This window comes from Peribacillus sp. P4_B1 (assembly GCF_056402395.1).
On record NZ_JBFUHM010000030.1, the window covers coordinates 1 to 57,671 of the forward strand.

At 40.7% G+C, this 57,671-nt stretch carries 59 protein-coding genes and 4 pseudogenes (1 of these 63 running past the window's edge); 17 read left to right on the forward strand and 46 right to left on the reverse strand.

Translation table 11 applies throughout. The annotated features are described in order from the left end of the window. On the forward strand, window positions 1–272 hold a 272-nt coding region (locus tag AC1DVK_RS16885; RefSeq protein ID WP_477626946.1), incomplete at its 5' end, for an ArsC/Spx/MgsR family protein. Window positions 273–309: 37 nt separating this feature from the next. Here the strand turns inward: AC1DVK_RS16885 and AC1DVK_RS16890 are convergent. The 5 genes from AC1DVK_RS16890 to AC1DVK_RS16910 form a co-directional block, all read right to left on the reverse strand. Beyond that, window positions 310–1,632 carry a sensor histidine kinase gene (locus AC1DVK_RS16890; protein ID WP_477626947.1) on the reverse strand — a complete coding sequence of 441 codons (1,323 nt, stop codon included), beginning with the start codon at window positions 1,630–1,632 and terminating at the stop codon, window positions 310–312. Window positions 1,633–1,726: 94 nt separating this feature from the next. Next, the gene (locus AC1DVK_RS16895) at window positions 1,727–2,416 is read right to left on the reverse strand and encodes a response regulator transcription factor (RefSeq protein ID WP_477626948.1); all 690 of its coding nucleotides are present in this window, start codon (window positions 2,414–2,416) and stop codon (window positions 1,727–1,729) included. Window positions 2,417–2,709: 293 nt separating this feature from the next. Then, window positions 2,710–3,636 (reverse strand): cation diffusion facilitator family transporter, encoded by a 927-nt coding sequence (locus AC1DVK_RS16900; protein ID WP_284471585.1) that lies wholly within the window; start codon window positions 3,634–3,636, stop codon window positions 2,710–2,712. Between the two features lie 206 nt (window positions 3,637–3,842). Beyond that, window positions 3,843–3,971, reverse strand: a complete 129-nt coding sequence (locus AC1DVK_RS16905; RefSeq protein ID WP_317777201.1) for a hypothetical protein — start codon at window positions 3,969–3,971, stop codon at window positions 3,843–3,845. A 97-nt stretch (window positions 3,972–4,068) separates the two neighbouring features. Next, window positions 4,069–4,812, reverse strand: a complete 744-nt coding sequence (locus tag AC1DVK_RS16910) for a metallophosphoesterase family protein (RefSeq protein WP_477626949.1) — start codon at window positions 4,810–4,812, stop codon at window positions 4,069–4,071. A gap of 215 nt (window positions 4,813–5,027) precedes the next feature. Between AC1DVK_RS16910 and AC1DVK_RS16915 the strand changes: the two genes are divergently transcribed. Next, window positions 5,028–5,228, forward strand: a complete 201-nt coding sequence (locus tag AC1DVK_RS16915; RefSeq protein WP_457297854.1) for a YjcZ family sporulation protein — start codon at window positions 5,028–5,030, stop codon at window positions 5,226–5,228. A 27-nt stretch (window positions 5,229–5,255) separates the two neighbouring features. Here AC1DVK_RS16915 and AC1DVK_RS16920 read toward each other — a convergent pair whose 3' ends face one another. Together AC1DVK_RS16920 and AC1DVK_RS16925 are read right to left on the reverse strand one after the other, a co-directional pair. Next, entirely contained in the window at window positions 5,256–5,882 is a 627-nt protein-coding gene (locus AC1DVK_RS16920; RefSeq protein ID WP_477626950.1) for a DedA family protein, read from the reverse strand. Between the two features lie 189 nt (window positions 5,883–6,071). Then, window positions 6,072–7,037 carry an NAD(P)H-dependent flavin oxidoreductase gene (locus tag AC1DVK_RS16925; protein ID WP_289320893.1) on the reverse strand — a complete coding sequence of 322 codons (966 nt, stop codon included), beginning with the start codon at window positions 7,035–7,037 and terminating at the stop codon, window positions 6,072–6,074. An 80-nt stretch (window positions 7,038–7,117) separates the two neighbouring features. Between AC1DVK_RS16925 and AC1DVK_RS16930 the strand changes: the two genes are divergently transcribed. Then, a complete protein-coding gene (locus AC1DVK_RS16930; RefSeq protein ID WP_477626951.1) occupies window positions 7,118–7,630 on the forward strand; it encodes a gamma carbonic anhydrase family protein in 513 nt (170 codons plus the stop codon). Window positions 7,631–7,728: 98 nt separating this feature from the next. Here AC1DVK_RS16930 and paaX read toward each other — a convergent pair whose 3' ends face one another. The 15 genes and pseudogenes from paaX to AC1DVK_RS17005 form a co-directional block, all read right to left on the reverse strand. Continuing rightward, entirely contained in the window at window positions 7,729–8,610 is an 882-nt protein-coding gene (gene paaX, locus AC1DVK_RS16935) for a phenylacetic acid degradation operon negative regulatory protein PaaX (RefSeq protein ID WP_477626973.1), read from the reverse strand. An 85-nt stretch (window positions 8,611–8,695) separates the two neighbouring features. Beyond that, complete coding sequence (locus AC1DVK_RS16940; RefSeq protein ID WP_477626952.1) at window positions 8,696–9,472, reverse strand: enoyl-CoA hydratase-related protein; 777 nt, start codon at window positions 9,470–9,472, stop codon at window positions 8,696–8,698. 56 nt (window positions 9,473–9,528) lie between these two features. Then, window positions 9,529–10,740: an acetyl-CoA C-acyltransferase gene (locus tag AC1DVK_RS16945; protein ID WP_477626953.1), complete on the reverse strand. Its 1,212-nt coding sequence runs from the start codon at window positions 10,738–10,740 to the stop codon at window positions 9,529–9,531. Continuing rightward, complete coding sequence (locus tag AC1DVK_RS16950) at window positions 10,737–11,609, reverse strand: 3-hydroxyacyl-CoA dehydrogenase (RefSeq protein ID WP_477626954.1); 873 nt, start codon at window positions 11,607–11,609, stop codon at window positions 10,737–10,739. Before AC1DVK_RS16950 ends, AC1DVK_RS16945 begins: the two co-directional genes overlap by 4 nt. A gap of 120 nt (window positions 11,610–11,729) precedes the next feature. Further along, complete coding sequence (locus tag AC1DVK_RS16955) at window positions 11,730–13,247, reverse strand: aldehyde dehydrogenase family protein (protein ID WP_410862434.1); 1,518 nt, start codon at window positions 13,245–13,247, stop codon at window positions 11,730–11,732. Between the two features lie 23 nt (window positions 13,248–13,270). Then, window positions 13,271–14,044 carry an enoyl-CoA hydratase-related protein gene (locus tag AC1DVK_RS16960; protein ID WP_284471593.1) on the reverse strand — a complete coding sequence of 258 codons (774 nt, stop codon included), beginning with the start codon at window positions 14,042–14,044 and terminating at the stop codon, window positions 13,271–13,273. 10 nt (window positions 14,045–14,054) lie between these two features. Further along, window positions 14,055–14,831, reverse strand: a complete 777-nt coding sequence (locus tag AC1DVK_RS16965; RefSeq protein ID WP_089364442.1) for an enoyl-CoA hydratase/isomerase family protein — start codon at window positions 14,829–14,831, stop codon at window positions 14,055–14,057. Then, a complete protein-coding gene (locus tag AC1DVK_RS16970) occupies window positions 14,828–15,133 on the reverse strand; it encodes an EthD family reductase (protein WP_034314904.1) in 306 nt (101 codons plus the stop codon). The genes AC1DVK_RS16965 and AC1DVK_RS16970 overlap by 4 nt, the downstream gene beginning before the upstream one ends. A gap of 19 nt (window positions 15,134–15,152) precedes the next feature. Next, window positions 15,153–15,650, reverse strand: coding sequence for a 1,2-phenylacetyl-CoA epoxidase subunit PaaD (paaD, locus tag AC1DVK_RS16975; RefSeq protein ID WP_477626955.1), 498 nt, complete (start codon window positions 15,648–15,650; stop codon window positions 15,153–15,155). A 25-nt stretch (window positions 15,651–15,675) separates the two neighbouring features. Then, window positions 15,676–16,476: a 1,2-phenylacetyl-CoA epoxidase subunit PaaC gene (gene paaC, locus AC1DVK_RS16980; protein WP_477626956.1), complete on the reverse strand. Its 801-nt coding sequence runs from the start codon at window positions 16,474–16,476 to the stop codon at window positions 15,676–15,678. Next, window positions 16,466–16,825 (reverse strand): 1,2-phenylacetyl-CoA epoxidase subunit PaaB, encoded by a 360-nt coding sequence (gene paaB / locus AC1DVK_RS16985; RefSeq protein ID WP_061461908.1) that lies wholly within the window; start codon window positions 16,823–16,825, stop codon window positions 16,466–16,468. Before paaB ends, paaC begins: the two co-directional genes overlap by 11 nt. An 18-nt stretch (window positions 16,826–16,843) precedes the next feature. Next, window positions 16,844–17,800 carry a 1,2-phenylacetyl-CoA epoxidase subunit PaaA gene (paaA, locus tag AC1DVK_RS16990; protein WP_410862438.1) on the reverse strand — a complete coding sequence of 319 codons (957 nt, stop codon included), beginning with the start codon at window positions 17,798–17,800 and terminating at the stop codon, window positions 16,844–16,846. A gap of 131 nt (window positions 17,801–17,931) precedes the next feature. After that, complete coding sequence (locus tag AC1DVK_RS16995; RefSeq protein ID WP_318686418.1) at window positions 17,932–18,162, reverse strand: ferredoxin; 231 nt, start codon at window positions 18,160–18,162, stop codon at window positions 17,932–17,934. Window positions 18,163–18,179: 17 nt separating this feature from the next. Continuing rightward, window positions 18,180–18,691: pseudogene (locus AC1DVK_RS17000) on the reverse strand (NAD(P)/FAD-dependent oxidoreductase); the annotation flags it as partial. A gap of 6 nt (window positions 18,692–18,697) precedes the next feature. Continuing rightward, window positions 18,698–20,026: a phenylacetate--CoA ligase family protein gene (locus AC1DVK_RS17005; protein ID WP_061461905.1), complete on the reverse strand. Its 1,329-nt coding sequence runs from the start codon at window positions 20,024–20,026 to the stop codon at window positions 18,698–18,700. Between the two features lie 278 nt (window positions 20,027–20,304). On the opposite strand from AC1DVK_RS17005, the gene AC1DVK_RS17010 reads away from it, so the two are divergent. Genes AC1DVK_RS17010 through AC1DVK_RS17020 form a run of 3 tightly spaced genes read left to right on the forward strand, consistent with a single transcriptional unit; the run spans window position 20,305 to window position 22,668 of the window. Further along, the gene (locus AC1DVK_RS17010; protein WP_289320900.1) at window positions 20,305–20,658 is read left to right on the forward strand and encodes a DUF485 domain-containing protein; all 354 of its coding nucleotides are present in this window, start codon (window positions 20,305–20,307) and stop codon (window positions 20,656–20,658) included. After that, window positions 20,655–22,205 (forward strand): solute symporter family protein, encoded by a 1,551-nt coding sequence (locus AC1DVK_RS17015; protein ID WP_477626957.1) that lies wholly within the window; start codon window positions 20,655–20,657, stop codon window positions 22,203–22,205. Before AC1DVK_RS17010 ends, AC1DVK_RS17015 begins: the two co-directional genes overlap by 4 nt. A 16-nt stretch (window positions 22,206–22,221) precedes the next feature. After that, on the forward strand, window positions 22,222–22,668 hold the full coding sequence (locus AC1DVK_RS17020; protein ID WP_061461902.1) for a PaaI family thioesterase: 447 nt from the start codon (window positions 22,222–22,224) through the stop codon (window positions 22,666–22,668). Window positions 22,669–22,828: 160 nt separating this feature from the next. On the opposite strand, the gene AC1DVK_RS17025 is transcribed toward AC1DVK_RS17020, so the two are convergent. The 4 genes from AC1DVK_RS17025 to AC1DVK_RS17040 all read right to left on the reverse strand — a co-directional run bounded on the left by AC1DVK_RS17025 (window position 22,829) and on the right by AC1DVK_RS17040 (window position 27,109). After that, window positions 22,829–24,208 carry an allantoinase gene (locus AC1DVK_RS17025; RefSeq protein WP_477626958.1) on the reverse strand — a complete coding sequence of 460 codons (1,380 nt, stop codon included), beginning with the start codon at window positions 24,206–24,208 and terminating at the stop codon, window positions 22,829–22,831. Window positions 24,209–24,239: 31 nt separating this feature from the next. Next, the gene (locus tag AC1DVK_RS17030; RefSeq protein ID WP_061461900.1) at window positions 24,240–25,502 is read right to left on the reverse strand and encodes a pyridoxal-phosphate-dependent aminotransferase family protein; all 1,263 of its coding nucleotides are present in this window, start codon (window positions 25,500–25,502) and stop codon (window positions 24,240–24,242) included. Window positions 25,503–25,516: 14 nt separating this feature from the next. Next, entirely contained in the window at window positions 25,517–26,764 is a 1,248-nt protein-coding gene (allC, locus tag AC1DVK_RS17035) for an allantoate deiminase (RefSeq protein WP_061461899.1), read from the reverse strand. A 111-nt stretch (window positions 26,765–26,875) separates the two neighbouring features. Further along, on the reverse strand, window positions 26,876–27,109 hold the full coding sequence (locus tag AC1DVK_RS17040; RefSeq protein ID WP_081108706.1) for a Rieske 2Fe-2S domain-containing protein: 234 nt from the start codon (window positions 27,107–27,109) through the stop codon (window positions 26,876–26,878). A gap of 386 nt (window positions 27,110–27,495) precedes the next feature. Here AC1DVK_RS17040 and AC1DVK_RS17045 point away from each other — a divergent pair, with 386 nt between their 5' ends. After that, the gene (locus AC1DVK_RS17045) at window positions 27,496–29,112 is read left to right on the forward strand and encodes a PucR family transcriptional regulator (RefSeq protein ID WP_061461898.1); all 1,617 of its coding nucleotides are present in this window, start codon (window positions 27,496–27,498) and stop codon (window positions 29,110–29,112) included. Window positions 29,113–29,415: 303 nt separating this feature from the next. Continuing rightward, window positions 29,416–29,625: pseudogene (locus tag AC1DVK_RS17050) on the forward strand (2-oxo-4-hydroxy-4-carboxy-5-ureidoimidazoline decarboxylase); the annotation flags it as partial. A 498-nt stretch (window positions 29,626–30,123) separates the two neighbouring features. Here AC1DVK_RS17050 and AC1DVK_RS17055 read toward each other — a convergent pair. From AC1DVK_RS17055 to AC1DVK_RS17080, 6 genes and pseudogenes are all read right to left on the reverse strand, one after another. Then, window positions 30,124–30,264 carry a hypothetical protein gene (locus AC1DVK_RS17055; protein WP_155727232.1) on the reverse strand — a complete coding sequence of 47 codons (141 nt, stop codon included), beginning with the start codon at window positions 30,262–30,264 and terminating at the stop codon, window positions 30,124–30,126. Between the two features lie 561 nt (window positions 30,265–30,825). Further along, on the reverse strand, window positions 30,826–31,725 hold the full coding sequence (locus tag AC1DVK_RS17060) for a carbon-nitrogen hydrolase (protein WP_477626959.1): 900 nt from the start codon (window positions 31,723–31,725) through the stop codon (window positions 30,826–30,828). A gap of 33 nt (window positions 31,726–31,758) precedes the next feature. Then, window positions 31,759–33,384: an amidohydrolase gene (locus AC1DVK_RS17065; RefSeq protein WP_477626960.1), complete on the reverse strand. Its 1,626-nt coding sequence runs from the start codon at window positions 33,382–33,384 to the stop codon at window positions 31,759–31,761. 27 nt (window positions 33,385–33,411) lie between these two features. Next, window positions 33,412–34,768: pseudogene (locus AC1DVK_RS17070) on the reverse strand (APC family permease). A 503-nt stretch (window positions 34,769–35,271) separates the two neighbouring features. Continuing rightward, entirely contained in the window at window positions 35,272–35,433 is a 162-nt protein-coding gene (locus AC1DVK_RS17075; RefSeq protein ID WP_477626974.1) for an FIMAH domain-containing protein, read from the reverse strand. Between the two features lie 28 nt (window positions 35,434–35,461). Then, window positions 35,462–36,358, reverse strand: coding sequence for an amidohydrolase (locus AC1DVK_RS17080; RefSeq protein WP_477626961.1), 897 nt, complete (start codon window positions 36,356–36,358; stop codon window positions 35,462–35,464). Between the two features lie 195 nt (window positions 36,359–36,553). Here AC1DVK_RS17080 and AC1DVK_RS17085 point away from each other — a divergent pair, with 195 nt between their 5' ends. The 3 genes from AC1DVK_RS17085 (at window position 36,554) to AC1DVK_RS17095 (ending at window position 38,870) form a co-directional block, all read left to right on the forward strand. Beyond that, window positions 36,554–36,766, forward strand: coding sequence for a hypothetical protein (locus AC1DVK_RS17085; protein WP_061461893.1), 213 nt, complete (start codon window positions 36,554–36,556; stop codon window positions 36,764–36,766). Between the two features lie 703 nt (window positions 36,767–37,469). Beyond that, window positions 37,470–38,342, forward strand: a complete 873-nt coding sequence (locus AC1DVK_RS17090; RefSeq protein ID WP_410862759.1) for a DMT family transporter — start codon at window positions 37,470–37,472, stop codon at window positions 38,340–38,342. A 369-nt stretch (window positions 38,343–38,711) separates the two neighbouring features. After that, window positions 38,712–38,870, forward strand: a complete 159-nt coding sequence (locus tag AC1DVK_RS17095) for a hypothetical protein (RefSeq protein WP_155727230.1) — start codon at window positions 38,712–38,714, stop codon at window positions 38,868–38,870. 306 nt (window positions 38,871–39,176) lie between these two features. Here AC1DVK_RS17095 and AC1DVK_RS17100 read toward each other — a convergent pair. Next, window positions 39,177–39,308: pseudogene (locus AC1DVK_RS17100) on the reverse strand (gamma-glutamyltransferase); the annotation flags it as partial. Between the two features lie 371 nt (window positions 39,309–39,679). Here AC1DVK_RS17100 and AC1DVK_RS17105 point away from each other — a divergent pair. Beyond that, on the forward strand, window positions 39,680–40,237 hold the full coding sequence (locus AC1DVK_RS17105; protein WP_089364465.1) for a chromate transporter: 558 nt from the start codon (window positions 39,680–39,682) through the stop codon (window positions 40,235–40,237). 29 nt (window positions 40,238–40,266) lie between these two features. Continuing rightward, the gene (locus tag AC1DVK_RS17110) at window positions 40,267–40,818 is read left to right on the forward strand and encodes a chromate transporter (RefSeq protein WP_061461889.1); all 552 of its coding nucleotides are present in this window, start codon (window positions 40,267–40,269) and stop codon (window positions 40,816–40,818) included. Window positions 40,819–40,852: 34 nt separating this feature from the next. Here the strand turns inward: AC1DVK_RS17110 and AC1DVK_RS17115 are convergent, their stop codons facing one another. The 3 genes from AC1DVK_RS17115 to AC1DVK_RS17125 all read right to left on the reverse strand — a co-directional run bounded on the left by AC1DVK_RS17115 (window position 40,853) and on the right by AC1DVK_RS17125 (window position 42,975). Continuing rightward, window positions 40,853–41,329, reverse strand: a complete 477-nt coding sequence (locus AC1DVK_RS17115) for an Lrp/AsnC family transcriptional regulator (protein WP_089364467.1) — start codon at window positions 41,327–41,329, stop codon at window positions 40,853–40,855. 186 nt (window positions 41,330–41,515) lie between these two features. Beyond that, entirely contained in the window at window positions 41,516–42,244 is a 729-nt protein-coding gene (locus tag AC1DVK_RS17120; RefSeq protein ID WP_477626962.1) for a hypothetical protein, read from the reverse strand. A gap of 95 nt (window positions 42,245–42,339) precedes the next feature. Continuing rightward, complete coding sequence (locus tag AC1DVK_RS17125) at window positions 42,340–42,975, reverse strand: hypothetical protein (protein ID WP_477626963.1); 636 nt, start codon at window positions 42,973–42,975, stop codon at window positions 42,340–42,342. Window positions 42,976–43,918: 943 nt separating this feature from the next. Here AC1DVK_RS17125 and AC1DVK_RS17130 point away from each other — a divergent pair. Genes AC1DVK_RS17130 through AC1DVK_RS17140 form a run of 3 tightly spaced genes read left to right on the forward strand, consistent with a single transcriptional unit; the run spans window position 43,919 to window position 46,449 of the window. Then, window positions 43,919–45,247: a sensor histidine kinase gene (locus tag AC1DVK_RS17130; protein WP_477626964.1), complete on the forward strand. Its 1,329-nt coding sequence runs from the start codon at window positions 43,919–43,921 to the stop codon at window positions 45,245–45,247. Continuing rightward, window positions 45,222–45,896, forward strand: coding sequence for a response regulator transcription factor (locus AC1DVK_RS17135; protein ID WP_410862767.1), 675 nt, complete (start codon window positions 45,222–45,224; stop codon window positions 45,894–45,896). The genes AC1DVK_RS17130 and AC1DVK_RS17135 overlap by 26 nt, the downstream gene beginning before the upstream one ends. Window position 45,897: 1 nt before the next feature. Next, the gene (locus tag AC1DVK_RS17140; protein ID WP_477626965.1) at window positions 45,898–46,449 is read left to right on the forward strand and encodes a TVP38/TMEM64 family protein; all 552 of its coding nucleotides are present in this window, start codon (window positions 45,898–45,900) and stop codon (window positions 46,447–46,449) included. 325 nt (window positions 46,450–46,774) lie between these two features. On the opposite strand, the gene AC1DVK_RS17145 is transcribed toward AC1DVK_RS17140, so the two are convergent. Further along, a complete protein-coding gene (locus AC1DVK_RS17145; protein WP_477626966.1) occupies window positions 46,775–47,980 on the reverse strand; it encodes a metallophosphoesterase family protein in 1,206 nt (401 codons plus the stop codon). A 572-nt stretch (window positions 47,981–48,552) separates the two neighbouring features. Here AC1DVK_RS17145 and AC1DVK_RS17150 point away from each other — a divergent pair. Further along, window positions 48,553–49,350 (forward strand): SurA N-terminal domain-containing protein, encoded by a 798-nt coding sequence (locus AC1DVK_RS17150; RefSeq protein WP_089364474.1) that lies wholly within the window; start codon window positions 48,553–48,555, stop codon window positions 49,348–49,350. A gap of 223 nt (window positions 49,351–49,573) precedes the next feature. Here AC1DVK_RS17150 and arsC read toward each other — a convergent pair whose 3' ends face one another. The 9 genes from arsC to AC1DVK_RS17195 form a co-directional block, all read right to left on the reverse strand. Beyond that, window positions 49,574–49,993, reverse strand: coding sequence for an arsenate reductase (thioredoxin) (gene arsC, locus AC1DVK_RS17155; RefSeq protein ID WP_061461879.1), 420 nt, complete (start codon window positions 49,991–49,993; stop codon window positions 49,574–49,576). Window positions 49,994–50,026: 33 nt separating this feature from the next. Further along, window positions 50,027–51,325 carry an arsenic transporter gene (locus AC1DVK_RS17160; RefSeq protein WP_477626967.1) on the reverse strand — a complete coding sequence of 433 codons (1,299 nt, stop codon included), beginning with the start codon at window positions 51,323–51,325 and terminating at the stop codon, window positions 50,027–50,029. An 18-nt stretch (window positions 51,326–51,343) separates the two neighbouring features. Beyond that, window positions 51,344–51,691 carry an ArsR/SmtB family transcription factor gene (locus tag AC1DVK_RS17165; protein ID WP_289320913.1) on the reverse strand — a complete coding sequence of 116 codons (348 nt, stop codon included), beginning with the start codon at window positions 51,689–51,691 and terminating at the stop codon, window positions 51,344–51,346. 305 nt (window positions 51,692–51,996) lie between these two features. Further along, window positions 51,997–53,412, reverse strand: coding sequence for a SpoVR family protein (locus tag AC1DVK_RS17170; protein WP_125163484.1), 1,416 nt, complete (start codon window positions 53,410–53,412; stop codon window positions 51,997–51,999). 168 nt (window positions 53,413–53,580) lie between these two features. Beyond that, window positions 53,581–54,660, reverse strand: coding sequence for a YkvI family membrane protein (locus AC1DVK_RS17175; protein ID WP_289320914.1), 1,080 nt, complete (start codon window positions 54,658–54,660; stop codon window positions 53,581–53,583). 1 nt (window position 54,661) lies between these two features. Continuing rightward, the gene (locus AC1DVK_RS17180) at window positions 54,662–54,826 is read right to left on the reverse strand and encodes a hypothetical protein (RefSeq protein ID WP_477626968.1); all 165 of its coding nucleotides are present in this window, start codon (window positions 54,824–54,826) and stop codon (window positions 54,662–54,664) included. Window positions 54,827–54,829: 3 nt separating this feature from the next. Next, entirely contained in the window at window positions 54,830–55,939 is a 1,110-nt protein-coding gene (gene menC / locus AC1DVK_RS17185) for an o-succinylbenzoate synthase (protein WP_477626969.1), read from the reverse strand. A gap of 13 nt (window positions 55,940–55,952) precedes the next feature. Then, window positions 55,953–56,747, reverse strand: a complete 795-nt coding sequence (locus AC1DVK_RS17190) for a GNAT family N-acetyltransferase (RefSeq protein WP_477626970.1) — start codon at window positions 56,745–56,747, stop codon at window positions 55,953–55,955. Continuing rightward, window positions 56,740–57,671, reverse strand: the 3' portion of a protein-coding gene (locus AC1DVK_RS17195) for a M20 peptidase aminoacylase family protein (RefSeq protein ID WP_410862777.1). Its footprint extends 223 nt past the window's final position; the window shows 932 of its 1,155 coding nt (coding positions 224–1,155); the start codon falls outside the window, past its right edge — the gene reads right to left on this strand; its stop codon occupies window positions 56,740–56,742. Before AC1DVK_RS17195 ends, AC1DVK_RS17190 begins: the two co-directional genes overlap by 8 nt.

Genomic DNA, 57,671 nt, shown 5'->3' on the forward strand with positions numbered 1-57,671 from the left:
AAGGCGGAACAGATGAAATCATCTCAACCCGTTCCAAAAAATTCAAAAGCCTGAATATCGATATAAATAGTACACCACTTAATGATCTTTGCAAGCTTATTCAAGATAACCCGGATTTACTTCGCCGTCCGATCATTTTCGACTATAAGAACTTGCATGCTGGATATAACGAAGAAGAAATGGGACGTTTCCTTCCAAGGCAGGTCCGTCATGTTCAGTTATGGCATGCAATCAGCCAATTGGATTATCAACCATCCCACATCGGTGCATAATAAGAGGGTTGTCCATTAAAGCGGACAACCCTTTTTTCTATATCTGATCTGCTTTCTCTAAACTAATAGTAAACGTCGTCCCTTGTTCATYACTTTCTTTCAGCACAAGATCTCCCTTTTGCGCTTTKGCWAGCATCTTRCTGAATGGCAGTCCYARACCTAAACCGCGTACCTTCAACTTTTTGTTYTCACCTCGATAGAAYGGTTCGAACACATATTGTTGTTCATGTTTTGGGATTCCCCGGCCACTGTCCTGTACATCAATGCAGATTCGTTCTTCACCCGTTTCATAAAGGTGAATCACTATTTCCCCGTTGCCATCAAGTGCATGCCTGGCATTATTCAAAAGGTTAATGACGATTTGCTGCATCCGCAATGAGTCAATTTGACCAAAGACCGGTTCATCAGGAACTTTTATATCAAAAGCGAACGCTTGATCATCCTGGGTCACTTGCCAGCGATAGGCAATTTCCTTGATGAATATATTGATATTCTCTTTCTGCACCCGAATTTTAAAAGCACCTGCCGATATGGCATTATAATTAAGTAAATCCTCTATCATACCTTGTAGACGTTGAGTTTCCTTTAAAGAAATATCGAGGAATTCCTTACTTTGCTCTCCCGTAACGACATCATCCTTAACCGCTTGTATAAGTCCGCTAATGGAAGTGACTGGCGTTTTCAAATCATGGGTTACACCTGCAAGCAATTCCGCCCGCAACTTCTCCATGACCTTCAATCGATTGGTCATTTCCTTAAACGATTCTATCAGTTCATAAATTTCTTCTTCCTTGATTTCCTCTTCCTCTTTGAAATGGATATCATAGTTGCCTTCTCGAACCTGGACAGCGGCGTTAGCTACATCTTGGATTGGCCGCGAAATCTGCCTGGAAAGAAAATAAATGACTCCAGTCCCCAGAATTAGAAGGCCTCCAATCATGATCGCCAACAAGCCATGATCTTGGTTGATTTCCTTCAATGCCCCTTCTTCCTGTGCAATGACGACCCAACCTCTCGTCTCATCGTTAAACGTAATGGGGGATTTGACGACATATACTTTGTTGTCGGAAATCTTGACCTTCTGGACTAACTCCCTATTTTTCATAATGACGTCTGGGAGTTTATTATCATCCGGATCGATATACAATTGAGGCATCGTATAAATGATTCTGGCTTCAGGGTCGACAATATAGATGATTGGCTGTTGGTTCAGATGAAGGATTTTCTCCCTTTCCTCAACAATCTCCGAAAGGACCGGACCAACGACAATCTGACCATTTTCCTTTATCGCCCGATCGGATGTTTCATCAGCCAAGTACTTAAGCAGGCTAAGCCTATATTCCAAAGCTGTTTTTTCCATCCACCACAAGGAAAAAACAGACAATAATATCAAACCTGAAATCAAGGTCAATACGTATCTCTTAGTCCAATAGCGTTGTAAAGTGGTTCTTTTTTTAGTTTTCATAGACACTCAATTGATACCCCAATCCACGCAATGTTTTTATTTCCCCCTCAGTTACAGGCCATGCATCTATCGCCTTCCTGATTCGTTTGATAGCCAGGTCCACCGCACGGTCACTGCCATCATAATCCATGCCCCACACTTGATCGAGCAGCTGTTCTCTCGTGAAAATTTGATTAGGGTGCTTTGCGAAAAAAATGAGCAGCGACAAATCACGCGGCGTCAAGTTAATTTCTTCCCCATCCAAATGCACCATATAAGACTGATCATCGATGGTTAAACTCCCAAACGCATGTACATGATCACCTTCTGCAACAACCGATGAGGATCTTCTTAAAACGGCATGCACCCGGGCCACGACTTCTTCGGCAACAAATGGTTTGGAGATGTAATCATCCGCACCTGACTTAAATCCCGATAATCTGTAATCGACATCGGTAAGTGCAGTCAACATGATAACCGGACATGTATCTTCCTCCCGTATTTCCTTCAATATATCCCAGCCTTCCTTACCAGGCAGCATGACATCAAGCAGGATAAGGTCTGGCTCTGTTTCTTCAAAAACCGGAATGGCCTTTAGTCCATCGTATACTTGGACTACATTAAAACCTTCACGCTCCAAATATGCTTTCAATACCATGGATATGGCAATTTCATCTTCTACTACAAGAATTTTCTTCATATAAGGATTCCTCCTTCCTGAATTATAGTTGAACAATTTTGTATATGCTAATTATTAAAATCATCAGAGCATTTTTCCTCAATCTTACCCTTTTAATGTGTCAGGATTATGTTCGCAGTAAAATTCACCAATGTTTTACTTAGTATTTTCCATAACTTATTATCTACAATCATCTCGATTCATTTTAACAGGATCGGCTTCTAAATATTCTGTAAAAGTCATATGGAAAGGGATATAAAGTTGCTTGTACAAACCACTCTTAAGAGGCTGACTCAAACATGAGCCAGCCCTTTTCAATTACATGTCTCATGTGGATTCGGACAGCCTACTTCCTGTCTTTCCACTTGAATCGTGCTATGTTCAATGCCAAACTGATCGTGAAGAAGTTTTTGCGCTTCTGCTAAAACTGCATCGTGATTACCGCTCGCATCTATGACAACATGGCAGCTCATTGTCAAAAAACCAGAGGTGATCGTCCAGATATGGAGGTCATGGACTTCGGAAACACTGGCCAATTCCAGCAAGGATGCCTTCACTTCATCCATATCGACTTGGTCGGGTGTGCCTTCCATTAAAATATGGAAAGAATCCCTCACTACCCTAATACCACTGATAATAATTAAAACCGCAACTATGACGCTCGCAATCGGATCTGCTATTCCCCAATCGAAAAAATAAATCAAGAGCGCGGCAGCAATTGCACCCACCGATCCAAGCATATCACCAATTACATGTAAAAAAGCACTTCGTACATTCAAATTGTCTTCCTTATCTCCGCTCATTAAAATCCAAGCCGCAATGATATTGACCAGTAAGCCGATGATTGAAATCATTAGCATTCCCAAGCTTTGCACCTCAGGGGGATCCACGAACCTCTTAATTGCCTCTATGAAAATGAATACGGATATGACAATCAAGGTCAATCCATTCAAACAAGCAGCAATTATTTCAAAACGTTTATATCCATACGATTTCGACGATGTCGCTTTCCTTTCCCCCAACCTTATCGCTGTATAACTAAGTCCTAAAGCTGCCGCATCGCTAAGCATGTGACCTGCATCCGACAGTAAAGCCAGACTATTTGTCATGAATCCCCCAATAACCTCGACTACCATAAATGTGGAGATTAATAAGAAGGATGCCAACAATGCTTTTTTATTATTAGAATGATGGTGGTGCCCGTGCCCATGTTCATCGGAGTGACCATGATGATGTCCCATGCCATTCCTCCTCTCGGATTTGAAACTCATATATAGTATGGGATAAATCCAGAATGGTTTCAAATGATTCAGTTCGCGGTTCACTGCTGTGATAAGAGTGCTGAAAATAGGTTGGCCGTGACCGTTTTGTGTAAATCAAGAATCTGCCTTTAACCATTTTAAAGTAAAAATAAACGCTACAGAGAATTCTGCAGCGTTTTTCCAGTTTATCCTTCCTCTTGCATCGTATCATCGACAATGGCGTATAAATCTTTATTAAACAATTCATTATTACAGACAAGATTGTGCCGTTCCCTAACTTCTTGCTCTTGACTTACCTGTTCTTTTTCCTTCATACCCTACCTCCAGCTTCATATGTTTTGCTATTATCGTATCCCCAGGCATGTACCTTTATGCTCGACTCTTCCCCATATTTCATCAATTATTAACGTATTAGGCCTGTTGTCCGCCATGGAAGGCCCGGATAATGAATTCATGCTCGGGAACTTGTAAGCTTTTATACGATAACAGGAACGATGAATTATCATAGTTTACTTTTTCAAGCTTAACCTGTATACCTTTACTTTCAATCGTAACAATGGCATAAGGAGCAACTGGTTCACCATTACAGCCAAGAGACCCTGGGTTAAGGAATATCGTTCGGTCATTTCTAAAAAGATGGGTAGGGTGATGATGTCCAAATCCAATTAAATCGTGATGATGATCTTTAAATAGCATTTCTAAGTTATTTAAATTCGGTTCAACGATTTTACTAAAAGGATTAAGGCTTATGTGCTCATCCAATTTCGTCGATTCCATGTGATAATGTGTGAAGTAAACGGAGTGATCATTAATGATATGCTGTATGGTGCGAGGCAATTTCTCCAGTTTGGTTATGAAATTCCGATGCATTCTTTCAGCTATCCATTCATGATGCTCCTTTACATGAATATGACCGTCCGGATGCGGCTCCCCGTTAATGATGGCCAAGACCGCTTCATCATGATTTCCAGTTATCATCGACAAATCATTTCGTGCAAATAATAACTCAAGGACTTCATTTGTATCCGGGCCAATCCCAACCATATCTCCTAAACAATAGATATGATCTATATCGTCCCTTTGATCAATAACTCTTAAAACGGCTTTTAACGCTGAAGCATTACCATGCACATCCGTTATAATGGCCACTTTCATGACTAAGTTCAGCTCCCTTCCCCCATAATCCGCATGGTATATTATAACATTTTAAACGAAATCAAAAAAATATTCGGGCTTATTCCCCTGATTTGCTAACGCCCATTTTTTATGAATAAGCAAACACTTCGGCCTATAATACATAGTATGAAGTATTCCCGGTAAGATGTTTTGCTAGGTATGCAATTCCATAATATGTATGAGGAGGAAATTGAATGGGTGGACATAGAAATGAATGTTGTGACGACGGTTGCGGCGGTTGCGGCGGTTTCGATAACGGGTTTGCACTGCTGATCGTATTATTTATCTTGTTGATTATCATTGGATGCAGCTGTGGATTCGGCGGCGGCTACGGTGGCGGATATGGTGGCGGCTACGGTGGCGGCTACGGTGGCGGCTACGGTGGATTCTGCTAATAATAACATAATGAAAAAGGCGCCTGATCATGGCGCCTTCTTTGTTATTGATTGACTTAGTTTTTGTCTTTGCTTTTGATTTTGAGTCTTCATAATGAACCAAATGACTATAACTGCGATGGGGATAAGCAAGAAATTAGCATATTGTGAAAAGATGGCTCCTGCCTGCTCCCATTTCGGCCCTAACTTATACCCTAGATAAACATAAATGCTTGTTACAGGAAGCATCGCCATATAGGTATATAAAATGAATTTCCAAATACTCATTTTCAATATTCCGCATGGCAGCGAGACAGCGGTACGAATTCCTGGTACAAACCGTCCAAAGAAGGCAATTCCCCCACCATACCTTTTAAAGAAGCGGTCAGCCTTGTTCAACTGCTCATCCTTGATCAGAAAGTATTTCCCAAACTTTAAAACAAGCGGTCTCCCGCCATACTTACCTAAAGCATAAAGCGTCAAAGGGCCCGTTACCCCGCCAAGCGAACCGGCAAGTATAGTCAAATATAGATTCATATCACCTTGATAAACCCAGTATCCGGCCAGTGGCAAGACTATTTCAGCAGGAATGAATTCAAAAGTCAGAGCTAGCAGCACACCGAAATAGGATAAGGATTTAAACGCTTCAATTATATCCATTATTAAAGTTTCCATGGAGGTTTCCCCTTTTCTACCTTTTATTACATATGAAAAGGGGTACTCCCAAATTGAAGGGCACCCCATGATTTCAAAAAGTTCATTTTCCATTGTATCACAAATTCACTCACAATCTTCCATAATGTAAGTTTTCGGTAGTTTACCATGGGAATCAATAATGATCAGATTGGTCCCTTCCGCCAGTTCTCAAATCATAAAGGGGGTGGAAAGGCTGCTCAATCCATCCTCCATTTGTTTTTTTGCATCTTTCATCATGCCATCAAGTAATTCCTTAACCGTGGGTATATTGTCAATCAATCCGGCAACCTGGCCGCTGTTCATAAAACCATTGTTAACATCCCCGTTCATTGCACCATTAATATGATGGACTTCTGAGGTCATTTCACGATAATTCATTGGGGACAGTCCTTGTTTTTCCAAATCCAGAACTTTTTCCGTGTATGGGTCCTTCAATACTCTTCTGACCTGTCCAACGGATCTGCCCAATATAAACGTATCATCCCCCATCGCATCGATTAATTTCTGTTTATATGATGGATGGAACGGTGCCTCTTGTGTAGCGATCAGCCTGGTTCCCAACTGGACCCCTGAAGCTCCAAGCATCAATGCAGCTGCCACCCCCTGTCCATTGCCGATTCCGCCAGCTGCCAAAACTGGCAGCGTCACATGCTTGCTAATTTGCGGAATGAGTGTAAATGTCGTCAATTCCAGGTTCGAATTGATGCCGGCAGCTTCAAACCCTTCTGCAACCAACACATCGGCCCCTGCAGCTTGCGCTTTTTGCGCGTGCTTGACCGATGCAACGATGGCTATCACTTTTATATTCTTTTTTTGCAATAATGGAATGAAAGGGGCAGGATTTCCTGCAGATAAGGATACTACAGGTATATCATGCTTAAAGACAAGATTGATTAACTCATCTGTATATGGACTAACATTGATTGGAATGTTCAATGAGAAATTGTTATTGGTTTTACCTTTGGTTTCGAGAATGATGGCTTCTACCTGTTCGGGATTCATGGTACCGCACCCTATTGTCCCTAGGCCCCCTGCATTGGATACTGCTGCCGCAAGGCTTGCATTGCTTATATTCCCCATGCCGCCTTGAATAATTGGGTATTTTATTGAAAAAAGTCCACAAATATATTTCACTTTAATCCCTCCCTGTCCAATTAATGTTATACTATATTCATTAGAAAAACAATTCTGACTTTTCCAAAAGGAGCGAGACTATGATTATTCCGTACAATAATAAGAAACCCTCTATTCACGAAACCGTTTTCATTGCACCCGGCGCTCATTTAATCGGTGATATTTCGATTGGGAAAGAATCAACCATTTGGTTTAACTCCGTTCTGCGCGGTGATGAAGATTCAATCACAATAGGAGAAAAATGCAGTATTCAAGATAATTCCACCATTCATTTATTTCAAGGATGCCCAGTTGTCATTGAAGACGAAGTGACTGTCGGACATAACGTTATCCTACATGGTTGTAAAATTGGCAAACGATCCATTATCGGTATGGGTTCAACGATATTGGATAATGTAGAAATCGGCGAGGAATGCATTGTCGGGGCGAATACATTGATTTCCTCCGGGAAATGCATACCTCCACGTTCGCTGGTTGTTGGCTCGCCAGGGAAAGTGGTTCGCAGATTGAATGATAAAGATCTTGAATTGATCCAACTTTCGATTGATACATATGTTCAAAAAGGAAAGGACTTCAAAGGGATACTTGAATAATTATCACAAAGGGAATTTCCCCGTTGTCTTTAGTTGACTATAATAATGTAGAAAAGAGCTTCGGCAAGTCGTCATTAGCAACTGGCTGAAGCTCTTTTTCACTTGATGATAAGAGGATGATCTTTAGCATCATAGGTTTCGTCTTTCCGGCATATATCATTGTTTTCCTGAAATACGCTTTCAAAAAAACGGCTAGCTGGTTCAGCCAAGACTTGATAATACTGGCTAAATAAAAGAGCAGCATGATTCCCGTTCCACTTTGAAGGCAACAGTTCCTTTGGCAGGCCCGGATCGATAAATAAAAACTTACGGTATTCATGCACCAAGTTCGTTCGTTCCACAAAGCAATCAGCATCGGACATTTCCCCCCTGCTAATGATGCTTTGATGTACGATGAATTGTTTGCTGTATTTCTCGATGAATTCTTCATATTTATTTTCAATCTCTTCTAAATGCCAGCTTTTCTCGACAAGCGATTGGTTTTCTTTTGGGCCCTTGTACTCCGAAATGAAAAAGTCTACATACTCATTAATGTCATATTTCTCGGTCAAACGATGGATTTGTTTCTCCAAATCATTAGGGGAAATCCAACAACCACTGGAAAAACTGCCAAACCCGCTCCATATTAACTCTTTACGGAAATCATCCCGTAATTGCCGCTTATCTTCAGGAATCGTGTACATTAAGACACGCCATTTTCCGTCCCAATCATTTGGTTTCATCTTATATATGCGATTGGCCGCTTCATCCATTCGCTGTACACCGCGATCGGTCAAAAAGTAATAGCTTTTATTCCCCTGCTTCTCAGACTGAATCCACCCTTGCTTGACCATTCGTGAAACGGCTACACGTACGCCCTGCTCATTATGACCGAATTCCTTTAATAACCGAATTAAACTGCCTATCCAGATTTTACTTCCATAGTTACGGATATAATCGCCGTAAATCGTAAAAATCATGGATTGCGTATTAGTTCCTATTTTTCTCACCTCATTCTCACATTGTTACTAATTTCACACGGAAGACATAATTATTATTATATCTTTTTAAAATGAAACCGCAATATTATTTACCCGTAAAATGCGTTTTCCTTCGTTCACTAAATGCTTGGAGTGCTTCCAATCTGTCTTGAGTCGGGATGGTCAATTCATAGGCTTTTCCTTCTATGGCCATTCCAGTTTGCAAGTCTGTATTCATTCCTTGGGTAATCGCATATTTGGCTTGTTTGACTGCAATCGGCCCATTTTTCATGATATCGGCTGCCAATTCCTCACAGACTGACATAAGTTGATTCCTTGGCACTACCTTCAAAAGGATCCCTAATCGACATGCCTCTTCCGCAGTCAATTTTTTAGCAGTGAATATTAATTCCTTCGCTTTCATTTCCCCAATCAACCTAGGCAGCCGCTGTGTACCGCCTGCTCCAGGAATAATGGCCCAGCTAGTTTCAGTGAGCCCCAAAGAAACACCTTCTGCAGCAATTGCAAAGTCACATGAAAGCAGCCATTCAAATCCTCCCCCCAATGCATATCCATTGACGGCAGCTATCGTTGGCTGCGGTAGCCCTGCAATACTATTAAAAACATCCCGAATCGATTTAACGTTCCTTCTTACCTCCGCATCAGTCAAAGTCTTCCTTTCCTTCAAATCCGCTCCTGCGCTAAATGCTTTTTCCCCTGCACCCGTGAAAATGACGACACGGATATCGTCGTCGGCATATACTGCATCGATGACTTCCTGCAGTTCAGAAAGTGTCCCATAGTCGAAGCAATTCAATACGTCGGGTCGATTCACTGTTATATAGCCGATTTGATTTTCCACTTTATAAATGACATTTGCCATGTGTCTTCCCCCTTTTTTAAATATGCCCCTTATGCAAGCACAACTATTAAGGGCCATCATCCATCATTTTCAATATTTTCTATAATGGCGGATATCCCCTGGCCGACACCGACACACATCGTTGCAAGACCATATCGTACATTCCGCTTTTTCATTTCATGAACAAGTGTTGTTAAAATACGCGCCCCGCTTGCACCGAGCGGATGGCCAAACGCTATTGCCCCGCCGTTGACATTCACTTTCTCCTGATCCAATTTCAATTGGCGGATGCACTCCAAGGATTGGGAAGCGAATGCTTCATTCAATTCCACTAGCCCGATGTCTTCAATCGTCAAGCTTGCCCTGCCCAATGCTTTTTTAGTGGCATGAATCGGGCCAAGGCCCATAATGGACGGTTCTAATCCTGCTACCGCCCCTACAACATATTTGGCCAGAGGTTTCAATCCAAGCTCCCGTGCTTTTTCTGCACTCATCAAAAGTAATGCCGAGGCTCCATCATTTACGCCTGAAGCATTACCGGCCGTTATAGTGCCGTCTTTAAAGATCGGTTTGAGTTTTTCCAACTTTTCGATGGTCGTGTCAGGACGAGGGTGTTCATCCTTCTCGACAATGACTTCATTCCCTTTACGATCCGTATATCGAACAGGTACGATTTCATTAATGAAACGCTCATTTTCCACTGCTTTTTTCGCTTTTTGCTGGCTTTGATACGCGAATTGATCTTGGTCCTCCCTTGAAACCGAAAAACGCCGGGCGACATTTTCAGCCGTTTGAGGCATCGAATCCGTGCCATACATTTCTTTAAGTTTCTCATTCGTGAAGCGCCATCCGATCGTTGTATCCTGAAGCTCCATTGACCCCCGCGGAAATTCACTCTCAGGTTTGGCCATGACGTACGGCGCCCTTGTCATGCTTTCGGTACCGCCTGCGATATAAATATCGCCTTCACCTACAGCAATGGAGCGTGCAGCATACATGACGGCATCCAGTCCTGATCCACACAAACGATTTATTGTCGTTCCAGCCACATTCACCGGAAGACCAGCTAAAAGGGCGGACATCCGGGCCACATCGCGATTATCCTCTCCTGCTTGATTTGCATTCCCGAAGATGACATCTTCAATTTGATCTGGCGGCAGCTCTGGATTGCGATTGGTCAGCGCCTTGATTACAATTGCACCGAGGTCATCCGGGCGAACGCTTTTCAAAGCTCCTTTATATCTTCCGATTGGTGTTCTCACAGCATCAATAATCACAACATCCTTCATTTCTTCACCAGCTCGCCATCTTTTGTATAATCGTACACACCTTTACCTGTCTTACGGCCGAGCCTGCCAGCTTTAACGTACTGTTCAAGAAGGGGGGCCGGGCGGTATTTTTCACCAAGTTTACTATGTAAATATTTTAAATTATTCAAACGGGCATCCAATCCCACCAAATCACCTAGCTCAAATGGTCCCATTGGGTAATTCAGCCCTAACTTTATTGCCTTATCGATTTCTTCTGGTGTACCTAAACCTTCTTGAAGCATAAAGAACGCTTCATTACCTACCAAACAGCTGATCCTGCTGGTTACAAACCCAGGGAATTCATTAATGACCACGGTTTCTTTTCCCATTTTACCGGCAACCTCTTTTATTATGGCTGCCGTTTCATCGCTGGTTTCAAGACCACGTACAATTTCAACGAGTGGCATCTTTTGTACAGGATTGAAAAAATGCATGGCAATCGTTTTTTCGGGACGCTTTCCATAAGAACCAATTTCCGTAGGGCTCATCGTCGAAGTGTTGGTTGCAAAGTAGCAGTCCTCTTTTGCGTGCTCTTCAATCGTTTCGAAGACGGCCCTCTTAATTTCTGCCTTTTCCGGAACTGCTTCTATGATTAAGTCGGCATATGCTGCTGATTCTTTCAAATTGGAAGAATACGAAAATCTGCTTTTTGCTGCTGCCGCCTCTTCCTGGGTGATTTTTTGGTAGCGCATACCCTTCTCAAAAATGGTATCGATCTCTATTCTTGCACTTTCCAGTGCATCTTGATTCACATCCACCAACACTACATTGAAGCCTCCTGTTGCTCCTACATAGGCTATTCCCCTGCCCATGACACCAGATCCGACAATCACTAGATTTCTAATCATTCGTTCATTCCTCCTTCAAAAATAAATAGGGGCTGGCTGCAGTGAATCAGATCAGCATTCATCCATTTCTGAATTACTTCTCCGACATACCGTTCAGCCTGCCGCCTATTTTATGTTTTATTAAATTCCAAAGGGATTTAAGGGACGGCTACCATGATAGGAAATGATGCTTTTCGTTTCTGTATAAAGATCAAGTGTTTCAATACAAAGTTCCCGGCCGAATCCTGACTGTTTATAGCCTCCGAATGGTGTTCCAGGAAATGCGGAGAATGGGCAATTCACCATGACGATTCCCGCTTCGATCTGATTTGCCACTCGAGTCGCACGCCCGCCATCCTTTGTCCAAAGCGCTGACCCCAAACCGAATTCGGTATCATTCGCGAGTCTTACGGCCTCTTTTTCATCTTTGAATTTCATAATGACAACGACCGGTCCGAATATTTCCTCTTTCACTACATTCATTTCATGATTGACATTCGCTATGACCGTCGGCTCATACCAATAACCGCTTTCGAAGCCTTCAATAACCGCTGGTTTTCCTCCTGTCAGGATTTCCGCTCCATCAGCAATGGCAGATTGTACATAATTGTCGATGACATCCAATTGCCCTTGATCTATGACTGCACCAACATGTGTTTCTTTGTCGAGTGGATTGCCCAATTTCAATTTCTTTGTTTTTTCTACGAATCTGGCAACGAACTCATCGTATATCTCTTCGTGTACATATAAACGGGATCTAGCTTCGCAAGATTGCCCAGTATTGTAGAAAATTCCATATAGTGATCCATCGATAGCTGCTTCAAGGTCCGCGTCTTCAAAGACAATATTAGGGGACTTTCCGCCAAGCTCCAATGTCACCCTCTTTAATGTTTGTGAAGCTTTGCCCATAAGATCCCTGCCGATTGGCGTAGAACCTGTAAAGGCCACCTTATTCACTTTCGGATGCTCGACAAGGTAATTCCCTACATCCGATCCAGGACCTGGAATGACATTGACCACACCGGAAGGAACACCAGCTTCTAAACAGATTTCCCCTAATACAATGGCAGTCAGCGGCGTTAACGAAGCTGGCTTGACAATGACTGAACAGCCAACTGCAATTGCAGGTGCAATTTTCCAAGCTGCCATCATCATAGGGTAATTCCAAGGAATGATTTGAGCACAAACACCTACTGGCTCTTTTTCCGTATAGTTATGGAATTGACCAGGTACATTATTGACAGATCCGCGGTGTGCAACTAAAGCGCCTGCATAAAACTCGAAATCTTCAATTGCCTGCATAACTTGGCCTTGTGCTGCAGAAATGGATTTGCCGCTGTTCAGAACCTCCAATTCTACCAATTCATTAAAGCGTGAACGCATGATTGCTGCAATTTTGTTCAAAACACGAGACCGTTTATTAATCGGAGTTTTCTTCCATTTCCCGTTATCAAATGCTTCACGTGCAGCTTGAACAGCTTTTTCTGCATCTTCCTTTGTAGCCTTGGCAACCTTGGCAATGATTTCACCAGTTGCAGGATTGTACGCATCAATCGTGCTACCATCAGAGCTTTCCACTCTTTCTCCATTAATGATCAGATGATAATAATCACGCTTCATTTCCGCTTTTTCAAATGCCGCCTCTTGAACTCTAACCATGTAATCCCACTCCCTTTTCTATATTACTTGCCTATGAATTGAGCTTTCCTTTTTTCAGTGAATGCTGCCACACCTTCTGCATAGTCCTTCGTTAAGCCAGCAATTCGCTGACCCTCCGCTTCTTCTTTTAAGTATTCGTCCAATGAAAGGTGATAGGACGCCTCTAAGTATCTTTTTATTAAACCGATTGCTTTCGTTGGTTTGTTTGCGATATTCTCAGCAAAGGCTTTCAATTGCTCATTCCATTCTTCCACACCGATCACTTTTGTAGCGAGCCCGATATTTTTCGCCTCGCTAGACGTGACCTTTTCCCCCAATAAAGATAATTCCAAGGCTTTCGCATGACCAACGATCCGCGAAAGGTAATACAGATTCCCCGAATCAGGTATCAATCCGATATTGACAAAAGCATTTAAAAAACTGGCTTTTTCGGAAACAAGCCGGAAATCGCATGCCAGTGCCAGGCTGAAGCCAGCCCCTGCAGCCACTCCATTGACTGCTGCAATGATCGGTTTTTCACAGTTTGCTATTTGCTGCATCATCGGACCGTAGTTTTCGCGCAGCATCTGGCCTAAATTCATGCCCTCATCAACATCCGATAAATCTTGCCCCGAACAAAAGGCCCTGCCCTCTCCTGTAATGATAATGGCCCGCACTTCATCTGACCCCGCAGATATTTTGATCGCTTTCTGTATTTCCTTATTCATTTGGGACGTAAAGGCATTTAGTTTATCAGGACGGTTCAAAGTAAGCCAAGCCACTCCATTTTCAACCCTATATTTAATGGTTTCGTACATAGAGCACCCCTTATCCGCCTGTAAAATCCGGCTCTCTTTTTTCTACAAATGCTTTCATTCCTTCTTTTTGGTCCTCTGATGCAAAAAGAATATAGAAGTTCTTCCGTTCAAATTGCATGCCCTCATATAAGGGGTAATCAACGGCTTTATTGACGGATTCTTTAATCAGCCTTACAGCTAACGGGGGTTGCTTCGCTATCTTTCTAGCAAAATCCACCGCTTGTTCCATTAACAATTCAGGAGCAACGATCTTATTAATGAAACCATATTGCAGGGCTGTCTTTGCCTTAATCCTTTCAGCCGTCAATATCCATTCAAGTGCCTTCGTCTTCCCTACCAATTTCGTCAACCTTTGGGTTCCCCCTGCACCAGGCATGACCCCTAGTGTCACCTCCGGAAAGGAAAACTGGGTATCGCTGGCGGCAATCAAGAAATCGCAGGATAAAGCAAGTTCAAAACCACCACCGAATACAAAACTTTTCACCGCACCAATCACAGGCTTCTTGACTAAGCTTATTCGATCCCAATCGGCAAATTGGTTCGTTAACTCCATACTGATTGGATTGTCGTTCACCATCTCGTCAATATCAGCTCCAGCGGAAAATGCTTTCCCATTTCCCGATAGCAAGATCACCTTCACTTGTGTGTCCCGGTCGAATTCTTCCATGGTTGAAACTATTTCCCTCACCATTTTCCTGTTAAGGGCATTCAGTTGCTTCGGCCGATTTAAAGAGATATAACCAATGCCATCCGCGATTGACGTTTCAATGAATTGAAGCGCATTCATTTTATTTCTTCGCCGATCATCATCGTTACAAGTTTCCCGGCAAAGCCCATTAAATCTTTCCCTGATGCTTTTCCTTCCGGGGAACGCATTCCTTGTTGCAGTGCATCATGGTCTTCATAATACATTTCACAAAGAATGTAATATTCAGAGTCTTTGCCCATTGGGGTCCCTACAATTTTAGTGACCTCCATTTTTTGAAGACCGGGAATTTTTTCCGTTATCGGACCATGTACATTGAAATAGTGCTCATCGAACTCTTCCTTGTTTTCAGGTTGTTTGTATAGGGCGATTAACTTTACCATTTTATAGAACCTCCATTTATTAGATTATTTTTATCATCGGTTTCATCGCTTCGAACGGATTTTTGCATGCTTTACAATATAAAATGCTGCGGCAGGCCGTTGGACCGAAGATATTTTCCATCGTGACATATGTAGATTCACAATATGGGCAATCCACATGCCATGATCCATCACTTTTCATTTGTCTAGGAGGAGGGGATATTCCGAAAACCTTCAATCCAGCTTTCCCCTTTTCCGTAATTCGATCGGATGTCCAGGAAGGGGAACGTAAAAATTCCACACTTACATTTTTTACGGCAGGCAGCTGTCGAAGGGCTGTTTCCACATTTTTTTGAATGATTGACAATGCCGGGCACCCAAGAAAGGTTGGCAGCATTTTTACCGAAACGTCCTGGCCTGAAACCGTCACGTCTTCAACCATCCCTAAATCCAGAATACTTACTGTATCGATTTCGGGATCTTTAACGTCTTCCAGGAGTTTATTTATTTCTTCTGTGTTTAACTGTACGGTCGACATGATACCCCTCCCCTTTTCTATTGATTCACCATGAAGCTGCTCTATCTGTAGCGTACACTTCGCTTAACGTTTCTAACGCCTTTTCCAAATCCTCCGTATGCTGGCCATTACGACCATCACCTCTTGCCATGCCTATTTCAATGGTTGCTGCCAAGCCAACACTTTCAAAAATTGGGGTGATAGCCTCGATCCACTTCTTCTGTAAGTCAGCTTCGCCTTCTATCAAGCCAAGCTCCACCATTTCCTCACCATATTGTCCAAGTGAAAATACGCCAGCGAAATCCGGCATCGTTTTCTCAATCGCAGCCTTCATTCTCAAAACCGCTTCTTCGTGACCAGATCCCAGCAATTGGACGAACCAGGTTTTCCAGTGCATCAAATGATAGTAAAGTTCCATCTGTACCTTTTGTGCCACTTCAGCAAGCGGTTCATATGAACATGAATGAAGGGACTGAACCTTAATTGCTTTGGCTTGGGTATAAAAATAATTCCGCACTACCGCAAACGCCCAATCATAATCCGGGTCTTTCATATAGTAACCAGGACCATTGACCAATTCGAGAATGATCGCATTGCGCCGTTCCTTAGTGGGACGGTCATGAGCCAACTTATCCGCATCCCCTTCACCGAGTTCATCAAGTAACTTATAATATATGGCTGCATGCCCCATCGTGTCTTGGGATATCGAGGCGGATGCAACATCTTCTTCGATATGCGGTGCGAGTCCAAGCCATTCTGCACCTCTGTATGAATGGATGAAGTCATCGTCCGCCAGTTGAAGTAGCAATTCCTTGATTGCGATGTTCTTCAATGATTCATTCTTCATTTTTCACGCCTCCAGCCCAAGACATTATCTCTTTTTCATCGAGCATTCCCTGCTCATACTTCCGCCATTTTTTCTTCAAATATCCATACCCTTTTGTGGTCCTGTAATCTTTATTATCAATACGTTGAAGCGTTTTCTTTTCCTCAATCGTCATTTTCCGTATATTCTGTCTCTTCACGACCCAGATATCATCAACTGCTTCACGTCTCATGAAATTTTCTTGTGCCATCATGATGGCGATATCCTCATTGGGGGCCAGCAGGCTGAAGTGGTATTGAACGGGTGAAGTTTGCGTTTTACGGCTAAATACTTCAAATTCTTCAAAGTAATTTTCTTGTCTAGTTTCCATTTCGTCCTTCCCCCTCCCTTAGATGATCTTTGGCGCTAACGCCTCGCGTACCCATTTATTTTTTTCATAAGAATTTCTTCGAAGACTTAAGCGATCCTGCGAACGGGGACCTTCATTCCTTGCGAACACCTTCAATTTCCCCCAATCCGGTTGTTGGTAAATCCAGGTTTTCGATTCTTTATCAAACCTTAGTGTTTCATCGGGAATGGTAAAGCCAAGTGAAAGGATCCGCTTCACATATTTAGAAAAAAAGGCTTGGCGAAGCTCTTCATTCGTACTGGTTCTGATTTTGTACTTAATCGTAATATCCTGTTTGGATGTGCCCACTTCTTTCTTACTGGGAGGTCCAAAGAAGAGTAATAAAGATTCCCACCAATAATTGATGGAGTCTTGGACCAATTCCCTTTGTTCTTCCGTTCCTTCAGCCAAAGCCATGATTATCGCTTCACCATGCTGAGCGTGAAAAACTTCTTCCGCGCAAATTCGCTGTAATGCTCGGGCATAAGGTCCGTATGAAGCGCCAAGCATGTTCGTCTGGGAAATGATGGCTGCCCCATCAACCAGCCAGCCAATCAATCCCGCATCGCCCCAGGATTTGGCTTCCATATGGAAAACATTATGAAACTTTAAATCTCCTTTAAACAAATCTTGCATAAGGTCATCCCGTTTTTTACTGTAAGGCTTTAGCAAATCCTCGGCGACTCGAAGCAATAATTGTCCATGCCCCATTTCATCCTGCACCTTTGCCATGATTCCAAGTTTCCTATTTAAAGTCGGGGCTTTAGGTACCCATTCCTTTTCCGGAAGCGCTCCCATGATTTCACTGATGCCATGCATCGATATTAACTTGATAAGTGTGCCCCGGTAATCTTCCGGCATCCAATCATCCGCTTCTATCTTTTCTCCTGCTTCGATTCTGGCAATAAATTGGTTTAGTTTTTCTTGTTCTGCCATATCATTTAAAAGAACGTTCATCCAATTCACCTCTCATATCTCAATGTAACGTTTATATAACGTTATTATATTTTACTGTTATATTTAATGCAAGACTATTCCGTCTCTTTTTTCGAAATAAAAGGAAATTATAAGGGGATTTTACGATTCTTTTAATCAACTAAAACTTTAAACGGTGAAGATTCCACTTTAATTGACTCTGTTGGGCAGCCTTCCAGTGCATCATCCAGATCATCAAATAAATCTTCTGCGACCACTGCAGTTCCTTCATGTTCATCCAAGATGACAAATGCCACTCCATCATCATTGTAATCAAAGATTTCCGGTGCAGCGGCACCGCAAGCAATGCAAGTTTCTTGATCCACAACTGTATATTTAGCCAAGATGCCTTCCTCATTCTCTATTTCATGATTAAATCCTTCTTCTTTTCCATTAAGCTTGTGCCATGAAGGGGCTGAACCTTTGAAAATGGATCGATAAGTTCCTTTGCATTGCCGATTACAGTAGATGCTTCTCCAAACCCACTGGCTCAACTTTACTTTCCCTTCATAAATGCAGATATCCCCAGCGGCATAAATCCCCGGAATGTTCATTTCCATTCTAGAATTAACGACAATCGCATTTTTTCAATATCAAGATTCCAGACTTTAATCGGACTCAAAGCCCGTAGTCAGCGGCATCCGTTTTATGTATCTCTTCTTCCCCTTCAATCACGTTTTCGAGCACCACATCGATTTCTTCTGCTCCACGTAATTCAATCGGGACAGATGGAGTCATAAACCAAACGTCAGAATTCGCATGGTTTTCAACGCTATGTTCATGAGCACGGAATTTCCCCCTCCGGTGTGCAATCTTTACAAGATTTGCGAAAGGCTCGAGCATTAAAACCCAACTAATGGCACCCTCCTTTCCAGCCAGTTATAAACTAATCACTTCATCTTTCCGCTTATCAACGACCCGAATGGCTTTTCCTTCTGAGCGCGGAATGCTTTTTGGAATGTTGACAACAATATCCATCGTTACAAGACATGCAGATTTCATATGATGCTGAATCGTTTTCCTTAATATCTCTACATCTCCATGCGTTAAGTCTTCTTCAATCTTCTTGTAGAAACCGCTTTCAATTTCAATGTGCAGTTCAACACCATCCATCTTCCCCTTCTTAACGAGATGAATCTGATAATGAGGCACAATTCCCTCCATTTGGAATAACACACGCTCTATTTCAGAAGGGAATACATTCACTCCCCTGACTATGATCATATCATCCGTTCTGCCTTTCACACGGGACATTCTTGTTGTGGTACGCCCGCATTTACAAGGTTCATGGGTAATGGAGGCGATATCACCCGTCCGATAACGAATGATTGGCAACGCTTCCTTTGTAAGGCTGGTAAAGACAAGTTCCCCATCTTCGCCGTCCTCAACTAGTTCAAGCGTGTCCGGGTTAATGACCTCGACAAGAAAATGGTCTTCTGCGACATGCAGTCCATCCTGTGCTTCATGGCATTCAATCGCAACTCCTGGCCCCATGATTTCACTTAGTCCGTAAATATCGATCGCTTTCAAATTCAGTTTCCTTTCAAGTGTTGCCCTCATTGCCTCTGACCACGGCTCAGCTCCGAAAATACCATACTCAAGCCCATTATCAGCAGGGTCAATCCCCATCTCCTCCATCTTTTCAGCGAGATTCAAAATATAAGTAGGGGTTCCACAAATGCCGCGCGGTTTAAAATCATTGATGATCGTAATCTGGCGATCGGTATTCCCCCCTGAAATTGGTACGGTGGCTACCCCCAGCTTTTCTGCACCGCAATGGAGGCCAAGTCCGCCCGTAAACAGACCATATCCATATGCGTTATGGAAAATATCTGATTTTTGACCTCCAGCGGCTACAATTCCACGTGCGACGATCGTTGCCCAGTTTTCCAAATCGTTTTTTGTATACCCGACAATTGTAGGCTTTCCGCTTGTTCCTGATGAACCATGAATACGCGTTACTTCCTCCATTGGAACTGCGAATAAACCGAATGGATAATGATCACGAAGAGTCTGTTTTTTTGTAAATGGAAGCTTTGTCACATCGTTTAGAGTTTGAATATCTTCTGGATCAAGGCCCAGCTCTTCAAATTTTTCTCTGTAATAAGAAACATTTTCATATACATGGCTTAACGTTTTCTTAAGACGTGCCAATTGTAAACTTTCCATTTCAGCACGCGTTGCCGTTTCAACTTCCGGATTGTACATTGTTTCAGTCCCCCTTAATTTTGCTCGTGTCCCATCCGACCCCTCTTTCATAACGTTTATAAAACGGGTATCAAATTATCGTTATGATTCATTTTCAAGATTAATACGTCGTTTCTACGTTGTCAATAATGTTTTTTTCAATTCCACAAAAAATGACAGAATAAACAAAAAACATTTTCTAATTTACTAAATTTTCTGACTATGTTAACTTTAACAGTGATATATCACTTTAACTACGGACGTTTTAAATTTGTACTATAACGAAAAGGGGGATTATTATGGAATCGCCGGTTAAAACGGGGCATTCACCCGCAGGTCATGACAGTGGAAACAAGTATCGTCAATTAATTGAAACGGAAGAATTCAAGGAACTGATTCAAAAGAAAAATGCTTTCATCGTACCTGTCACTCTCTTCTTTCTTGCCTTTTATTTTGTTCTGCCAATTTTAGCTGCTTATAGTGACGTACTGAAAGGCGAAGCCTTCTTCCATATTACTTGGGCTTGGGTATATGCACTTCTCCAATTTGCCGTAGTATGGATAGGAGGATTCGTCTATATTAAAAAGTCAGCGAAGTACGACAAGATGGCTAAAAACATCTTGAATAAATATGAAAAGGAGCTTGGCGAATGAGCATTTTATCCCTAACGCTTTTTTTAGGCATCATTTTGTTAACGCTCACAATAACCTATTACTCTTCTAAGAAAACGAAAAATGCCAGTGATTTTTATACTGCCGGCGGCGGATTGACAGCATGGCAAAATGGTTTGGCCGTCGCAGGTGACTTTATGTCAGCCGCTTCTTTCCTGGGAATTACAGGTGCCATCGCACTGATTGGTTTTGATGGCTTTTATATGAGCATCGGGAACCTTGTTGCCTTTCTTGTCTTACTTTATCTTGTCTCGGAACCACTTCGCAATCTAGGTAAGTTTACGCTGGCAGACATGATTTCAGCACGCTTTAAATCAAAAAAAGTGCGTGGGATAGCTGCGGCTAACACACTTGTCATTTCAATCTTTTACATGATTGCACAACTTGTTGGTGCAGGGGGATTAATTAAACTATTGCTCGGCATCGATTATTGGCTTTCCGTCCTTCTTGTCGGTATATTGATGACGATTTATGTAATTTTCGGCGGGATGAGGGCTACAAGCTGGGTGCAGATCACCAAAGCTGTTCTCTTACTAGGCGGTTCCGCTGTGCTGACGTTCATCGTATTTTCCCGTTTTAATTTCAACATTTCAGAGATGTTCCATCATGTTCAAACTGCAACACCGCTCGGAAAGGATTTTTTGAATCCTGGGAATAAATACACCGATGGGCTTGACATGATTTCCTTTAATATGTCGCTTGTCCTTGGAGCAGCAGGCCTTCCGCATTTACTCGTCCGCTTCTTTACAGTTAAAGACGCAGCTACTGCAAGGAAATCCGTCGTATATTCCACATGGTTTATAGGGATATTTTTCATCATGACGATCTTCCTTGGTTTCGGTGCTGCATCTTTCGTCGGTTTTGACCGGATCGTCGAAGCGAACTCGGCAGGAAACATGGCCGCGCCCCTTCTTGCACTAACCATGGGCGGTGAATTTTTATTCGCTTTCGTTTCTGCTGTGGCATTTGCTACGATTTTAGCGGTTGTATCCGGTCTTGTTTTAACTTCGGCATCCGCTTTTGCACATGATATATACGGTGAAATCATCAAAGAAGGAAAGATTACGGAAAAACAGCAAATACTCGTCGCCCGAATGGCTTCGGTCGGCGTAGCGGTCATTTCGATTTTACTTGCTTTATTTGCACAATCAATGAATGTCGCTTTTCTTTCAGTCCTTGCGCTTGGAATTGCTGCAAGTGCCAATTTACCGATCATCCTTTGCACAATATATTGGAAACGCTTCAACGCAACCGGAGCGATCACAGGAATGTTATTCGGGTTACTCAGTTCCATCATACTGGTCATGCTCAGTCCCAATGTATGGAATCCGGAACCTGGGATGGGTATTTTCACAGGCAATCCCCTCTTCACAATGAGCAACCCTACCATTTTCACCGTGCCGCTTGGCTTTATTGGAGCCTATTTAGGTACAATCCTGTCAACGGCAAAAGGTGAGGAAAACAATTTTCCTGAAGTACTGTTCAAATCCAACACCGGGTATGGAGTAAGTTCAGCAAAAGACCATTAAAGGAAGGGAGATTTCCATGACCACTCATTTAGATCAGGATATTCACGAATTGCATTACGACCAAATCAAACAGGTACTTGTCGACGAACCATATGCTTCTTTTCTCGGGATGAAGTTGACGAAACTCGGTCCCGGCACAGCTGAAGCAGAATTGATTCCAAGTGACCATATGCTCAATTCACACGGAACGGTTCACGGTGCGATTATCTTTTCACTCGCTGATTACGTGTTCGCAGCAGCCAGCAATTCATATGGAAAAATAGCAGTTGGCGTTTCAAACAACATCAATTTCTTATCAGCTGGCAAACGGGGTGAGACTTTAACTGCCAGAGCGGAAGAGATAAAGAAAAACCATAAACTGGCATGGTATAAAATAGACGTGTCAAATGAAAGGGAATTGATTGCAACCATGGAAGCGATGGTATTCAGGAAAAATAAATATTTCGTCGACCAAGTTGAATAAGTAACGTTTGAACCGTACAAGCAATCCATTTGTCCGGTTTCCTTTCCCTTGATTTTCCAAGGATACGTAAGCATAGAAAAAAAGGGGGATTTCCGATTCGGAATCACCCTCTCTTATAATGAATTCAATTGCCCCGAACCTTATTTGCAAAGCCTTCTCCCTAGTTATTGACCGCAATACCGGAATCTATCACTTTTAACCATTCCCCACGCTCCCATTCACTTATTACATCAGTCTGATAAACTATTTTCCCTCTATTAATGGTAGCCGTGATTTGGCAAGGAAAGGTATGGCCCATATAAACGCTTTGCTTATGTTTCGCGAAAAAATTCGTTTCCGAAACTTCATGCGTACCATTAAGGGAAACGATAGCAAGGTCCGCATCCATCCCGTGCTTAATTTGTCCTTTTCTAGAAGAGAGACCAAATCTTTTTGCCGGGGCTGAAGCTGTCCACATAGCGACTTTATGAAGCGGGATATCGTGTAATACAGCCAACTCTATCATCGACATTAGCGAAAATTGCCCTCCGCTTATTCCGCCCCACGCTTCAAAAATATTATGTATGGCAGGATCTTTCAGCTCATAAGGGCATGGTGAATGGTCGGAAGAAATCATATCGAATTTCTCCTCCATTAAACAGGTAATCAATCTTTCTTGTTCTTCTCTTCCCCTTAGTGGGGGAGCACATTTTGCAACCGCACCTTTTTCTATTAAATCATCCTGATTGAATAATAAATAATGCGGACACGTCTCAACCGTCACATCCAGCCCCTTTTGTTTGGCCGATTCAATTTTTCCGATTGCCAAACTACTGCTAATGTGGACAAAGTGCAGCGGACAGCCTGTTAACTCTGCATATGTAATGGCACGTCCCACAGCCTCCGCTTCCGCTTGCACAGGTCTTGTAGCAGCATAATCATTCGCACTGAATAGTCCATTCTTCTCTTTATCCTGCTTAAACCACTGAGTGATCGGATCACTTTCCGCATGAAGGGCCAATACCTTGCCCAATTCTGCAATTTTCTTCATTCCATGTAAAAGGGTGAAATCATCCGCTCGCTCAAACTCCTCATTCCCCGTCGCTGAGAGAAAAGCTTTAAATCCGATGACTCCGGATTTGGCAAGATCCTCTAATTCATCAATATTTCCTGGGACCAATCCTCCCCATAATCCAAAGTCTATAACTGACTTCATCTCACCGATTTTGCCCTTTTCAAGGAGAGCCTTTCGATCGATGGCTGAAGGGATTCCATTCAAGGGCATATCGAAATATGTGGTGCAGCCTCCCGCTGCCATCATTTGCGATCCTGTTTCAAAGCCTTCCCAATGAGCGCGGCCAGGTTCACTAAAATGCACATGGACATCAATCATACCAGGAAAGATATGCTGGCCATCCGCTTCATACTCTTCATTCGCTTTACCATCCAGATGATCCCCAACCTTAACAATCACCCCATCCCGGATTGCAAGATCAGCCTTCTTCACTTCATCAGGAAAAACTACATACCCATTGCGGATAATAAGATCATATATTGACATACGACAACTCCTCCAAAATAGTTTTATAAAATCAAAGAGTTCCCCTGGATGCAACCACTTTCTCCGTCTTTCCCACATACACATCGAGTGCAGCCTGCAAAGCCTCTCCCCGATTCACTTGGAACCCCTGGCGCAAAAGGACAGCTTCCAAGGAGGCCAATACAAAGAGGATGTTTTCTTTCCTACAGCTGAATCCCATGGTCCCGATCCTCCAGATTTTCCCGTGAAGCGGACCAAACGAGGAAGCGATTTCGATACTGAATTCATTCAACAGCATGGCTCTTACAGCTTCCCCATCGATTCCTTTTGGAATTTCGATGCAAGTTACACACGGAAGTTTGTTTTTCCCATCCCCGAATAACGTTAGTCCCATCGCCTTGATCCCTTCAACGAGAGCAGCTTCGTGGAGTTCATGACGGGCAAAACGCGTCTCCAGACCTTCTTCAAGCACAAGGCGCAATCCTTCACGCAATGCATAAATCATGGAAGTCGCTTCTGTATGGTGATTCAAACGGCGCGGACCCCAATAATCCTGCAGCATGCTTAAATCGAAATAATTACTGGTGATCGGAAGACGGAGCGAAACCTTTTGGTTGTCTTCATCGGTCGCAATACCACGTTCCACCTTTTTGCGGGACTGGATGATCTCTTCTATTCGCTCGTTATACGTAATCGGTGCCATACCTGAAGGAACGGACAAGCACTTTTGTGTCCCGCCTATCAATCCATCAATACACCATTCATCCACCTTTACATCGGTGCCCCCAATGGAGGCAACCGCATCCACCACAAGCAGGACACCCAATTCACGGCAGGCCGACCCGATTTCCTTCAAAGGCTGCATACAACCAGTGGAAGTTTCCCCATGGACGATCGCTGTTATTTTAGGGGAGACCTTCTTGATTTCCGCGATTACAGCTTGCGGTTCGAACACCTCTCCCCAAGGACATTCCATCGTATGGACTTCAGCTCCGTATCGCTCACAAATTTCCACCAACAAGTGACCGAATCTTCCGAATATCGGAACCAGAACCTTATCTCCCGGCTCAATGATGCTGCATAGAATCGCTTCATTACCCGATCTTGAGGTGCCATCTATCGGGAACGCCCATTTATTTTTCGTTTGAAAAACCAAACGCAGCATTTCCATCACTTCATTCATGATAGTAGTGAATGCAGGATCGAATTGCCCTAATATCGGTGTGCTCATCGCCCTTAAGACACGCGGGTCCACTTCGACCGGGCCTGGTGTCATGATCGTTCTCATCGGTGCATTCAATTCTGAATATGCCATTTTAACCACTCCTTTTAATAGGCTAATTTATATAGTATTTCACTTAAAACGTCGATTCCCTTTTCCATATCCGCAACACTCGTAAACTCCTTAGGCGAATGGCTGATCCCACCCTTACTTGGAACGAACAGCAGGCAAGTCGGACAATACGAACCAAATACCTGTGCATCATGCCCGGCTCCGCTGACCATATCTTGGTAAGGTATATTTTTATCTTCAGCTATCTTTCGGGCAAGGCGATTCATTTCCCAATCCATCGCGACAGGTTTGACATCCATCCATTGTGAAACCTCCAGCTTCATTTCACCTTCTTTTGCCAAGGAATCGAAAGTCGAAAAGATTTCCTGACAAAACCTTTCAAGAACCACTTCCTCGTAGTGCCTGATATCGAGACTGAACTCCACTTCACCAGCAATGACATTCGGGACATTAGGTTTAACATTCATTCTGCCGACAGTCGCAACTAAACCCGGGTCCATATCCTTCGTTTTTTTCGTTAAAAAAGAAATGAATTCAGAAGCAAAACCGACTGCATCCTTTCTATAGGACATGGGAGTGGTGCCCGCATGATCACTCTCACCAATGATTTTCACCGTATAACGGCGCTGCCCGACAATATGGCTGACGACCCCAATTGTATTCTCATTCTTTTCAAGCACCATCCCCTGTTCTATATGAATTTCGACAAACCGTTCAATGTCATCGCGGACCGGGGTTATATAGGCTTCAGGTTCAAACCCTGATTTTTTCATGGCTTCCAAAAAAGGAATTCCTTCAGTATCCTTTAAATCCCTGACATGCTCAAGACCATAGGCTCCTTTAATATTCCTCGATCCCCAAAACGTTAAAGGAAATCTGCTTCCTTCCTCCTCACAAAAGGAAACGACTTCAATCGTCTTCCGCGGTTTTCCATAGGATTTATACAACCTCTTAACTGCCAGGAAACTAGCGACGACCCCATATGCACCGTCATATTTCCCTCCATCCTTGACCGTGTCTATATGAGAGCCGGTCAAAATGGTTTCACCGGAGGGGCCCGTTCCCTCAAGCCTGCCAAACAAGTTGCCTACACTATCAAAATATGTAATAAGGTTTTCTTTTTCCATCTCAGTTTTCATTGCCTGCTGAGCGCTCATCCATTCCTTGGAATATAATAACCGGGTCACCCCATTACTCTTCGTTGCCCCGAAAGATGCTAACCATTCAATCATCGAAGCAACTTCGTCCTTTTCATTTATGGACTGTTCGATTTGAATGCCCATCCCATCGCCTCCCTTCCAATATCCACTCATGTTATGAATATTCGCAAATTTTTGTTATCTATTATTTTACTTGCTTTCGCATATAACTTCATTGACAATTCTGTTAGTATTTCAGGGTATTTTTGTGCAAAATAACCAACGAAAAGCAATCAAATAATGCCTGTAAAGGAAGAGGGTGCAGAAAACCGTGGTAAGGGCATACGATTTCATCACTCTCCGCCCACCACGATGCAGACAAAGGTCCCTTGCAACGATAATCTTCCCACTGGCCCGATAAAGGACAAGGTGTACACCCAGAAGTTTAATGCCTATCGGTTTTTCCGACACTTCCCCCACTGCAGCCACACGAAACCAATATTGCGATAATACATCCCATTACTCATAGCCGAATCTGCATTCTTTCGAAAACGGAGTTACTCTTTTTTTCTTACTTGAAGCAACTGTGCTTTCACTCATTTTATCGCCGCCCTTATTCTCACGTTAATTTTTATAAAACCTTACACAAAAACCTATTTTTATACACCCTAACAATAAACCAAACAATGAAGTTCGTAAGATATGCCAAAGGATTTGTATGATATGATAATTAAAATCCGCAAAGCATGTGTGTAATCGTAATGATTCAAGATATACAGGACATGTAAAACCCGATTCAATTCATTGGATTCATATACAGCTGTATTTATAAAATCACACTCAATAATTTATTTTCCCCAAATGAGGTGTTTCAGATGAAGGTAACAGATCTTTTAACAATGCCCGCTTTAACCGGCATGAATATAATTGCCGGAGAAACAGGGAACGAACGCAAAGTCCAGACAGTCAACATGATGGATGCTCCAGATATCATCAACTTTTTAAAACCAAATGAATTCCTTGTGACCACGGCTTATCACGTAAAGGATAACCCACGCCTTTTGTCATCACTCGTCGAAGCGATGGCAAACCAGGGTTGCGCAGCCCTCGGGATAAAGACAAGTAGATTTCTAAAAGAAATTCCTGAGGACGTACTGGTTCTTGCCAATGAATTATCCCTTCCAATCATTGATCTCCCGGCAGAAATGTCACTTGGGGAAATTATCAACCATACATTACGGGGGATTTTGGATCAACGGGCAGCGGAATTGACATTTGCAATGGAAACACATAAGCAATTCACAAACTTAATCATGCGGGGGAAAGGAATACAAAAGCTCCTTGATCATTTATCGGATATGATTGGATACCCCATCATATTAATTGACCAGTATCTTAATCCGATATTCCATCCAATTTCAACATCCAGAATTATTCCAATAATCAAAAAAATGAGTGATGAAGGATTCCGATTTCATAAAACCAAAACTTCATTCATTTCCTTTTCATCTCTATCCAATAAACGAACCTATACAATATTCCCCATCTATATGTATGAAGAAAAAATCGGCTATTTGACGATATCAGGAGAAATCAAGACTAGTGATAACCTCATAACACTGACGATAGAGCAGGCAACTAATGTCATTTCTTTTGCCTTGATGAAAGAGCATGCCCTTAAACAGCATGATCGAAATACCCGAAATGATTTCTTCCTTCATTTTCTTGATGGCAGTTTCTCCTCACAAGAGGAAATCATAAACCGGGCAAAAGAGTTTTCCTTACATAATGAACAAGCCTATATATGTGCAGTCGGAAAAATCGATGAATCCGAATTGGCCAAAAGTTACACACAGCTGCAACGTAGGGCTGATTCGATATACGAATTTTTAGAAGATGAGCTTCGCATATCACCTAATCCCATCCATCTCTTTACAAAAGGTAAGAAATGCATTCTTTTATACGAAGTGAGTGAAGTCTTTGCCGATGTTCTCCAAACTGTCGAAATCTCGCTTAAATCATTGCAGAAGATAATATCCAGCCAGTTCGACTGCACGATTTCTTTCGGAGTGAGCCTTATGAGCCCAAGTTTTTTACAAACAAAAAACTCTTACAAAGAAGCGAACGACTCCCTTCTGGAAGGAGGTCGTTCGAAAAGGACAGAATATATCCAAGCTTTCCAGACGAGGGATATTGTGGAATTACTGAGAATCATCCCCGAAGAAGACTTAAAGAACTTTTATCTTTTTGCACTACAGGGATTTTCAAAAATTTTCACCGAGGAGGAGCAACCCTTATTAGAGACATTATCCGTCTATCTCGAAACGCATTGCCAAATATCCGAAACTGCTAAAAGATTATTCGTTCACCGGAACACCGTTGTTTACAGACTCGAGAAATGTGAAGAGCTACTCGGCAAGAGCTTAAAAGATTCAGAGACCACACTCCAGATACGACTTGCCCTTCGCATTAAATCCTTACTCAATCTATAAAAACATCAGTCCCACCTCCCTTCACTTTATGTAAGTTGTCTATATCAACGGCCAAAAATTGTCTAATCTAACTAATTACAATTCTCTGATTTTTAATTTTGATAATATTAATCAGAACAAAACGGCGCGATATAATACGACAACACGTTAGGAAAGGAGTTTTTTTTATGAATGAAAGAATTAATAAGTCCAAGGCCTTCTTGGGACTTCAGCATGTTCTTACCATGTATGTTGATGCCATCCTGGAAGATGATTACCCTTAGTCACTAAATGCACTAAGCGAAAAGGAGTTCACGCTTTGGTGATACTTTTGAACATTCACCTTGGATTGCAGAAAAATCGGCTGCCAATAGGCCCTTTTCACCAATAATCAACCTGCATCGATGCATGGTGGACATTGTAAGCAATTCATCAAAAGAAGAAAAGTTAATGTTAATCAGGAAGCACCCGAATTTTGGGGACAAAGTTGAAATGAGTGATGATTCTAATAAGGAACAGCGCGGCGCGGATTAATAGGACTTATAAACAGCCGTATTTGATACCTTATTTGGACCTTCAGAAGAGTTCAGGAAAATTGAAAGGAAATATACCGAATTTAATATTTATCGGAAAGGCCTGTGACAAATTTAACCATTATTGTGGATTAGGATAAAAAACTCCCCTTAGGGAACCCATTAATACCAAAGTATAATCCTATCTTTCCTAATCCACGTTTGCTTTCCATCTCTTAACCTTACCATGTAATATGATCATTTCCGATACCAACAATTTACCCAACTTTATAACTGTTCCATTTTTTCCTTGCTTTCCGAATAAATACCTCTTTATCATTCCAACTAAAATCAATTTTGATTTCCCCCCTCTACTTAATGAAGTAAAGTAATTAAAAATAACCTCTTAAAACACATAACAAAACCCCACCTGTTCCCAATAGCAACTGGTGGGGTTTCTAACTGGCTTCTACATCTACATCAACCCGGAGGTCCATCTTGTGCAATCACGTCCTTTCATTTAAACGGCTAATTTACTGTATTCATCCAACTGATCTTTAGTTAAGTTTTTGATGAAGTGGTCGAAATTTATCGACTCTATTTCATACCTTTCACAAATCTTTAAATAACTTTCATAGGCTTTATCCTGAATATTCATCATCTTGACTCCTCCTCCTGTTATATAACAATAAATTTAACTTATTAATAATATATAACAACCGCAATTTCCCGTCAATGTATTTTTCTGAAAATTCGGTAATATTTTCATTCTTTTAGTATTTCCCATATTGTTCTTCGCTAACCATCCTATAAAGGAAAAGCCGCCTTAGCGACAGCCCCGATCAAAAGCTAATTCACACGTTATTTCTTTAAAGCAAGAAATAGAATGCTGTTACATTTACGGCCATTTGAACAGCGTAAAAAACCAACTCTCCATAAAGGAAAATTGGTTTTTTTCTTTTGAACTATAGATTATCTAAACAATGCAGTCGGTTTTGTAACTGCTGCAAGCACACCAGGTACACCTGTGTTTTCAGTTGTACCACTAATAACTCCACCTAAAATTTAGCGCGTCCAAGGGAGAACCCACAGGGGCAAAGGACGCCTTGGGGACCGCGGTAAGCGAGTGCCCGGAGTGTAAAATAACAAATTCGGCAAACTCAATCATTATCAAGTTTTGTCTACAGTCTGAGCAGGTAATCATACCTGCCGTTTTTAATGATTAACTAAACAGTGCTTTGCTTGTTCCCTTTTTTGAAGTGGATGGGGTTGGAAGTATTTCTTTTTGTAATATAGGTCCGTATGTATCGACACGTCGATCTCTAAAGAATTGCAGCATTTTTCTAGTCTCTTCTATTTCTTTTAAATCAATTTCTTGCACGATAATTCCTTCTTCCTCATCAAGTGAAGCTAAAATATTCCCGAATGTATCGCTAATGAATGAACCGCCGTAAAAATTCATATCCTTTTCCTGGCCCACTCGATTTGTCGCAGCAACAAATACACCATTAGAAATGCCGTGAGCAGAAATTGCCTTTTCCCAGGATGATCTTGTTGATATCTCGGGATGATCTGGTTCTGAACCAATAGCGGAAGGATAGAATAATATTTCTGCACCTTGTAAGCTCAAAATTCGAGCAACTTCTGGAAACCACTCGTCCCAACAAATCCCGACTCCTATTTTTCCATAAGCCGTTTCATAGACAGGATACCCTGTATTGCCTGGAACGAAATAATATTTTTCATGATACTGGGGACCATCCGGAATATGATTTTTTCTTGTAATCCCTAAACATTCTCCATCAGCATCAAATACAGCTGCACTATTAAAATAAATACCGGCACCTGCTCTTTCGTAAAAAGGTACAATCAAGACAATTGCTAATTCCTTTGCTAATTCACCCATTTCGGCTAATGTACCGCTATCTACATCTTCAGCTAAATCATAATTTTTCACACTGACCGTTTGCGGAAAATATTGCGAAGAAAATAATTCCTGTAGGCAAACGATTTGTGAACCTTTATTTACTGTTTCTTTTATTTTCTCTATCGTTTTTTGAATATTTTGCTCAATGGATTCTCCGCAACGAATTTGAATAAGGCCAACTTTTACTTTTGACATCTTCTCACTACCTCACTTTTATTATTTTTTATCTTATACAGTTTGAACGACCTGGTTTTCATATACGACCATTCCATCCATAATCGTCATCTTCACTTCTGTTTCAAGAATTTCCTCTGTTGATATGCTAAATAAATTTTTATTTAATACTGCGATATCCGCTATCTTCCCTGCTTCCAAAGTACCTAATTCTTTATCTCTGAGAGACCCGAATGCCGGTGTAGCCGTGTAATATTTTAACGCTTGAGCTAATGTTATTCCTTCCGACTCTTGCCACGCCTTCCCGGTTAAATCTTTTCTGGTGATTGCCTGATAAATACCCATCATGGGATTTAAGGGCACTACAGGAAAATCTGTACCAAAGGCAATTTTAGCACCAGTATCCACGAGTGTTTTGATAGGATAATAGAGTGGTTGTTGTTTTTCACTGATTCTGGCCGTATATGCCTCGCTTTCCATTAATTCAATATGTTTAGGTTGAAATGAGGCGATTACATTTAATTCCTTAAAGCGATGAACATCGTCTGGATGCAATACCTCCACATGTTCAATGACATGTCTGGCGTCCCTTTCTCCATTTACGTTTCTCGCTTCTTCAAATGCATCCAATGCTAAGCGGACTGCACCGTTACCAATTGCATGGAAACGAATTTGAAAATTTTCCTTATCTGCCTTTTTTACTAATTGTTTAATTGTTTCAGCTGGATAAGTTGTTCCGCCTTTTGTATCTGGACGGTCTTTGTAATGATCCAATAAAAAAGCAGTATGACTTGTCACAACACCATCTATAAATTGTTTTAATCCAGAAAAGGTGAGCTTGTCTGACTGATATTTTTTTTGTAATTCCTTTGCGACAGCTAAATCCATTTTTAACTCCGGCGAAAAGTGAATTCTGGTTGTAAGTAACCCTTCTCTCTCAAATTCCTTAAAAATTTCAAGATCGTCTAATGGATTTGGCGCAATTTTAGCTCCGTATAAATCATTAACGGACGTAATTCCCAATCTTTTTGTTTCATTAAGAAAACCTTGGAATAGTTTTACACGTTTATCTTTCGATAATTTGTAGGCATGTTCTGATGCATACCCAATTGCCTGTTCAAATAGAAGGCCTGTCAGTTCCCCATTTTCATCTTTTCCAATTTCTCCATATTCCGGATCTGGGGTATCCCTCGTTAATTGAATCATTTCCATTGCTTTACTATTGATCCATGCGTAATGCACTTCTGCATTGAATAATAAAACAGGGCGATCACTAATATATTTATCTAGTGTTGTTCTATGTGGCAGCACTTTGTTCTTCCAATTGGTATGATCCCAACCGACACCAAATATCCACTCATCATTTGATCTCGTTTCTGCAAATTCACCTACTATTTTGGCTGCATCTTCTTCTGAAACTGCATCAAATAATTTGGCACTGTCCTTCTGTAAAATGCTTCCCATCATAATGTGCATATGAAAATCATGAAATCCCGGAATAATTAGTCCGTCATCCATGTCATACACTTTTGTTTGATTTCCAAGGAATGACATTATATCTTCTTTAGAACCGATTTTAATAATTTTATTATCTTTAATAGCGATAGCTGCTTTTATTGGCTCATCTTGTAACCCAGTGAAAACATGTTGACCAGAAAGAATGATGTCTGCCTTTACCATTTTTGTCCTCCTCAATGAATATAGCTTTTATGCTTGAATTTCTTTTTCAATCGCACTATCAAAAGAAAGCTCTGGTGGCCGTTTACTAAACATTTTCGTATTAGAAAGGAGCATGATGAAACCAATTCCAAACCATCCCAGTCCGAGTAAAAGTGCCTTTGAATCAAGACTTGTCCATAACCAAATTGTGAAACCAGTACCAATCAGCGGCAATATTAGGTACTTTAGTGTGTTAATTCCGTTTCGCTGTTTTTCTTTAATAAAATAATGGGAAATAACCGAAAGATTAACAAACGTAAATGCCACGAGCGCTCCAAAGTTAATAAAGGATGATGCTGTCACTAAATCAATAAATAACGCAGATAAAGCAAAAATGCCCACTAAGATGATGTTGTGTGTTGGAGTTTGAAATTTTGGATGAATATGACCGAAAATTTCTCTTTGGAAGAACTCCATCTCTCCCCATCGCATACAAAAGTCGCGAAACACTTGCATGAGCTGATAAACCAGACGCCAGCCCCCCGGTAATATAACCTGCTAGAAAAATAGATTGAAATAAATTACCCCCGATGTACATAGCAATTTCCAAGGAGGCGGAATCTGCATCTTTAAAGGCTTGGAAATTTGGGTAAACAAGGTAACTGATGTATGAGATGGTGACAAACAGACCTCCCCCTATTAATGCGACGAGGAAAATAGCCTTTGGTATTACCTTTTTAGGATTAATGGTTTCCTCTGAAAATGTAGTAACAGCATCAAATCCTAAAAAGGATAAACATAAAATGGAAGATCCCGCTAATACTAAAGATAGTGGTATATCTCCATTCACAAATGGAGAACTCATGAATAATGTTCCTGAACCCATTCCGTTAAGCAACCCTTTAATTGACAGGAATGTAAATATAACTATTATTAAGAATTGACAGGCAACTAGTAAAAGATTTATTTTTGTTGCTATTTTCACTCCAATTATATTTACAGTGGTGATTAAAATTACAAAGCCAATTAACCAGACGGAAAAAGGAACGGATGGAAAATATGCGTTTAAGTAAATGGCGATCAGTAACCCATTGATCATTGGCAAAAATAAATAGTCCAATAGGATAACCCAGCCCACTAGGAATCCAAGGTGAGGATTAAAAGCCTTTTGAGTGAATGTATATGCAGAACCGGCAACAGGGTAGGCCTTAACCATTTGACCATAACTATAGGCTGTAAATAACATACCAACTAAAGCTATGATATAAGCAGCAGGCACCATCCCTTTCGTTATTTCCGCAACAACCCCATAAGTAGAAAACACTGTTGTAGGTGCCATATAAGCCAATCCAAATAGCACTAAAGGAAACACTGTTAACGAACGTCTTAATTTTGCATTCTCCATGTATCACTCCACCCTTATTCGTGATTAATTAACTTATATGCAAATACCGTACCAAGCAGAGATTAATTATTTAACGATTTAATTACCGATACATTCGAAATAATTACAATATACAGATTTTTTAATAGATTAATAGTTTTATGCAATATTGCACCAATTATTTAAGATTGCATAAATAGTCGTTAGCTATGAAGATGTCTCACCGTGTATTCTTGTTGATACGAATAAGGTTCGAAATAAGCTACGTGCTGTAATGGAGTCATCGATAAATTGTATCTGGTATGACACGCAAATCCCGCGATTGTTTAAGATGCGATTAATGCTTATTATTACTGTGTCATATAGTAAAAGCACTCAAAACTTATTTATTTATGAGTATAAGAAAAGGGACCACGAACATCCCTTCCCTTGAAACTACATTATTTGACATCAACTTGGTAACCCAGGTCTTTCTTGGAATCTTTTTGCCACTTCTTAATTAAAGGTATACGCATCCTTGGATATCAACCCATCTTTTTTATGATTGCCAAGTAACCGTTAAACCTTTTAATGTGCTTGACAATCCTTTTGTCTGCTTCCAGTTTTTCAAAGCGGACCACGGTATCCAAATGTGCCTGTAGTGAACGGGCAACACATGGTTGACAATTTCCCTTTCTTCTTCGAATTGCTCAGCAAGTTCTTATATAGGATGCATTAATAATTAGGATGGCGGAATACTTCCTTCCCCTCGAAAAAAGTCATCAAGACCTTCGCTTCACCAATTGACGTTACTGGGATCTGAAAGAGATTTTTGTCTAAAACGATCAAGTCCGCTTTCTTGCCCGCCTCTATAGAACCTCTTTCATCCTCTTGGAAAATCAAATGAGCTCCGTTGATTGTATAGCTAGTAATCATATCTTCGAGAGAAGCTTTTTCCTTAGGCCATAATACTTTCTTTAGATCGGTTTGATCGGTTTTGTCCCGATCCAATCTTGTTACCCCTACCTCTATTCCTGTAAAAGGCCGGAAGTCACTTAGAAATTCACTGGTGGAAGGAAAATCACTTGATGAAGCAACGGGTATTCCGGCTTCAAAATAGCTATTCATCCGATTAAGATTCTTTAACTCTTCAACTCTCACATCATCATACCAATCATTACCAAACCAGGCGGGCTGAGGAACAGGTATTACCCCTAAGTCCTTAAACCGGGAAACATCATCTTCCCGAACCCAGTCGAGATGGGTAATCACATGTCGGGAATCTCTTTTTCCATTTACTTTAGCTGCATATTCAAAAGCGTCCAAAGAATTACCACTGGGGTAAAATCCCTGATTGCCAATCGCATGGATATAGACGCGGAAACCCTCTTTATCTAAAGCAGCCACGGTCTCCTCTAAAATCTCTTGATCCCAAACCAGTTGATTGTCACCGACGCCGTCAGAAAATATTTTAATTGTATCTATTTTGTACAACTCTCCTTGATATTTATCACGCGCTTCTTTAAATCTCCCAATCTGCTCTGTCCCTTTGGTTTCATCAGCCCATAACCCTAAATCGTATCTTAAGGTCAATTTCCCTGCATTGTCCAGATCCTCAAATGCTTTAAGCAAATTTTGGTTATTAATTTCTACAAAAAACTAATTGTGGACTAACCCTATAGTCGCTTCTCTCTCCTTTTCAACGCAATGAATCATAACTTGAACAGTAGATATTAATTTTAAGATAAAAAAGTTACCAGCTTGGCAAAAAAATAAGTATAAGAATGTAATAGATTGGATAAACTAATAAAAAAGGAGTGGGAGATTATGGAGACTAAAATTAAAGAAGGAACAAAAGAAATGTGGAGCGAAATTAATGAATGTATAACTCGGAAAATTAATGAAAAACATGATTTATCTTTTCAAAAGAAGAGCAATGATAATTATATGAATCTATATATCCAAACAGCAGTATTACACACCTTATTTGAACTATCAGATGAGTTCAGGAAAATCGAACGAAAATATAACCGATTGTGATGCTGGAAAGGTCATGCACTAAAAAATTCAACTTAATGGTGGATTAGGATTACTCTTTAAGGGAGCCTTTTAATCCTAATCCACGTTTTTTCTTTCCAGCTTTATTACTTCATCATTACCGCTGCCGACAATTTGACTAACATCAACTGTACCATTTGTTTCCCTTCCCTATAAATCCTTCTTTTCATTCCAACTATAATCCATTTTTCAATCTTACATTAAAATAAAAGAAAAGATTATTCGTCAACCAAGACAGTATACTTAAGCTTAAAACACCTGACAAAACCCTACCTTTTCCTATTAACCACTGGTGGGGTTTCTACATCTACGGCAACCGGGAGGTCCCTCTTTTGCAATCATGCCGGAAAAAATGGGTTCAATGTGCAAAGTAGTTTTTTAATGGAAGATTTTCAAGGGAGTTACGCTGTGTCTAAAACTATTATTTGTTGTTTTATAAATCACTAAAATCTTGTATATTTAATATAACTTACTGATTATTGAATCGAATGATCAGTAACAGCTTGGAATAGCTTTATAATTAACTAAAATCATTGAATGTAAATATTTTTGAAAGAGAGCTGAAAGCCGATGTTGTGGTCACCGCTATTCGAAAATGATGTACCTGCAGTTATTCTTCCTTAACGGTAGAAAATTGCATCTCCGTTAAGGACTGGGAATATTTAGTTAAAACGGAGGGTACAAAATGAAAAACACTATATTAGGTTCTTTATATTTATCACTCGCTGCTAGCATTTGGGGCGGGATGTATGTTGTGGTAAAAGTTGTGGTAGACGTTGTTCCACCACTTGAATTAGTATTATTACGATATGTAATTGCGATTTTAGCATTGCTAACTATTGGTTTCATAACAAAACAATCTTGGCGGATTGAAAAACGGGACTGGCTTTTGGTTTTCATTATAGGACTTGTTGGAAACACAATATCTATCGTAACCCAGGAAGTCGGTACGCTACTATCTACTGCACAAATGGGAGCCATCATTACTTCAACAACACCTGCATTTATGGTGATATTTGCACGTATCGTTTTAAAAGAAAAGATTACTTTTAAAAAATCAATTTCTGTTATTTTAGCGACGATCGGTGTCGGTATCATTGTCGGAAATGCCCATATCGGCTCATCTCACCAACTTGGGGGCGTATCACTGCTTTTTGCTGCATTAACCTGGGCACTCATGTCTGTGCTAATTAAACGTGTACCTGGGCAATATTCACAAATCGTTATAACGACATATGCTGTGCTTGTGGCAATTGTCTTTTTAACACCTATTACGATTAGTCGATTAGATGAGCTTGATTTTCAAGCAATCATGCATCCATCCATATGGGGCGGCCTTTTATACTTGGGCGTTATTTCCACAGCATGTGCCTTTTTACTGTGGAATCGCGGACTGCAAATGCTTACCGCATCAAGTGGTGGATTATTTTTCTTTTTACAACCTATAGTGGGAACTTTTTTAGGTTGGTTAATACTAGGTGAACAAATCGGCTTGTCTTTTTGGATAGGTACAATATTAATTTTTATTGGTGTGTTATTAGTCATTCGGGAAGAATAACATCATTAAATAGTTGATTGGTGTTATATATTAAAATGTCCCCTATAGAGCAGTCACTTTAAAAAAGGCTGCCTATTGATATTATCCCCTTAAAGTAGACAGTGTAAAAAGTCCATGAAAAAACATGGATGTTACACTATTACTTGGAGGGGATTTTAATTATGGCTAAAAAAGGGGATAAATTTCAAACTTATTCAAAGAATTCAAGATTCAGGTTGTCCTAAATTATTAAATAATGAGGGTAGCCTAGTCTTTTTTTAAGCTATCTACTTGAAGGGGGTAAGTCCATACTGCTTGTAAAAGTTTAGGATATTGCTAATTGGCTTATATTCCCCTATTATTGTGATATTCTATAGATGGAGGTATTTTATGACAAAAAATACGTATGTTTTTAAAGTGTTTTTGGTTTTGGTGTTTCCCGTATTTACCTTTATTTATTTATGCGGCAGTTTCGGAATGATTCCTGCAGCTCTAGGGGGCTTGATTTTACTTATTGCCTTAAGCACTCTTTTATTTTCACGAAAATAAAACAACGGTAGTCATTTAAAAACAACCGTTGTTTCTTTTATATTTTATAGACTCCCTTCTTTAACGTCGGTGCCTTCGAAAGCCAATCCCAATTTCTTTCGGTACACATTACTTGATTTTTCGTAATCGGAAAAACATCTTCAGCATACTGGATCGCCGGCTCTAGAACTTCACTAGCATAAGTGTTCCACATTCTTTCAATATCTCACCACAACCTTCTACCATCCCAGGAACTGTAAGTGCTCTTCTTACCCCGCGAAAAGGGATCTTCTTTTCTCCTCTATATGCTCCAAGATTGACATTTCTTCAGAAGCGTCCGCTTCCATTATTAGTACGAGTTTTTCCGTCCTTCTTTTCATATATAAGCCAGAAAGTATCTCCACCAAGCCCGGTCATATGCGGATAAACTACATCCAAACATACACTCGCTGCCACTGCCGCATTATAAGTCCCCCCTTTTTAAGGAATTTTAATTCCTGCTATCGATGCAAGAGGGCTTTCCACCTTTCTTTTCGTCCCTATTATCGATTGGGTCATGCATTTACTCTTTTTATTTATTTTATATTTTGGAAAGTTTATGACAATTGTATTAATCTTGTTTCTTTTTAATACGTAATTCAAATTTTAGTTTCCAAGACAAAAAGTGCGTTTTTTTAAATTCATCAGCCTATTTTATTAAAAAAAGATAGTTATTTCGTTCGTTACGTAATTATTATTAAAATTTTTTATACATTTCGAAAGCACTTTTGTTATCATTAATTCATCATCCTGGAAATAAACCCTAAATTTTAAAACATGGAGGAATCGTTTTGAAAAATCCATATACGGAATTGACGATTGGGATGATGAGAACGGGGATATTAGGTTTCGGCGGCGGGCCGTCTGTCATCCCGCTCATCCGCCATGAAGCAGTTTCCCGTTATCACTGGCTCGACGATGATGAATTCGGGGACACTTTGGCGATTGCCAATACACTCCCAGGACCGATTGCCACTAAGATGGCAGCATATCTTGGTTATAAATTAAAAGGCTGGCCTGGAGCCATCGTCAGCGTGGCCGCTCACGTTTTACCTTCATGCATTGCGATGGTTTTCTTGATTGCATTCATTAATGTTTTAAGTAATTCGGCAATGATCAGTAATATGATCGCTGCTGTAATGCCGGTTGTTGCTGTCATGCTTGGTCAAATGGCTTATGAGTTTGGCGAAAAGGCGGTCAAAGGGTTAGGAAAGATGCTCGGAATCACCTTTTTTGCGATTTCCTTTTTGCTTCTGCAGGTCATTTCCCTGCATCCGGGTATCGTCATTATGATTTTCCTTTTATATGGGGCGTTCCATTTTAAATTAAAGGAAAGATTGAAAAATTAAAAGGTTAATAGGAAGGAGGAATCCGCTTAATGGGTCTTATTATCCCAATAGGAGTTGCTGTTTTTCTAGCTTTTTTCATTGCCAATATTCTTGGTTATGGCGGAGGTCCAGCCTCGATTCCGCTTATGTATGATCAAATCGTCACCCGTTATGGCTGGCTTGATAATGCCGAGTTCTCACAAATGCTTGCGTTAGGAAATTCACTCCCAGGACCGATCGCCACGAAAATAGCCGCATATGTCGGATATGATGTATATGGCTGGCCAGGATTTCTAGTCGCATTGGCAGGCACAATCATCCCTTCAGCTGTGGCTTTGATATATTTATTAAAAATCCTGCGAAAATACAAGCAATCGCCTATCGTAAAAGGCATGTCCCTGCTTGTACAGCCCGTGATCGCGATCATGATGTTATTGCTCACCTGGAATATGGCCGAGCATGCCGTAGGTTCCATCGGCTACATCCATTCAATCGTCATCGCTGGATTGGCCTTTTTGGCCCTAGGTAAATTCAAGATCCACCCCGCCTTCGTAATCATACTTGCCTTTGCCTACGGCGGCTTTATCATCCCGCTCACATAATAAAAAATCCACCTATATAGGGGGATTTTTTCATTTAAAGCTTCATGCCCATCCGGCTTTTATAACGTTTAATGAGAATTTGGCAATCAACGCTGACAACACCGACGACCGCATACAGCTTCTGATTGAGAAAACGTTCCATCTCCTGGTTATCAGTAAAGATTCCGTGCATATGGAGTTTACTCGGACCGGTCATATGATATAAACTCGTTACAGCCGGTTCACTTTCTAATTGCTGTGCGACTGATTCCAGATATTTAGGTTCAACCTCAACGTTAAAGAATGCCGAAACATGGATGCCGACCTTAGCTGGATTTATGACCGCAGTGAACCTCTCAATCACATCGTTTTCAACAAGATGATTGATTCTCATTTGAACCGCAACCCTGGAGAGCTCCACTTTCTTCGCTAAGTCGGTATACGAAATTCGCGCATCTTCATGTAAAACCGATATGATTTTCTTATCGATCTCATCAACTTTCAAGCTGGGAATCTTAAAGTCCTCTGCCATCCTACGTAGCTCCTTTTCGATTTCTTTATTCCATTATCGCAGAGAATACCAGCGGGTCACAACAATCTTCCTTTTTACTTTCAAAATTAAGCTCCATTATAAAAACGGCGGATTTTACGAATGATCAATAGCCAAATATATAAAAACTGATACGTGTAATGGCAAGCTAATTTTGGCAGCCCCTTTTCAATAGGCTCCCTCCAACTCATCCGCTTGAACAAGGAAAGGAACATCCACAAAGTTATCTCCTGTCATATAGCCATTTCCGTTAAAGGAGTGCTCAGGAAATGTCTCATTCCCATCCTTATCATAAAAATTTATAGCCAACTGTATCAGTTTGTTAAATTCAGGAAAGTCACTCTGCCGATCTTCTACCTGAAGTTTTACATACTGATCCATAAGCTCCCTCCAATTGTCAGGATATCTCCCGACTCCGTACGTTTTTCCATTAAGCACAATGCTGTGCATCATTTCTATTCCAGGTTGATAGGTAGCTATGCCATCCGATACCATAAAACCTCTATCTTTTCTCATAAAAACCCTGATTTCGGAAATGTCATCTTTCGGATCCATATTCCACATGATCAAAGATTTTTCTTCTCCATTCCAAACCTGTGGCTGACCGCTATTTTCCACAGAAGCCACTCTCCATTTATTGCCCTTCCAGACCCAAAAGCTCATCCCATACCCATTATCTACGTTAATAAAGGGGACAAACACATGTGTATTGTCCAAAAATATTTGATCTTGTATGACCCTAGGCTGAGCCTCAGAGAAGGTTGATTTTATTCGTTCGATGACTTGTCTGTCCGATATGAAGGGTTCCGGCTCTTTTGGAAATCGAACAAATAAAAGGATACCTCCAATCGATATAACAGCTGTAATGAAAACAATCATTTTTATTTTTTTAGTCATCCTTCTATCGCACCTCCAGTCAAAATGGATTCCTCTAGCCTGTAGTAAACCTGATGCCCTTTATTAGGTGTAATCAGTAGACCCTTTCCATCTTCTTAAATGAAAATGATTGTTTCAAGACCTCTTCCTTTTTTAGGAACGGTACCTGTCAAAATATAAGGGAACATTTCTTTGTACCCGCTATCTTCATTGATTCCGTAATACCAAGATTCACTCTCGATCTTTTTTTGTTTCATCTTGTTCATTTGTCTTTCCAGCTCTTCTTTATTCAAAATGATTTCTTTGGAGTTCGGATGCGTCGCCATCAGCGAAGCCCTTTTAATGTCCATCATATATGTAGATATGTCAGCCTTAGGATACATCATTTCATCCAGCGGTATGGCTAAAAGTGAAGCACCCAAAAAGATGAAATTCCATAGGAATCCGAGCCAGGCAAATCGACGGAATCTCTGCCACCGCCCTTCATTTCCTTTCCTTCTCAATAACCATGATAAGAGAGCAACTCCTATAGGGATAATGGGTACACTAACCACCTCATCTGATAGATTAATAGTAAAACTAAAAGTGATCATTCCTAGTACAAACACAACGAGAGCCTTCCATGCCTTAGGAGGACTTTCTTGTTTTTTATAAATAATGGCAAATGCTATACCAATCAGCATGCAACTGATTGCAATAAGGATTAAAGAGGGTGCATGCATATATTTTTCTGCGTCAAATATTCCATTCATTCTATCTAATACTCTCCTTTTAATCGACTTCCTTCATAAGAACCCCTAACTATACCATATATCCCTTTTTTTGTAACCGAAGGACAATAAAGTATGACTGCAATCCCCCTCCTCATCAATTTAAGGCGGGGATTTTACAGCCCGTTTAATGCGAGATAAAAGTTTATGAATATCAATGTACCCATCATCAATCCTTTGTTTGAAAGGTCTTCGTGATATTTTTGTATTCCTCATCATTGAGAATGCCCATTTTTTTGAATATTGCGGAATAAGCCATTATTTTTTTTTGTGTACGGTTTGTACAACTCATATGAATCAGCTCCTTTTTTTACATAGTATTCAATCGCAACAAAATGTTTCCTACATGCAAAATATTTTGTGTAGACTAAAATAAAAAAACTGCCGATTTTTATCGGCAGTAATACGTGATTAAAATAAGGTTCGCCGCGTTCTTTTAAATTTGATTCAAACCTGTTCCGCGGTAACCTTGAACCTGAAAAAGCTGTCAAACTTCTGCTAAAATTCGGCTTTCGAATTCCCCTTGCTGTAGAAGGTTTCTCACCGATTCCAAAAATAATGAATGATAGCATGGAAGATAATGGTCCGTCACTATCCAAAGTGTTATATATTCCCCAGTAGATTTTGCACAAAAAAATTCATCGTTTGTTATTTGTAGGGATGCCAAAATACAAACTGATTCCCATGTCCATATATCAAAACAAAAAAATGGCGGTTCGGGTCCATTAAAGTCCTTCTTGCAACCTGTCATCATTCGGATTATCGTTGTTTAAGAGGATGCGAAGAAATTGAAAAAAACTGCATACTTTCTTCATACTTTTTTGCTAAACTTACTCCATCAAATAAGAAGGTGAATATTTTGAAAATCTCCTTTAAGTTGGGACTATGTATTTTTGTTTGCATTTTTTTGATGGAAACCGTTTCCATGATTTACTTACATAATAAAGTGATCCATTCCCGTATCAATCAAGAATTGGAATCACTGAAGGCCCGTGGCAATAGTCATCGTGATGTGTTGGAAATCACTTATTCAAACTCAACCCTTCAGCATATCGCCCTGATGGAATCACATACAGATACAGATGTCGTGATAATGAATACAAGAGGAGATATTCTGATATCTTCCGAAAAGGTAAATGGGGGAATGAAAAAAATCTTAGAAAAAAACCTTCCCCAAGTACCACGAAAGGGTCTCGTCATCCAATCAAGTTGGAAGGATGAAAGGTATATAGCCACCGTTACGCCATTTATCAGTGATAAAAAAAATGAAGGCTATATCTATATGTTCAAAGATACGAGGGATGTTGAAGATTTAATCGCTCAATTGAATAGACATTTCCTCTTTGCAATTGTTTTGCTCCTTTTCTTCATGATTATCACCATTTATTTTCTTTCAAAAGCTTTGACTAGACCGCTTATTGCGATGAAAGAATCGACCACCAAACTCAGTAAAGGGAATTTTTCAGTGGCTGTACCAGTACGATCTCATGATGAACTTGGGGAACTTGCCCAATCCATTCAAAGCTTGGCTAATGAATTGAACTATTTAAAGAAGGAACGCAATGAATTTTTGGCAAGTATCTCTCATGAACTGCGAACGCCGCTAACTTATATAAAGGGCTACGCTGATATTGCCCGCCGAAAAGAATTGGATGCATCCGAAAGATCACGATACTTAGAGATCATCCATGATGAATCCCAACGATTAAACAGATTATTGGACGAACTATTCAATTTGGCTAGAATGGATGTAAATACATTTACGATTTCAAAAGAAACCGTACAGCTCTCTACATTCCTGCAAACCATTCATGAAAAAGTGTTACCAGCTTTTACAAATAAAAAAATTCAATTGCACCTGGTATGCAAGGATCATTTATTTTTAGATATTGATCCCTCAAGGTTTGAGCAAGTCATTCTTAACCTGCTGGATAATGCACTGAAGTACTCGAACGAATATACAGTCACTACCATCAAAGCCACTGAATCGCTTAGCAGTATTTCCATCTCTATAATCGATCAAGGGGTTGGCATTCCAAGTGAAGATATACCCCATATCTTTGACCGATTATATCGTGTCGAGAAATCACGCGCTAGAGATACCGGTGGATTCGGATTGGGGCTCTCCATCGTCAAGCAATTAGTGGAAGTTCAAGGTGGAACCATTTCAGTTAAAAGCAATTTGGAGCAAGGAACGTGCTTCATTATCACATTTAAGGAGATAAAATATGAAGACAGTGGTTCTGGTCGATGATGAACAGAGAATGCTTGATCTTATAGAGCTATACCTTATACCTCACGGATATACTTGCATTAAGATGAAATCTGGACATGAAGCCTTACTGTTCTTAGAGCATGAACATGCTGACATTGTCATTCTTGATGTAATGATGCCTGAGATGGATGGATGGGAAACATGTGAAGGGATCCGGGTGTTTTCCAATATTCCCATAATCATGCTCACCGCCCGGGATGCTGCAGAAGAAATGGTGAAAGGGTTGAAAAAGGGTGCGGACGATTATGTAACGAAACCCTTTAATGAAGATGTTTTACTTGCCAGAATTGAAGCTGTTACACGAAGAGTACATAATCACCAAGGTGTGTTCTTTAAGGGGATACATTTAAATGAATCCGCTTATGAAGCGCATTATGATTCCAAAACCATCCCATTAACGCCAAAAGAGTTTTCCATGTTGTGCTTGTTTTTAAAATCCCCTGACCAAGTGTATTCCAGGGATCACCTACTTTCGACCATATGGGGATTTAAAACGGATACGGAAGATCGGACAATCGATTCCCATATTCGCAATATTAGAGAGAAATTGCGCCATGCAGGTTTTCCGGTAGACCAACATTTGAAAACGGTCTGGGGCATCGGATATAAATGGAGTTCTGTGGATTGATATGGATTTCATTTCTGATGCATTAGCAACCAGCGGACCCTTTTTCATTGCTGTAAGTTTAGTATTGAACATATTGATTAGCGTTCTTGGTTTTATTCCAAGCGTATTCATCACGGCTGCCAATATCACCGCATTTGGATTTGAAAAGGGATTGATCCTTTCTTACATGGGAGAAATTTCCGGAGCAGTAATCAGCTTTTGGTTATATCGAAAGGGCTTTCAAACTTTCAAACCCAAATTCATGAAGAACCGGTGGGTCATGCAGCTGCAAAAGTCACAAGGCTACCATGCATTTTGGATGATTCTGATGCTTAGAATCCTACCTTTTATACCATCCGGCGTAATCAACCTTACAGCAGCATTAAGCGAGACGGGCGTGATGATTTTCTTCCTCGCCACATCCATCGGAAAACTGCCTGCCCTCCTTGTCGAGGCGTACTCGGTGACACAAGCAATGAAGGCTTCAAACGATGTAAAGATTGTTCTAGTATTATTGATTTTGATCATCGCACTCTTGTATTACTTTAAAAGGGGTAAGAAAAAAGAAATGTAATGAAATAGTAGGAGACCATGTAAAAAGAAGACTATTTTATATTTTCATTAAAATAAATAATGTTAAACATTATATAAGGATAGATAAAAATTGAACCTAATCAGCTTTATCTATCCTTATTTGTAGTATTACAACATTATGATTTGACACGGATAAATCAATAATTTCGTTATTCAAGAAATGCGCCCGGCTTTCAGCTTATAAATATAAATTAAAGAATTGCTACTTTATTTAACGATCAATCAAACGGTAAAATTTACCTTATATACAATTCTGTACAAAATCTAGTAAATGCAATCAATGTTCTTAAAACCTCTTTACCGCTTTACATTTTTACTTTCTTATTGTTTTCTAGAGGCACAGGATCAATACTCTGATCATTAGCTGTCAAATCGATTCCGTAGTCCTTTGCGAATACCATGTGCGTTTCTACTAGAACCTCAGCTGTATTTTCATCTAAATTAAATACTCTGGCGCCGCGCAGTCTGTTCCTTTCAGCTCCCGGCAGACCATAAGCGCCGAACCCGGTACTGCCCGCATAACCAAGCAGGATTCCGTAATAATTACCTACATAAGTGTTTATATGATCATGACCGCAAAAAACGCCCTTGACATCGCCTCTATCCAGCATCGCTGAAAACAGCCCCCCATTAATTGGTCCCATACACTCTTCTTCATTTCTTTCTCCTACTATATTATGCTTTTTAACGGCTACCTCATGATTGGAGTCAGCTCTTTGATCTACGCTCGCATACCACATAAATCTGTGTTCCCACAGAGGAATATGGATGAAAGCGAGTGAAGGAATTTTTCTCTTCCATTTTCCCTCTAATTTTTTTGACGTCTCATAATACCAGTTCACCTGATTAAAACGAAGCCAGTCCCAAGTCGGATATCCTTGGAAATCTTGACCTGCAATGGTTTTTGGCGCATATCTTCCACTGTCAAGAAGCCAGAGGTTGAAAGCTGCCTTTTTTCCTTTTGAATCCTTTATAAGTAAATTCATGTTACCTGTCCCAGTAATACCTTCGACGGTAGGCTTGTTCATATTGCATTTATAAGAAAGATAGATTTTAAGCATGTCTTCCTCATTAAGACCGCCCTTCGGGGTAGAATCTTCATCATGATTTCCAAAGGTAATGGCCCACTTGATTCCTCTTTGTTCCATAGGGTGTGCGACATTGTTAATGGCTTGCTTCATCTCCATAGATGTATCGCATCCACCCGTAATAATGTCTCCATTAATCACAACAAAATCAGGTTTTTCTGTATCAAGCACTTTCTCCATAAGCTGTAATGTTCTACGATCAATACGTTCATCATCTTGTGTATCATTAAATTGAACGATTTTTAATTTTCCATTACGATTAAATTGAAGAGCCATGCCATCTTTTTCTTCTGCCAGTGCTACAGTGCTAAATAAATCATCTGAAAGTCCAGAGAATCCAAGTGTTAAGGCAAGTGTACTCATTCCTCCTATCTTGATAAAATTCCGTCTATCCAACCCTTCATGCGGTTCTTGATTATTCATTAATAAAACTCCCATTCTCTTACTAGTAACTGTTTTATAGGGTATCGATACGATGGTGAGCAAATTAACTATGTAGTTCCAATTCAAAAAACCATTATGGTAAACAAAAAATTGGATTTGTATATATATGATTTCAAACTTACATTTTTCAAAAATCACCCTATAAAGGTCAGTTCTTACTTCATAATAAGATGAAATTATTAGTGGGGTATTAATGTTATATGAAAGATAAGTAAAAAAACAATAGAGGAAGGAATGTGTAAGATATCAAAAAATCCTTACTGATTCATCGGGGATATATGGTATTAGAGGGTTGTCTCCGCTATGGATGGATCGATGTGCTTTCCCTTTTGTCGTGTATGCCAGTCTGACTATCTCTTTTCAGCTATTGAATCGATGCAGGGTAAATTGGTTCATTTCCTTGAATCTTATACCGAATATAATGAGAAAATGCCTATACTATCTTCCTGTTTTCTGGAAAAAAGAATGAATATATTGTGTTTTAATGGGGAATTCCTTTATAATGCGCATTAGATGATTTTTTTAGCACTGAATACGAGAGGAGACTGAATATGAAGAAACTATTGTACCCAATCGTTATTGGATTATTGGCAGTTGTTCTAACAGCTTGTGGTTCGAACGATGAAGCTGATAAAAAAAGTGGCGGGAAAGAGACTAAAACAACTGAGGAACAGCAAAACAAGAATGAGAAAGAAACGGCTAAAGCAACTGAGGAACAGCAAAAAAAGATGGAAGAAATGCAGAAGGAACTAGACAAGCAAAAGGTGGATGAAAAGAAAACCGTGGCCATCGTCAATGACGAAAAAATTTCAGGTGCGGAATATAATACCGTTTTGTCCACGACACAAATGCAGATGCAGCAATTCGGACAAGACCCAACATCAAAAGAGGGAGCCAAACAAATTAAAAAGCAAACGCTCGACTCTTTAGTAGGGCAAACATTGCTTCTTCAGGCTGCTGATAAAAAGGGCTATACAGCTTCCAAGGCTGAAATCGAAAAGCAACTTGCCCAAATCAAAGACCAATATGGAAATGAAGAGAAATTCAAGGAAGCGATGAAAAAGGCAGGCCTGAATTCAAAAATGTTGAATGCTCAGATCGCAGAGAATATTCCATATACGAAGTATGTTGAAAAAGAGATTAAAGTGGATGAACCAACTGACGAAGAAATTGAAAAGTCCTACGACCAGTATGCGAAGCAAGCTAAGGCAAGCGGGCAGAAGGTACAGAAACTTGAAGAAATGAAGCCGCAAATCAAGGAACAGCTAAAGCAGCAAAAGAAACAAGAAATGCTTGTGAAACGTGTGGAAGAACTTAAGAAAAATGCTAAGGTCGATATTAAGATTTAATGACTAAAAGAGCTGCCAAATTAAACTGCACCCCAATTGTTAGACAGCATTAACAATTGAGGTGCAGTTTTTTTTGATTAATGGACATCCTAATAACAAAACTGCAACAAAGTCCCCTATTCTGACAAATTGACTCAAATCCTTTTGAAGAAAAGTGCTGATGAAATGAATCAAGCAATTTATACTTTTTTATCGACAATCATCACTCACGGCCTTTCATTTTTTATACGCCCGTTTTAGAGAACCGTTCGATTCTTTCTCTGATTTCATCACGGACACGTTGGAAGGTAGCCCATTTTTCTTCATCAGTTCCTTCCGCTTTTGCCGGATCATCAAAGCCCCAGTGTTCCCGTTTAACATGCGGTGGCGTCATTGGACATTTGTCTGCCGCATCGCCGCATAAAGTAACCACAAAATCCGCATTATTTAATATGTCAGTGTCGATGGTATCTGATGTTTGATTGGTGATGTCCAATCCCGCTTCATGCATTGCTTTTACGGCCTTTGGATTTAACCCGTGTGCTTCGAGCCCTGCACTAAGAACTTGCCATTCTTCACTTAAGTATTTCTTCCCCCAGGCCTCTGCCATTTGGCTTCTGCAAGAGTTACCAGTACATAAGAAGTATAGTGTTTTTTTAGCCATGCTGTTTCTCTCCTTCATGAGTAGAGTAAATCTTTAGTGTATGATGAGCAACCAAATATATAAACCAACTAATGTGATGAACAATGTTGGGATGGTTAGGATGATTCCAGTTTTAAAGTAGGTTCCCCATGAAATTTTCACGCCTTTTAACGATAGTACATGCAGCCACAGCAATGTAGCTAAAGAACCGATCGGAGTGATTTTCGGGCCCAAGTCCGAACCGATGACATTTGCATATATAAGGCCTTCCTTGATAACGCCGGTAGTATTGGTATCGGAAATGGCAAGTGCATCGATCATCACGGTTGGCATGTTATTCATAAGCGAAGAGAGAATGGCGGCAATGAAGCCCATTCCAATCGTTGCTGCAAATAATCCTTGATCGGCGGTAACTTGGATTAAATCCGTTAATACGTTCGTCAATCCAACATTCCGCAGGCTGTAAACCACAACATACATGCCAATCGAGAAAAACACAATTGCCCATGGTGCGCCTTTAATAACCGTTTTCGTGTTGACTGCCGGGCTCCTACTAGCCATGATCAGGAAGAAAATGGCGACGATGCCTGCAATGATGGATACAGGTACCCCAATGAATTCACTTGAAAAATAACCAATAAGCAAAATCCCCAGAACAATCCAGGACAATCGAAACATTCTTTGATCCCGAATGGCTTCCACTGGCTTCTTAAGTTTTGATACATCATAATTCTTCGGAATGCTTTTACGGAAAAACAAATATAAAACCAAGATGCTAGCTACCAATGCAAAGATGTCCGGTACGATCATTCTCGATGCAAACCCGGCAAAACTGATACTGAAAAAGTCTGCGGATACTATGTTTACAAGATTGCTTACCACTAAAGGTAATGAAGTTGTATCGGCAATAAAACCACTGGCGATGATAAATGGAAAAATCATTTTATCACTAAACTTCAAGGCACGAACCATCGCTAATACAATTGGTGTAAGGATAAGGGCCGCTCCGTCGTTTGCAAAAAATGCAGCAACAAGCGCACCCAGAATACTTACATAAACAAACATCCTCACTCCGTTTCCCTTGGCTGCCCTAGCCATATTTAGTGCTGCCCATTCAAAAAATCCTATCTCATCCAAAATGAGCGAGATGATGATGATGGCAATGAAGGCGAGTGTAGCGTTCCAAACAATCGATGTCACATCAATGACATCCGCAAAATCCACCACTCCCACAAGTAAAGCCAAAACCGCACCGCCACAAGCTGACCATCCGATCGACAGTCCCTTTGGCTGCCAGATGACGAGAATGAGTGTAAATAAAAAGATGATAACTGCCAAAATAACTGAACCCACTTAAGTTGTACCTCCTAGTTAGTCACAACAAATCCGTTTTCCTTGTGCTGTTAATTCTTCTAATTTTAAGTTTTGACTTGGCAAATCCCCGATGACCGTTAGAATAAATGAATAATATGAGGATGTTTTGTTTAACGAGTAAAAAATCCATTGTCCCCTTCTCTCTTCATTCACGATTCCACTATCTTTCAACTTTCGTAAATGTTGGCTGATAGCTGGCTGGCTCATTTCGAACAGGTCCACAAATTCACAGACACAGCATTCATGTTCAGACATGATCTTAACCATGGTCAAACGGGTTTTATCACCTAGTAATTTAAGTATGTTTGCGGTGGTTTCCAAATCCAAAGCTTCATTCATTTGCATACTGCCCCTCCTTATTCAATAGTTAAATAAGTATATGCTTATATGAAATCAATTCTTCATCATTATATAAGCATATTCTTATATACTCAAGTAAAAACTATACATCTTATTTAATATAACTTTACTCTGGTTTGACTACCCAAAAACGTCCCCTTCTTGCTCAGCGAATAGCAGTTAATCAAATATAGAATTTTTGTTAAGAAAGTATCGTTTATGGAGAGCGAAAGGAGAAGTTGGAGGGTATGACAATTCGTGAAGGAATCATACGAAACAAAAAAACTGCCGAGTTACCGGCAGTTTTTTGTTTATAAATATTTCCTGTGAATACTTTTTCCATCATAGGAAAACATGACTTCTTTTCCTTCCATGACTGATTCCATATGCACGGAGCGGCCCCAAAGCTGATGGATATATGGCATGACTTTTTCGAGATATTTCAGATCCAGTTCAATATCTTCATACCAATGTTTTAGGTAAAGTTCCCCATTACGCATGTAGTCTCCATCATTTACTGTGATATAGGGGAATCCGCCGTTAACCCTCATACTGACGAGTTGATCACGAACCTGTTCCCATGCCTTATCGACGATTTTGTAATCCTTGCCCTGCTTTTGGAATAAATACATATCCTCCCGCATGACCAGGTCTTTGGTCAAATAATTGCGGAGAAAGGAAATATCCGATTCGATTTCCCTGACTTCGAACATCTTTTCCCGGCCAGATCCAGGCTTGACACCCAGCTTGATCATTTCTTCGGTTGGATTATCATAGCGTTCTTCAATATCTTCAAGCACTTTCAATCCGAGATAATAAGGATTTATGCTGGTCTTTGATGGCTGAACGACACCTGCGTTCAGTTTTGCGAACTCAATGGCTTCCCCTGAGGATAAATCCAATTCACGAATTATGCGTTGATGCCAGTAGGATGCCCAGCCTTCATTCATGATTTTCGTTTCCAGCTGCGGCCAGAAATAAAGCATCTCTTCCCTGATCATCGTCATGATATCCCGTTGCCAATCGGATAGGTCCCTGCTGTACTGTTCAATGAAAAGCATAATATCCTTTTCTGGCCTTGGCGGGAATTTTTTTCTTTTTTTAATGTTGGATTTCTTCGGTTTATCCTTATTATCAAGATTCCATAAATCATCGTATTGTGTGGCTGTAGGTTTTGCTTCCTCTTCTTCTTCCTCATCTTCCATCGTCCAGGCAAGCTTCGGTCTCATCAGCGACGGATCGATATGTTCTTCAATGGCTAAAAGTGCATCAAGGAAAGTTTCCACTTCCTTTTTGCCATGCAGGATTTCATATTCACGGATTCTTTCTGCCGTTGCCGACATACTTTCCACCATATCTCTCTTAGTATTATTGAAACGTACATTATTCTTAAAAAAATCACAATGGGCCAAAACGTGGGCGACAATCAATTTATTTTGTACTAGTGAATTGGAGTCCAGCAGAAAAGCGTAACAAGGATTAGAGTTAATGACCAGTTCATAGATCTTACTTAATCCAAAGTCATACTGCAGCTTCATTTTATGAAACTGCTTCCCAAAGCTCCAATGAGAAAAACGGGTCGGCATCCCATAGGCACCAAATGTATAAATGATTTCTGATGGGCAAATTTCATAACGCATCGGGTAAAAATCCAACCCGAATCCAGTTGCTATTTCTGTAATTTCACTAATGGCATATTCCAGAGCCTTTTGCTCCGCTCCATTCATCCGATATCCCCCTTGTCTTCCGCCTTTAAACTAATGTATGAAAAAAAGGAGGAAAAATGCCGTGATCATGAGTAAAGATCCTCGATAATAAAAAAACACCTCCATGAAGAAGATGTCTGTTCAAATGATTCATGCAGTTCTGTACTCGATCTTAATTTCCCTACTCTATTAAAATTTTGCGAATTCCGTATTCACTGCCCCCTTTTTCGCTTTTGACCGAATCCAGGAAATGATAAGCGCTGCAATGATTACAAAGCCTAAATATCCTGTGACGGGGTATACCGTTCCAACCAATTTTATGAAGCCAACGAAACTTGCAAGGAAGGCGAGGATCCCTACCATTATCACGGATATTTTAAAGCGTCTCGTTTCGGCAGGAACCAACCTGGCTGTGAATGCATACAGCATCCCGACAGCGGTATTATAAATCATTCCTAAAAGGATGATTGATAGGATATATCCCAACCATGGAGAAATCTGATTCGCTAAATGAAGGGTAGGCATTCCTGAGCCTTCTATACCCTTCAAGTCGGACATCATCCCCAAATTGATTAACAATAGCAAGATTCCCAATCCGATACCTCCCAGAATTCCTCCAATACCAGCCTCCTTCTTATTCTTGAAGGTGCCTCCCATTACGGCTAGCATGGCAATTCCGGCAGTCATATTATATGAAACATAAAGTAATGAACCCATTATCCAGTTTCCGGTTGCAGCATTTCCTTTACTTGAAGATGAAATGATTTCATTGAAACTTAGATCGGATGTGAAAAATGAATAACCTGAAATAATGATCATGATAACAAATAAAAACGGTGTGACGGCACTAATGATGGACATTATTTTATTAACATTAAGTAAGAGCGTGCCAATCGTCAGCACTGCCATGACAATTGCACCAACTATACTGGGAATCCCGAATTGTTCTTCAAAAATCGTTCCGGAACCAGCAATCATGATGACAGTAACGCCAAACAAGAAAAATGTGATAATAACATCGACCACCCTGCCTAAATAGCGGCCACAAATATGTTCGATGATGCTTTTATGGGAGCGCGTTTGCAAAGTGCTCCCCAATTGCGTAACCTGCATGCCTAAGAACGCGAATAAAGCTGTCGCAACCACAATTCCCAATACACTGTAGATTCCAAAGCTAGTGAAGAATTGTAATACTTCTTGTCCTGAAGCAAAGCCTGCTCCAATGATGATTCCAATATATGCCCCTGCAAGATTTACACTGTTTTTCATATCAGACCACCGCCCTAATTAAAAGATTATTCTGATAACTTCGATTAAATGAAATGTCTTCCCGTTCATCACAATCCCTGATCCGTAATAGCTTCCCAGCTTCAGTAATGTTAACGATCCATCGCCCATGAAGCTGGGTAGAGCCATTATTCCAACTCTTGGTCATTTATCATTTGGTATATCTTTTACAATGGGAAGTGAATTCATCGACCGCAGCGTAATTGACTTCATAGCCAATGCCTGCCGCCTTTGGCACAGTTATGACTCCATCTTCCACTGTAACCTCTGGTTGAATGATGTCCTTATGCCAATAATTCGCGGATGCTGCCGTATCACCAGGCATCGTGAAGTTATCAAGTGTTGTCAATGCGATATTATGGGCACGCCCCACACCGGATTCCAACATGCCTCCGCACCAAACCGGAACATTTCTTTCTTTACATAATTCATGTATTTTCATTGCTTCCGTTAAACCGCCAACCCTGCCGATCTTAATATTAATGATTTTACAGCTTCCCAATTCAAGGGCTTTTCTTGCATCTTCCACGGAATGTATACTTTCATCCAAGCAAATCGGTGTTTTGATTTCTGCCTGTAATGTGGCATGATCGACAATATCGTCTGATGACAAGGGCTGCTCGATCATCATTAAATCAAATTGATCAAGTTGTTTCAGTAATTCGATGTCTTTCAGCCGGTAAGCGGAGTTTGCATCCGCCATGATCGGAACATCGGGATATCGACTGCGTACTTCCCTGATTACATCTACATCCCATCCTGGTTGTATTTTGATTTTGATTCTTTTATACCCATCTCTCAATCCAGCTTCTATCTTCGCCAGTAATTCAGGTACCGTTTTTTGGATGCCGATGCTGATTCCAACATCGATTTTTTTTAGTTCCCCGCCTAAAGCCATACTTAATGGAATATTCTTTTCTTTCGCATATAAATCCCAGATGGCCCCCTCGATTGCCGATTTTGCCATATTATTTTTGCGAATATGCGAGAACATATCCGATACATCACGAGGATGCTCTATTTCTTTATTCAATACAAGCGGAATCAGGAAATCCTCCAGCATGGTCCAATTGGTTTTTATGGTTTCTTCGTTATACCAAGGTGCTGAAAACGCCACAGATTCAGCCCAGCCCGAAAGCCCCTCTTCATTTTTCACTTCTACAAGTATGAATTCCTTATCTACAAATGTTCCAAAACTTGTTGTAAAGGGAGCTACCAAATCCATATTTAAATGACGTAAACGCACTTCTGTTATTTTCATCCCGATTCCCCTCTTATTCTTGTTTTTTTAATAAATAGTTTTGAATGGTTTCACCTTGTTCCCGTTCGATCCCGGCTGCAACATATCCTTTGGCAAAAAAAGCTTTGAATAATTCACCGGTTTTTAACCGCCAATCAATCGCAAGGCGGAGATCATCTTTTTTGATTTTTTGAATATCTGTCGGAATGGGAATGGCGATCACGTCGGCATTGGTTTCCAAATGATAATCCTTGATGTAAGGAAAGCCTTGGTCATTCATTTCTGTCGTTACGATGTGTATGGCTTTATCAGGAAGCGGTGTCTCTTCCTTTGCTCCCTGCCCTATATTCCATTCCACCATGAAACGATCAGTGGACAATCCTTCATTGAGGGTATCCTTCATATTTCCATAACAATCTTCCATATATGTTGAACAAACCGCTTTTAGTTTACCGATATTCAAGTTTGCGTTCACACTTTCCAATGGATCATATGTCCATGTAATTAGATTGTAGCCTTTTTTGAGCGCTTCTTCTTTTTGTGCCAGTTTAAGTAATCTGCCGTAGCCCTTCTTTTGATGAGCCGGATGGATGGCTAACATATGTGAACAAAGAAACACCCTTCCATCCTTGAATCCCGGGAAACTGTATTGAAATCCAACTAACTGGTCATTGAGGTAACCGCCTAAAACAAGCCCTCCGTTTTTGACTGCGGTAATCGTCTGATGGGTAGGAACGCAATCCATGCCCCATACAAGGATTTCAAGACGCTGCACTTCTTGTAAGTCCTCTAGTGTTGTTAGGGATTTAATGATTAATTCATCAGTCATGTAGGTGTCCCCCCTCGCCATATTTCTCGAAAGTGAATATGATGGCCTTAGTCAGGATTTCAATTCCCGATAACAAAGCATCTTTGTTGAACGTCATGTTCGGATGATGGAGCCCTGGTGTCAAATTACATCCCAACCCAAGCATCGTCGCTTTGAGCTTGGGTCTTTTCAGCGTATAAAAATGAAAATCCTCTCCTCCAGTTGTAATGACAGGCGCTACCAGATTTTCTTCTCCGAGTGTATCGGCTATCGCTTCAGCCATTATTTCCTGGGCTTGTTCGTTCACGATTGCTGCAGCAACGTTGGTTCCCGGTTCGAGTTTCATTTCAACTCCATGGACAATGGCCAAGGATTCGGCAACTTTTTCCACCTTTTTGGTGAGCTCTTCCATGACAGCATTATCCTGAGCCCTTAAATCCAATGAGAAAGTGGCTCTCCCTGGGATGATATTGGAACTTTCGCCCCCAGCAAAAAACTGCGTCATTTTTACTGAATAAGGGATGGACGGATTGAGATGGATACCATTTAATAAAGTGACGAATGCTGCTCCTATCTCGATGGCATTTTGCCCTTGATGCGGTCTGGCTCCATGCGCATCCGTCCCCGCTATTTCTCCTTTAATGAACTGGGCAGCCCCATGGACAATGGCTGGAGCCGCCTGCCCATCCTTCACTTCCTCAACTGGCCTTAAGTGCACTCCATAAAGGAAATCGACATCATCCAAAACTTTCTCTTCAATCATCTTCAAGGCGCCCGTACCTTTCTCTTCAGCAGGCTGAAAAATGAATTTCAGCTTACCTCTTGGTCGAAAGTCCATTTCCTTCAATACCAGGAAAACTCCAAGCGCCAAGGTCATATGCCCATCGTGTCCACATGAATGATTGGCCTGAAACGTCCCATGCACCTCCTGCCAAAGTGCATCGA

Excerpts from the sequence above, each read along its gene's own strand:
- AC1DVK_RS16895 (WP_477626948.1), bottom strand. The coding sequence starts at position 2,416 with ATGAAGAAAATTCTTGTAGTAGAAGATGAAATTGCCATATCCATGGTA.
- AC1DVK_RS16900 (WP_284471585.1), bottom strand. The coding sequence starts at position 3,636 with ATGGGACATCATCATGGTCACTCCGATGAACATGGGCACGGGCACCAC.
- AC1DVK_RS16905 (WP_317777201.1), bottom strand. The coding sequence starts at position 3,971 with ATGAAGGAAAAAGAACAGGTAAGTCAAGAGCAAGAAGTTAGGGAACGG.
- AC1DVK_RS16910 (WP_477626949.1), bottom strand. The coding sequence starts at position 4,812 with ATGAAAGTGGCCATTATAACGGATGTGCATGGTAATGCTTCAGCGTTA.
- AC1DVK_RS16915 (WP_457297854.1), top strand. The coding sequence starts at position 5,028 with ATGGGTGGACATAGAAATGAATGTTGTGACGACGGTTGCGGCGGTTGC.
- AC1DVK_RS16920 (WP_477626950.1), bottom strand. The coding sequence starts at position 5,882 with ATGGAAACTTTAATAATGGATATAATTGAAGCGTTTAAATCCTTATCC.
- AC1DVK_RS16930 (WP_477626951.1), top strand. The coding sequence starts at position 7,118 with ATGATTATTCCGTACAATAATAAGAAACCCTCTATTCACGAAACCGTT.
- AC1DVK_RS16940 (WP_477626952.1), bottom strand. The coding sequence starts at position 9,472 with ATGGCAAATGTCATTTATAAAGTGGAAAATCAAATCGGCTATATAACA.
- AC1DVK_RS16945 (WP_477626953.1), bottom strand. The coding sequence starts at position 10,740 with ATGAAGGATGTTGTGATTATTGATGCTGTGAGAACACCAATCGGAAGA.
- AC1DVK_RS16950 (WP_477626954.1), bottom strand. The coding sequence starts at position 11,609 with ATGATTAGAAATCTAGTGATTGTCGGATCTGGTGTCATGGGCAGGGGA.
- AC1DVK_RS16955 (WP_410862434.1), bottom strand. The coding sequence starts at position 13,247 with ATGGTTAGAGTTCAAGAGGCGGCATTTGAAAAAGCGGAAATGAAGCGT.
- AC1DVK_RS16960 (WP_284471593.1), bottom strand. The coding sequence starts at position 14,044 with ATGTACGAAACCATTAAATATAGGGTTGAAAATGGAGTGGCTTGGCTT.
- AC1DVK_RS16965 (WP_089364442.1), bottom strand. The coding sequence starts at position 14,831 with ATGAATGCGCTTCAATTCATTGAAACGTCAATCGCGGATGGCATTGGT.
- AC1DVK_RS16970 (WP_034314904.1), bottom strand. The coding sequence starts at position 15,133 with ATGGTAAAGTTAATCGCCCTATACAAACAACCTGAAAACAAGGAAGAG.
- paaD (WP_477626955.1), bottom strand. The coding sequence starts at position 15,650 with ATGTCGACCGTACAGTTAAACACAGAAGAAATAAATAAACTCCTGGAA.
- paaC (WP_477626956.1), bottom strand. The coding sequence starts at position 16,476 with ATGAAGAATGAATCATTGAAGAACATCGCAATCAAGGAATTGCTACTT.
- paaB (WP_061461908.1), bottom strand. The coding sequence starts at position 16,825 with ATGGAAACTAGACAAGAAAATTACTTTGAAGAATTTGAAGTATTTAGC.
- paaA (WP_410862438.1), bottom strand. The coding sequence starts at position 17,800 with ATGAACGTTCTTTTAAATGATATGGCAGAACAAGAAAAACTAAACCAA.
- AC1DVK_RS17005 (WP_061461905.1), bottom strand. The coding sequence starts at position 20,026 with ATGTACAATCCGGAAGTTGAAACGGCAACGCGTGCTGAAATGGAAAGT.
- AC1DVK_RS17010 (WP_289320900.1), top strand. The coding sequence starts at position 20,305 with ATGGAATCGCCGGTTAAAACGGGGCATTCACCCGCAGGTCATGACAGT.
- AC1DVK_RS17015 (WP_477626957.1), top strand. The coding sequence starts at position 20,655 with ATGAGCATTTTATCCCTAACGCTTTTTTTAGGCATCATTTTGTTAACG.
- AC1DVK_RS17020 (WP_061461902.1), top strand. The coding sequence starts at position 22,222 with ATGACCACTCATTTAGATCAGGATATTCACGAATTGCATTACGACCAA.
- AC1DVK_RS17025 (WP_477626958.1), bottom strand. The coding sequence starts at position 24,208 with ATGTCAATATATGATCTTATTATCCGCAATGGGTATGTAGTTTTTCCT.
- AC1DVK_RS17030 (WP_061461900.1), bottom strand. The coding sequence starts at position 25,502 with ATGGCATATTCAGAATTGAATGCACCGATGAGAACGATCATGACACCA.
- allC (WP_061461899.1), bottom strand. The coding sequence starts at position 26,764 with ATGGGCATTCAAATCGAACAGTCCATAAATGAAAAGGACGAAGTTGCT.
- AC1DVK_RS17045 (WP_061461898.1), top strand. The coding sequence starts at position 27,496 with ATGAAGGTAACAGATCTTTTAACAATGCCCGCTTTAACCGGCATGAAT.
- AC1DVK_RS17055 (WP_155727232.1), bottom strand. The coding sequence starts at position 30,264 with ATGATGAATATTCAGGATAAAGCCTATGAAAGTTATTTAAAGATTTGT.
- AC1DVK_RS17060 (WP_477626959.1), bottom strand. The coding sequence starts at position 31,725 with ATGTCAAAAGTAAAAGTTGGCCTTATTCAAATTCGTTGCGGAGAATCC.
- AC1DVK_RS17065 (WP_477626960.1), bottom strand. The coding sequence starts at position 33,384 with ATGGTAAAGGCAGACATCATTCTTTCTGGTCAACATGTTTTCACTGGG.
- AC1DVK_RS17085 (WP_061461893.1), top strand. The coding sequence starts at position 36,554 with ATGGAGACTAAAATTAAAGAAGGAACAAAAGAAATGTGGAGCGAAATT.
- AC1DVK_RS17090 (WP_410862759.1), top strand. The coding sequence starts at position 37,470 with ATGAAAAACACTATATTAGGTTCTTTATATTTATCACTCGCTGCTAGC.
- AC1DVK_RS17095 (WP_155727230.1), top strand. The coding sequence starts at position 38,712 with ATGACAAAAAATACGTATGTTTTTAAAGTGTTTTTGGTTTTGGTGTTT.
- AC1DVK_RS17110 (WP_061461889.1), top strand. The coding sequence starts at position 40,267 with ATGGGTCTTATTATCCCAATAGGAGTTGCTGTTTTTCTAGCTTTTTTC.
- AC1DVK_RS17115 (WP_089364467.1), bottom strand. The coding sequence starts at position 41,329 with ATGGCAGAGGACTTTAAGATTCCCAGCTTGAAAGTTGATGAGATCGAT.
- AC1DVK_RS17120 (WP_477626962.1), bottom strand. The coding sequence starts at position 42,244 with ATGACTAAAAAAATAAAAATGATTGTTTTCATTACAGCTGTTATATCG.
- AC1DVK_RS17125 (WP_477626963.1), bottom strand. The coding sequence starts at position 42,975 with ATGAATGGAATATTTGACGCAGAAAAATATATGCATGCACCCTCTTTA.
- AC1DVK_RS17130 (WP_477626964.1), top strand. The coding sequence starts at position 43,919 with ATGATTTACTTACATAATAAAGTGATCCATTCCCGTATCAATCAAGAA.
- AC1DVK_RS17135 (WP_410862767.1), top strand. The coding sequence starts at position 45,222 with ATGAAGACAGTGGTTCTGGTCGATGATGAACAGAGAATGCTTGATCTT.
- AC1DVK_RS17140 (WP_477626965.1), top strand. The coding sequence starts at position 45,898 with ATGGATTTCATTTCTGATGCATTAGCAACCAGCGGACCCTTTTTCATT.
- AC1DVK_RS17145 (WP_477626966.1), bottom strand. The coding sequence starts at position 47,980 with ATGAATAATCAAGAACCGCATGAAGGGTTGGATAGACGGAATTTTATC.
- AC1DVK_RS17150 (WP_089364474.1), top strand. The coding sequence starts at position 48,553 with ATGAAGAAACTATTGTACCCAATCGTTATTGGATTATTGGCAGTTGTT.
- arsC (WP_061461879.1), bottom strand. The coding sequence starts at position 49,993 with ATGGCTAAAAAAACACTATACTTCTTATGTACTGGTAACTCTTGCAGA.
- AC1DVK_RS17165 (WP_289320913.1), bottom strand. The coding sequence starts at position 51,691 with ATGCAAATGAATGAAGCTTTGGATTTGGAAACCACCGCAAACATACTT.
- AC1DVK_RS17170 (WP_125163484.1), bottom strand. The coding sequence starts at position 53,412 with ATGAATGGAGCGGAGCAAAAGGCTCTGGAATATGCCATTAGTGAAATT.
- AC1DVK_RS17175 (WP_289320914.1), bottom strand. The coding sequence starts at position 54,660 with ATGAAAAACAGTGTAAATCTTGCAGGGGCATATATTGGAATCATCATT.
- AC1DVK_RS17180 (WP_477626968.1), bottom strand. The coding sequence starts at position 54,826 with ATGACCAAGAGTTGGAATAATGGCTCTACCCAGCTTCATGGGCGATGG.
- menC (WP_477626969.1), bottom strand. The coding sequence starts at position 55,939 with ATGAAAATAACAGAAGTGCGTTTACGTCATTTAAATATGGATTTGGTA.
- AC1DVK_RS17190 (WP_477626970.1), bottom strand. The coding sequence starts at position 56,747 with ATGACTGATGAATTAATCATTAAATCCCTAACAACACTAGAGGACTTA.